Raw genomic sequence first — 57,671 nt, 5'->3', positions numbered from 1 at the left:
GAGCGATTCTCCGCCCTGTGGCGCGGCTGTCCCGACGACGCCGGTTTCCTGCGGTTCCTCGGCGACGCCACAGTCGCCACCGGTGAGGACGTGGCCGCGGTCGCCCTCTGGTACGGCCGGTACCTCGTCGGCCCGTGGTGATCGCGCTCGTCGTCACCGTCCTCGTCGTGGCGCTCGCCCAGCTGGCCGGGGCACCCGTGCGGCAGGCCTCCCGGAGATCGTGGGCCGAGGCGCTGGCCGCCCGGGGCGCGCTGCGGGAGAGCCGCGCCGGGTTCCGGGCCTGGGCGGCGCTGGTCCGCTCGGCGCGGGCGCCGAGCCGGTACCGGGAGAAGCGTGCGATCCGCCGGGAGGTGGCCCGTCGCGCCCGCCGGGCCATCGTGCGCCGGTTCGGCTGCGACCTGCTTCTGCTGCTCGGCTTCGCGGCGCTGGTCGTCGGGCTGGGCACCGCTTCCCGGCTGCCGGTCTGGGACGAGTCCGGACCGGTCGGCGACATCACCCCGGTGCTAGGCGTGTTCACGCTGCTGGCAGTGGCGCTGCTCGCCACCGACGTGCGGCTCAACGGCCGCGCGGAGCACGTACGGGCGGGCGGCTCCGCCCTGGCCGGCGGCGCGGTGCGGCTGGTCGCGGTGGTCGCGGTGCTGCCGCTGGCGCTCCGGGTCGGCTGGGTGTTCGCGGCGGCGATCCTGGCCGTCTCCCCGACCGTGACGCGGGTCGTCGAACGGCGCCGCCTGCGCCGGGCGCTCTCGCGGGCGACGGTGGCGCAGCGGACCGCCGAGGTGATCCAGGAACACCAGCTGGTCTACCTCGGGGACGACTGCCTGCCGGACGTGCCCGTCGAGACGGTCGGGCCCGGCGAGGAGGTGGGCCGTGGAGCCAACGCCGTCATCATGCTGGCCCGGGTCGCGTCCGGACCGCTGAACGGCCACACCGAGCTGCTCTACAAACGGTTCGCGACGGCCGTACCCGCAAAGGTCTTCGCCTCTCATCGCGCCCTGCTGGCCCGCCCTCTGGCCACCGTGGGCCCGGAATTGCTCGACGCCGGGCTGTCCTGGCCGGCCGCGACCGTCACGAACGGCACCGAGGTCCTCGGGGTGCTGATCAACCGGGTGCCGCCGGCCTTCCGGACCGCCGACGGGCGGGCCCGGCGCGGCTACGTATGCCTGGCCGACGACGGCTACCGGGAGTCCGATCGGCTCCTGATCGCCCGGGACGTCACGGCCGCGCTCACCATGCTGCACGATCTTGGCCTGGTCCACTCAGACCTGAGCTGGGCCAACATCGCGTGCGCCGACCGCGGGGACCGGCGCGCGATCCTGATCGACTGCGACGGCGTCCTGGACGTCGCCGACCGCACGAGCCCGCAGAAGACCACGCTCGGCTGGACCGTCGACGGCGACCACGATCCACTCACCGTGGAGCGGGTCCGGCTGGCCCGCCTCATCTGGCGGCTGGCGCTGGGCGACATCGGCGACGACCGGCCCGACGGCCGCCGGGTCGCCGGCTGGTTCACCCCACGCATGCGACGCGCCGCGGCACGCGCCGAACACACCCCGCCCCGCGCGCGACCCGCCCGCTGGTGGGCCGATCAGCTGTCCCGGGTCTGACCGGCTCCCGGCGCGTGGATGATCGTTGTGCGGCCGTGGCCGAACGAGCCATCGCTTCCGGTCACTGTGGAGAGTTGAGTGGTCGCGGTCGGGTTTCGCGGACTGGAGCCCGACCACATTCCCGTGCACTCGCCGGTCCGTGGAGCCGATCCTGTATGAGCTACGAGCCTCCCCCGCCTCCGCCGTACCAACCACCGCCTCCGCCGCACGGGTACGGGTACGGGCCCGTGCCGCCGCAGCCCGCCCCGCCGGGCTGGGGACCGCCCGCACCGGTCAAGCAGACGGGCGGGAACCGCACGGTGCTGGCGGTGGTGGGCGGGGTCCTGGCGTTGTGCTGCGGCGGGATCGGGATAGCGGCTCTGAGCGACGACACGCCCACGACCAGCACGTCGACGAACGCCGGCGACACCGTTCAGGAGACGGAAGGCGGGGCGCAGGGCATCCAGCAGCAGGAGAAGGCGCCCGCGGAGAAGCCCGCGAAACCCGTGGAGGCGGACACGTTCAACGTCCCGGCCGGGTCGAAGATCACGCACCAGGACGGCGGCTCGACCGTCGAGGCGGTGATGCGGTCGGTGAAGACGTACAAGAAGGGCTGCAACAGCCTCGACGTCGATCCCGAGAACGGCCTGTTCGTGGTCGTCGACGTCGTGGTCACGCAGACGAAGGGCAAGGGCAGCGTGAACCCGCTGCACTTCGAGTTCGTCGCCGAGGACGGCACGAGCGCGAACGCTCTATCGGCGGTGTTCTCGGGTTGCGGCGAGCCGTCACTGGCCTCCGCCGATCTGCGGGCGGGCCAGAAGCGCGCCGGGAAGATCGTGTTCGATGTGGGCATGAAGGCCGGTGCCCTGGAGTGGACGCCGGACGGCCTGCCGGGTGAGGTGGCCGGCTCCTGGGCCGTCAAGTAGGCGCCGGATGGAATGGCGAAGCCCGGCGATATGGCCAATCGCCGGGCCTCCTGGTGCCACCGAATTGCACACACCAGCACGTTTAAGGGCCGGGATCATTCTCATGACATCGGGTTTTGCCTTTAAACTACCGCCGCTCGAAGCGCGGCGGGCCGGAATTGAACCGGCATCCGCTGTCCTCGTCCCACCCGTTCGATCCGGTGATCGGTGACGAATGCTGACATTGGAGCGAGAATCTGAGTTTCATACCGGCTGCCTCTGCCAGTTGGGCTACCCCCGCGCGTGAGTGCGGGGGGCGGGACTCGAACCCGCACTGTCACCGGCTCGTTCAGCTTCAGGTTCAGCTGTCAGCTTCACGCCGGAACTCCCGGCGCACCCCCGCGCTCCCACGGGGGAATCCGTGACGGTTACCCGAACAGGTAACCGAAGACGGCCGAACCGACGCGCTGGTCGGTGGCCTCGGTGTTGTTGGCCTCCTCGCGCGCGAATTTGACCGCGGTCTGCAGCGCCAGCACCCGGTCGAGCAGCTCGTTGACCCGCTTCGCCGGGAGGGCGCCGGAGAACTTCACCGTCGTCCAGTAACCGACGGTCACGTCCTCGTAGTAGACCTCGACCTGCGCCGGGTGTTTCTCGGTGGCCTCGGCCTTGACGTGGTTGCGGGGCACCTTCTTGGTGCGGTTGGTCCGCACCGGCTCGGTCCGCCAGCTGTCGGTGGAGTCGTCGCGCACCCAGGACTCGGCGGCGTCGAGGACCGGCAGCTTCTTGACGAACGTGTGCAGGTCGACGAGCTGCTTCTCGAGGAACAGCAGGTAGGTGACCGGCACCTGGGCGGCGATGGTGCGCCCGTCAACGACCACGTCGGCGCGGGCCACGCAGTTCGTCCAGTCCTTGGTGGCGGTGACGTCGAACAGCCGGGTCAGGGTCGCGGCGACGTCACGCAGGGTGTCCTCGGCCTTGATCTGCACCCGCGTCGACTCGGCGGGCAGTTGCTCGCCCTCCTCGTCCTTCGGCTGATAGGTCCGGGAGATTCCGGCGAGCGGGCCGGTCTTCTGCACGGCGTGGTGGGCGTCGCTCAGGTCGGCGAACGCCTTGCTCTTCACGCCTTTCTCCACGGCGATGATCTGATTCAGCTTCGGCACGATGTCCCCTTTCGGCCCGCGAACGGTAACACCCCGCGATATCCGTGTTCGATCGAATATCCTCACCCGCCGCTCAATGTCGGCACCGCGATCCGCTCGAGTGACGCCAGCCGTTCCTCCGTCGAACCGCCGGTGACCGCGAGGAACCATTGGCGGCCCTCCGGCGTGGTCGCGCAGAGATAGCTGACATCGGCCGGCAGGTCGTCGGTGACCAGGGTCATCGCACCGCCGAGTCGGCTGAGCCACGCGGGTTCCACGGCCACGCCGGGCAGCCCGGCGATCTGCCCGGCCGCCACCACGAGTGTCTCCGGGCCGCCGTCCGGAAGGGTCACCACGGCGTACGGGACACCGGCGGGCAGCTCGCGGACACCGGCGAGCGCGGCCGCCGGATCGTCGGCGTACCGGGACCCGTCCGGCAGGCCACGAACCCGCGCGTCACCGAGGGCGATCTCACCACCGACGACCGGCCGCGCCGGCGCGACGCTCGACGCCACCGGCGGTGGCGCCGTCTCCCGGTCCGTGGGGAACGCCCTGATCGTCACGGCGGCGGAGATCAGGACGACGGCCACGGCGGTGGCCGCGCCGGCGATCCTCCGGCGGGCGTGCCGGCGCCGCACCGTGCCGGACAGCGATCCGGCGGTCAGGTTCAGGCCGTACCGCTCGTCGCGGAACTCGGCCCGCAGCATGTTCTCCAGGTCGTGCGTCATGCCGATGCCCCGTCCTCTCCCCCGCCGGTGATGTCCGCCATCGCGTCGTCGCCGAGTACCGCGCGCAACGCGTGAAGCCCCCGTGCCCGCAGCGACCGTACGGTCGCGGGCCGGCGCTGCACCGCGATCGCGATCTCCGCGTCGCTCTGCTCGTCCAGGAAGGACAGGACCAGGACGGCCCGTTGCAGGGGCGACAGCGTCGACAGGGCGCGGTGAAGCACGTCGCGGTCGTCGATCCGGTCGTAACCTCCCCGATCGGCGGGGAAGCCGGCCTCGTCGCCGATCGGATGTGCCGGACGCCGGGCGCGCCACCTGCTGATGTGCGTGCGCACCATGATCGTCTTCACGTAGGCGACCGGGTTGCCGTCGGCACGGACCCGCCGCCACCCGCGGAACGCCTTCAGCAGCGTGTCCTGGAGCAGATCCTCGGCGGCGTGACGATCACCGGTGAGGACGTGGGCATAGCGGGCCAGCCCGGGCAGGGCCTCACCGAGAAACGCGTCGAACGTCGCCGCGACCATTCCACCTCCCGTGTCGCCCTCTCATACGCCGAGGAACCGCCCGCTGTTGCGTGGCGGGTCCGACACCGACGGCCGGGAACCACCGCATACGCCCGGCGGCGGCGCTGTCGGCCGGGAGCGGGCAGCCACGTCGCTGCGGAGTCAGGGGACTTGCTGATTGCTTTCGGTCACGGCGTAGCCGTACCCCCGCAGCAGGTTTTGGGGGTTGATCGTGAAGTAGGCGGGTGGGAACTCGGCCGGATCGAGCGGTTGGGCGTAGGGGCGGTCGGAGCCGTGCACGATCGCGGCGGGGCCGACCACCCCGGCGAGGGCCTCGATGGCGGCGGCGCGGTACGAGGACGTCTCGTAGAAGACGTTCGGGTCGGGTGGCTCGACGGGCCCGCCACGTGCGGCAAGACGCTCATGGTGCAGCGGGGCGAGACCGGCCAGGGCCACGAAGGCGATCCGCAGAGCCGGGTGAAGCTTGCGGCCGGCGACGTGCCAGGCCATCCAGGAGCGGTGCATCTGTGCGACGTACGGCACGAGCGCCGGCCACCAGTCGGGCAGCTCGCCGTCCTCCGCGGCGGCCGGACCGGGGTGTACGAGCAGCGGTTTCCCTGATCGTTCGAGGACATCCAGTAGCGGGGCGAGCCGGACGATCGCGTCGGGGCCGCCGAGGGCGGTGGCCGGCAGCTGCAGACCGGCGACCCGGTCCTCGCGCAGCACGCGGGCCAGCGCCTCGGGGTCGGGTTCGTGCACCGACGCGGCGGCCCAGAGGTGGAACGGGTCGGGCAGTTCGAGGGCGCTCGTGTGCCATACGTCGATCAGATCGGCGCCGTCGGGGGCGTGCTCGATGCCGAGCGGACTGGACAGCGACAGCAGCACCCGCCCGCTCTCGGCGGCGCGCCGACGTCCCACATCATGGGCGGCCGGGTCCACCTGATAGGGGTTCTCACCGGCCAGATACAGCGTCCAGTCCCGCAGGTACGGGAAGGTGTCGCGCCGCCGCAACGCCTCCACCAGCGCCTCCGGCCACAGATGCTGGTGGCAGTCGATCAGCATGCCCATTCCCTCCCGACCCGGTGGACCAGTGGAGATGGTAGGCCGACGGATCTGAGACGATGCCGCGCATGACAAGTATCGACAGGGTGACGTTCGGCGAACTGGCCGACGGCACGGGTATCGAGAAGTGGACGCTGACGAATGCCAACGGCATGTCCGTGTCCGTCCTGACCTGGGGAGCGACGATCCAGTCCGCGCTGGTGCCGGACCGGGACGGCCGGCTCGCCAACGTGACGCTGGGGTTCGCCGACCTGGCCGGGTACACCGACCCCGCCTATCTGGCCGGCAATCCGTTCTTCGGTTCGACGGTGGGCCGGTATGCCAACCGGATCGGCGGCGGCAGTTTCACCCTCGACGGTGAAACGTTCAAGCTGTCGCAGAACGAGGGCCAGGTCACCCTGCACGGCGGTTCGCACGGCTTCGACCAGAGGGTCTGGACAGCGGAGCAGGTCGAGGACGGCGTACGGATGAGCTACACCTCGGCCGACGGCGAGCAGGGCTTCCCCGGCACCCTCGAGGCGAGCGTGACCTTCACCCTCGACGAGCGGAACACGCTGCGCCTGGACTACGCGGCCACCACCGACCGGCCGACCGTGGTGGCGCTGACCAACCACGCGTACTGGAACCTGAGCGGCGAGGGCAGCGGCACGGCCGCCGGCCACCTGCTGCGCATCGACGCGGGGCACTACACGCCGGTCGACGCGACTCTCATCCCGACCGGGGTGATCGAGGAGGTGGCGGGCACGCCGTTCGACTTCCGCGAGTTCCACGCCATCGGCGAGCGGGTCCGCGACGAGCATCCGCAGCTCGGGATCGGGCGCGGTTACGACCACAACTACGTGCTCGACGCGGGTGAGGGGCTGCGGACGGCCGCGGTCGTGCGGGACCCGGCGAGCGGCCGCGAGATGACCATCGAGACGACCGAGCCGGGGCTGCAGTTCTACTCGGGCAATTTCCTCGACGGCAAGCTGCGCGGCGGCAGCGGTCGCACCTATCGGCAGGGTGACGCGTTCGCGCTGGAGACGCAGCACTTCCCGGACAGCCCGAACCAGCCGGACTTCCCGTCGACGGTGCTGCGGCCCGGAGAAACATACGTTTCAACGACGACGCACGTATTCACGACCTTCGCCTGACCCTATCGAGCCTAGCCAATGCCCCGGGGCAAATGTTACAACATTCTGGGAGCGCTCCCAGGCGCTCTCATCTCCTCACCGTCCCCGGGAGACAACGCATGCGCATCGTTCGAGCAGTCGCCATAGCCATCGCGTCGGTCGCGATGGCCCTCGGCATGAGTACGGGCCCCGCCGCCGCGGCGGGGCCCGTCTCCGACACCGCCGTGGCCACCGGTTACGCCCACACCTGCACCGTCGGCGGCGGATCGCTGTGGTGCTGGGGTGGCAACTACGTCGGCGCGGTCGGCGACGGCACCACCGCGGCCCGGACCACCCCGGTCCGCATCGGCACCGCCACCGACTGGAAGAGCGTCGACGCCGGGACGTTCGGCACCTGCGCCCTGCGTACCGGAGGCAGCCTCTGGTGCTGGGGCAACAACTACCGGGGCCAGCTCGGAGACGGCACCACCACCGCCCGTACCTCCCCCGTCGCCATCGGCGGCACCGCCACGTGGAGCACCGTGAGCCACGGCGACCAGCACACCTGCGCCGTGCGCACCACCGGCACCCTGTGGTGCTGGGGCTTCAACCGGTCCGGCCAGCTCGGCACCGGCAACTACACCGAGACCACCCCGGTCCAGGTTGGGACCGCTTCCAACTGGGCGAGCGTCACCACCGGCTTCGCACACACCTGCGCCACCCGCACCGACGGCACCCTGTGGTGCTGGGGCGACAGCACCACCGGCCAGCTCGGCCTCGGCATCCTCAACTACCGGGCCGCCCCCGAGCAGGTCGGTACCGACACCAACTGGACCGGGGTGACCGCCGGCTACGCCTTCACCTGCGGCACCAAGTCCGACGGCAGTCTGTGGTGCTGGGGCGAGAACGGCTACGGCCAGCTCGGCGTCCAGGGCAATTACCAGACCCGGCCGCAGCGCGTCGGCACCGACACCAACTGGGTCCGGGTGGCCTCCGGCGACAACACGGCCTGCGCGACGCGGACCGACGGCAGCCTGTGGTGCTGGGGCAACAACATGGAGGCCCAGGTCGGCGACGGAACGACCACCAACAGATATGCGCCGGTACGCTCCGCGGGAACCACCACCTGGAGCGGTGACTTCGCCGTGGCTTACCACACCTGTGGCGTACGCGCCGTCGGTGGACTGTGGTGCTGGGGCAACAACGCCGACGGCCAGATCGGCGACAGCACCACCACCCGCCGCCCGGCACCCACCCCGGTGGCGTTCCCCGGCTGACCCCGGCCGCCGACGGCTCAGCGGCTCAGCGGGCGGTGCCGCCGGCAATTCACAGGGCGGTGCCGCCAGCAATTCACAGGGCGGTGCCGCCAGCAACTCACACGGCGGTGCCGCCAGCAACTCACACGGCGGTGCCGCCGGCAGCTCACAGGTCGTAGCCGCCGGCAGCGATCTCTTCCAGCAGCGACGGCCGGGAAGGCCGCCACCCGAGCATCCGCCGGGCCTTCCCGCCGTCGGCCTGCTGATCCAGCAGCAACGCCCGCCCGAACTCGCCGAGCCGCTCCACCGTGGCCGCCGGGTCCTCGGGCACCACCCGGCCGCCGAGCCCGAGCCGCAGACTCGCCGCCTCACCCAGTTCACGGGTCGTCGGGTTCGCCCCGCCGACACCGCCTGTCGGGCCCGCCCCGCCGACACCGCCTGTCGGGCCCGCCCCGCCGACACCGCCTGTCGGGCCCGCCCCGCCGACACCGCCTGTCGGGCCCGCCCCGCCGACACCGCCTGTCGGGCCCGCCCCGCCGACACCGCCTGTCGGGCCCGCCCCGCCGACACCGCCTGTCGGGCCCGCCCCGCCGACACCGCCTGTCGGGCCCGCCCCGCCGACGCCCAGGAAGACCTCGCCGTGTCCGGCGCGTTCGAACGCGGCGACGTAGAGCTCGGCCAGGTCGTCGACGTGGACCGTGGCCCAGTGCTGGGTGCCGTCACCGATCAGCGTCAGTGCTCCCCCGGCCTGCCGCGCCCCGGCAACCAGTCGCGGGATGCCGCCGCCGTGGCCGTAGACGACGCCCGGCTCGATCAGCACGGCCCGGACACCGGACGCCGCGAGCACCCGCCGGTCGATCTCCTCCCGCCAGGCCACGATCGGCGGCGCGTTCCTCGGCGTCTCCTCGGTGAGCGCCACACCCGAACCGTGCACCCAGACGCCACCGGTACGCACGAACACACCGTCATTGATCCCGGCGAGCACGGCGTCGGCGAACGCGGCCTCCGCCTCCGCGCTCGTCGCGTCACCCGGGCTGGCCGTGTGGATCACACCGTCGCTCTTGCCGGCCAGCCCGCGCACGAGTTCCGCGTCGACCATGTCGCCGATCACCGGCTGCACCCCGGCGGCCGCCACCCGGTCCGCCGCCTCGTCACTGCGCACCAGCGCGGTCACGGTGTGTCCCGCGGCGGCGAGGGCGGCGCGTACGGCCGAACCGATGTAACCGGTCGCGCCGGTAAGAAGAATGTCCATGCCCCCACCCTGCGCCGCGGCAGTCATCGTGTCCAACGAATGCTGTTCATAACACCGATCGGGGAGGGCGATATGGTGGGCCGATGGAGCAGCGTCAGCTCGAGTTCTTCATCGCCGTGGCCGAGGAGCTCAACTTCACCCGGGCCGCGAAGCGCACCCACGCCGTCCAGTCGACGGTCTCGGCGAGCATCCGCGCCCTCGAACGCACGCTCGGCAGCCCGCTGTTCGACCGCAGCACCACCTCGGTCGCGCTGACCGACGCCGGACGGGCGCTGCTCCCGGAGGCCAAGAACGCGCTGGAGTCCCTGGATGCGGCCCGCGCCGCCGTCGAGGGCGCCGGTCAGGGTCTGCGCGGCAACATCCGCCTCGGGACCTTGGCGAGCCTCACCGCGGTCGATCTGCCCACCCTGGTCGGCGCTTTCCGAAAAGCCCACCCTGGCGTACGCCTGCACATGACCGCCGCGGCCGAGGGCAGCTCCGGCCTCCTCGAGAAACTGCGGACGCACCGGCTCGACGCGGCCTTCGTCGGCGTCGAGACGACCAGTGTCGACGGCATCGACCTGACTCCGATAGCCACGTTCCAGCCCCGCCTGCTGGTGCCCGCCGACCATCCGCTGGCCACCGCGGGCCGGGCCGACGCGGGCTCGCTGGCCGGGGAGCCGTTCATCGACCTGCCGGCCGGATACTGCAACCGGATCCGCTCCGACAACGACTTCCGGCGGGCCGGGCTCAGCCGTACGGTCGCGGTCGAGGTGGTCGATCTCGCCACGATCCCCCGCTACGTGGAGGCCGGGCTGGGCGTCGCCGTCGTGCCACCACTACGCGCCGAGGCGGGCGCCCGCGTCACCGCCGTCGACCTCGACCCACCGGCGACGCCATGGACGCTGGCCGTCGCCCGGCCCGCAGCGATCCCGCCGAGCCGGGCCATGCAGGCTTTCCTCGACCTGATCCCCGCCCACACCCACCACACCGGCGAGTACTGAGCCCTCGTCCCCGCCCGGCCGCGCCCGGGGTTCCCACCGTCCACTCGCCGCCGACGGCAGCAACCTGCATGGTGACCTACGGTCCGCATACGGGCACAGATCACCACGCAACCAGCCACAGCAACCTGCGCGGTGAACTACGGTCCCCATACGGGCACAGATCACCACGCAACCAGCCACAGCAACCTGCGCGGTGAACTACGGTCCCCATACCGGCACAGATCACCACGCAACCAGCAGCAGCAACACGCGCGGTGAACTACGGTCCACATACGGGCACAGGTCACCACGCGACCAGCGGCGGCAGCCGTCGCGCTTTGCGGATCGGGGCCGGACAGCAGGAACGGGGCGGCCGGCATCTCGCTCTCGATGAACGCCAAGGTCTGCCGGCCCTCGTCGTAGCGAGCGGGCGCGGTGAAGCCGGTGGCGGCGAGATGGCGCAGAACATCGCCGACGTACCCGGAACGACGGTGCGCGGGGCGGCGGATCGCGTCGCCCGTCCGTACCGGACCGCTCATGACCGTCGATGACGCCGGCGCGCCGGGTGATTGGAAGCCCTGCCAGGGGGCACTCCGGCGTCATGACACATTCTGAGGAGAACCCGTTCGCCGTCATCACCGGCGCGTCAAGCGGCATCGGGTACGAACTCGCCCGCCAGCTGGCCGGACGGGGCTTCGACCTGCTGATCGTCGCCGAGGACGCCGGCATCGAGGAGGCCGCCGCCGACCTGCGCCGGGACGGCCGTAACGCGGTCATCGCGGTCCGTGCCGACCTGGCCCGTCACGACGGGGTGCTGAAGGCCTGGTACGCGATCGAGGAGACCGGCCGTGGTGTGGACGTGCTGGCCCTCAACGCCGGCCGGGGCATCGGTGGCGCGTTCGTCGGCGGCACCGAGCTGGCCGACGAACTGAACGTCATCGACGTCAACGTGACGTCCACGGTCCACCTGGCCAAGCTGGCCCTGCCCGGCATGGTGACCCGCGGCCGGGGGCGGGTGCTGATCACGTCGTCGATCGCGTCGATGATGCCGGGCACCTACCAGGCCGTCTACAACGCGTCGAAGTCGTTCACGCAGTCGTTCGCCGAGGCTCTGCGCGCCGAGCTCAAGGACACCGGCGTGACCGTGACCTCGCTGATGCCCGGGCCCACGGACACGAACTTCTTCCACCGCGCCGAGATGGACGACACCAGGGTCGGCGCGAGTGACAAGGACGATCCGGCGCAGGTCGCCGAGCAGGCGGTCCGGGCCCTCATGGACGGCAAGGAGAAGGTGCTGGCCGGCTCGCTGTCGACCCGTGCGCAGGCCGCCGCGAGCAAGGTGACCCCGGACCGGATCAAGGCCGAGATGCACCGCCGGATGGCCGAGCCGGGCTCAGCCTGACCGCGCGAGGGGCGGAGCCTGACCGCGCGAGGGGCGGAAACGGGGCCGCGCGGGCCTTCTGCGGGGTGTGCCGGGGCACTACGGTTGCACGAAGGGTCACCTCACCGAAGCGGAGGGCCACGGGGTGCGTGAGAACGGCATGTCCCGTCCGGCCGTCGTCACGTACCTCATCGAGCATCTGAAGAAGTGCCTGGTGCTGATCGACGGGCTGAACAGGGGCAGCGGCTTCTTCATCGCTCCCAACACGATCGCCACCTGCGCGCACGTGGCCGGTCCGGCCGGGGCCGCGGTGACGGTCGTCTTCGGGGAGCGTGAATTGCCGGGGGTGGTGCGGTGGGCCTCGGCTCCGGACCGGGAGAACCGGGTGACCCCGTACCCGGATGTGGCGATCGTTGAAGTTGATCTTCCGGTCGGCACCCATTACTCGGTCCTGCTGGACGATCACCGTCCGGCCTCGAACACCGAACTGGTCGCCGCCGGGCACTCCAGAGCGGTCACCGGCTCGTTCGCGCCGCTGACCACCTTCTACACCCATCGCGGCGAGCACGCGGAGTTCATCAGGCTCACCGACGACGTGGTCGCGCCCGGCATGTCCGGCGGGCCGGTGCTCAACACCGTGACCGGTGGCGTCTGCGGCATCACGAAGGCCGCCAGCCAGCGCGGACAGCCGGCGGCCGGTGGCTTCGCGGTCCCGGTCCGCGCGCTGCGTGAGGTGATGCCCGCGGAACCGTACCGGGGCCTGCGCCGCGAGCACGACGGGTTCCACAGCGCCAATCGCACCTGGACCAACCTGGCAGACCAGCTGGTAGACGACGATCCCGCCGTGGTTCCCGGCTGGGCCGAGCGGGAACTGCGCCGGATCCTCGGGATGCTGCCGCCGACCGGGCACGACGAGCATCACGACGACTACCTGGCGATCGCCCGCGACCGGGCCGTCACGGTACGGCATCGGCTGCACGACCATGGTGACGTGGTCGCCGAGCTGGCCGGGCTGGCCCCGCCGGACGACCGGTTCCCGCACGTCCTGGCGTACGCCCTGCACCGTTCGCGGTCGGCCGGTGACACGATCGCCGACCGGCTCACCCAGTGGGCGCTGATGGCCGCGCGGACGCCGGAGGACCGGGAACTGGTGCGGTCCCGGTCGGACTCCACCGCTCCCGCGACGGCGCCGGTGCTGACCTCGGTACTGGTCCACGTGCAGCCGTCGGGGGCCAACCGGCAGCGGTTCCGGTGCGAGATCTGGCGGCACGACGGCGTCAGCGTCACCCCGCTCGACATCGAGGGTCCGGACCGTTCCGTCGACGAGCTCCGCACCCACCTGCGCGACACCCTGCCGGGGCTGATCCGGGTCCGGGCCGGTGAGAAGGCGCCGATGATCGAACTGGTGCTGCCGATCGACCTGCTCGACGAGGAGGTGGAGCGGTGGTCGCGGTCCGGCCGGCGGCCCGGCAGCCTGATCGGGCAGCGCAATCCGGTGGTGGTGCGCGAGCTCGAACGGTTCGAACTGGATCCCGGCGAGCCTGAGGACGAGGAGATCCTCGCCGGCTGGCAGGCCCGCTGGGACGCCCTCGCTGGCCGGTCGCTCGGCGCCACCGTGCTGAAGGTGGACTGCGACGAGAGGCGCGACGAGACGGCGCTCTACTCCGAATTGGAGCTGCACACCGTCCTCGGCGCCATGGTGCTGCCGGACACTCCGCAGCGGCGGCCGGCACTCCGTACCGTCCTCGAAGTAGGTCTCTGGTCCGGAATCCCGATCATGGTGTGGCGCCGCGCCGGGTGCGCCGGCGAGAACGACGCCGGACACGACGACTGTGCCGGTGCCGAGCTGGCCGCCGCGGTTACCGCGGTGCTGGCCGATGCCGGCCGCGACGACGTGCCCGAGCGGATCATGCGGCTGCGCAACCAGGCGGGCGCCAGGCGTTCGGAGTGCGGTGACGACATCGTCCTGTACTGGGACGACCCACGCCGCCGGCTGGGGCGGTCGCCGATGACGACCCCGAGGGAGGGTGCGGGTGGGTGAGTTCCCGATCTATCTGGGTGAGGGTGCGGCCGACGCCGAGGGGGAACGCATCCGGCGGCGGGCCGATCCCCCGCCGTGGCGGGTCTTCGACGGCGCACCGGTGACGCCGCTGAACCGGGACGCGCCGGTCGGCCGCCGTCTGCCGGACCGGTCACGGGTCGCGCCGTACCACCCGGACGAGGCGACCGTACGGCTGGTGAACGTGGCCCTGCACCTGCGCCGCCCGCTGCTGGTCACCGGCGATCCGGGCACCGGCAAGTCGACCCTGGCCTACGCGGTGGCGCACGAGCTGCGGCTCGGCGGCGTGCTGCGCTGGGCGATCACCAGCCGGTCGACGCTGGTCTCCGGGCTCTACCACTACGACGCGGTGGGGCGGATCGAGGAGGCGAGCACCCGGCCGGAGGAGGAGACGGCGGACATCGGCCGGTTCCTGCGCCTCGGGCCTCTCGGCACCGCGTTCGCGCCGTACGACCTGCCCCGCGTCCTGCTCATCGACGAGATCGACAAGGGTGACATCGACCTGCCGAACGAGCTGCTCGACATCTTCGAGATCGGCGAGTACGGCATCCCCGAACTCGAACGCATCGCCGAGGGCACTCCGGAGGTCCGGGTCCGTCCCGCCGACGACGGCGACCGGGTGACCGTCAGGGACGGCCGGGTGCGCTGCCGGGAGTTCCCGTTCGTGGTGATGACCAGCAACGGTGAACGCGAGTTCCCGCCCGCCTTCCTGCGCCGGTGCATCCAGCTGCACCTGGCCCAGCCGGACGCCGAACGGCTGCGCGCCATCGTCGGGGCGCACCTGGGTGAGGAGGCGCTGGCCGCGTCGGAGGGTCTCATCACCGACTTCCTGTCCCGCCGTGAACACGGGCAGCTCGCCACCGACCAGCTCCTCAACGCCGTCTACCTGCTGCATCAGGCCGGCGGCTTGGGACAGGCCGACCACGGCAAGCTCGTCGAGGTGGTGTTGCACGAACTGAACGGGCCGGTGTGACCGCCTCGATCGACCGGCTGCTCAGTGTCCTTCGAGCGTCCGGCGTCGACCTGACACCGGCCGAGGTGGCCGAGGCGTTGTGGCTGGCCGGACGCGTCGACCTGTCCGGTCTGGCGCCCGGACCGGCCGTCACGACACCCGGGGCCCCGGCCGATCCACCGCGGCGGCCGGAGGAGCGGGTGGAGCTCCGGCTGCCGGTGGAGCCCGAGGCGCCGGATCCCGGGGCGCCCGGAGAACCCCCGTCGGCCGACGGTCCGGGCGAGGCACCCGCCCCCGACGGTCAGGTGACGTTCGCGGCCGTGCCCGGGCGGCCGCTGCGCTTCCGTACCGCCGAGGCCCTGCCGCACAGCGGGCGGACCATGCACGCGCTGCGGCCACTCAAACGGCAGCGGCTCTCGCCCCGGAGGGTCGCCCTCGACGAGGAGGCCACGGCCCGGCAGATCGCCGAACGCCGGCTGTGGACGCCGGTCTGGCGGCCCGCGCCGGAACGCTGGCTGCATCTGACGCTGGTGCTCGACGACACCTCGGTGAGCGGTGTCTGGCACCGGCTCGGCCAGGAGGTCCGCACCATGCTGGAACGGCTCGGCGCGTTCCGGACCATGCGGGTGGTCCACCTCGGACTCGGCGACGACGGCGAGGTGCGGGTGACCCGGCCCGGCGGCGCACGGCGATCACCGCCGAACCTCGCCGACCGGCCCGGCGACCACCTCGTGCTGCTGCTCGGCGACTGCGTCGGTACGCCCTGGCACGACGGCCGGATGTCGCGGCTGCTCGGCCGGTGGAGCCGGAGCGCGCCGGTCGCGGTCCTGCAGCCGCTGCCCGAACGACTGTGGAGCCGCACCGGGCTGGCGCCGCTGCCCGGCCGGCTGTTCGCACCGCGTGCCGGTGCGCCCGCGTCGGCGTACTCCTTCGTCTCGGCGCGCAGGCGCCGCAGGCTCCCGGACGGCAGCGTCCCGGTTCCGGTGCTGGAGATCCACCCGCGCTGGCTGACGTCGTGGGCACACCTGGTGGCCGGCCGGACGGCGGGCGGCATCGACGCGGTCGTGACGCCCGCCGGCGAGGTGGCCCGGCCCCGCCGGACCACGGCCGGACCGTCGGCCGAACCTGCGGCCGAGCACCGGATCCGCGACTTCCGCGCCGGGGCGTCGGCTCCGGCGTACGAGCTGGCCCGCTACCTGACCGTGGCGCGACCGCTGAGCCTGGCCGTGATGCGGCTCATGCAGACCGTCATGCTGCCCGGATCCCTGCCGTCGAACCTGGCCGAGGTGCTCTACGGCGGTCTGCTGCGGCCACTCGAAGCGAGCGGGGCGGGCGCCGACGAGCAGCAGTTCGAGTTCCTGCCGGGCGTGCGGCACGTGCTCCGCGAGTCGCTGGAGGCCGGCGTTCCCGACCTGGTGCACGCCGCGGTCTCCGGCTACCTGGAGCAGCATCCGGAGCGCACCGGCGCGCTGTTCACCGCCCTCGCCTCGCTGCCGCGCGACGGCCGGGACGTTCCCGGCGCCGCGGAGGCCTTCGCCGGGATCGACGCCGAGGTCCTGAGACGGATCATCGGCGGTACGGGCGGCACCGCCCTCCCGGTGCGCCGGGCCCGCGAGCAGCTCACGGTCCTGCATCTGCACGGCCCTGCCACTGCCGTCGAGGTGGCGCCCGACCTGGTCGTGGTGACCGGTGGTGTGGCCGATCGGGCCACGCCCGGCGAGTACCGGGCCGCCCACGCGCGCCTGGAACGGTTGCGGGCCGGGCTCGGACTACCGCCGGGACGCATCGTCGTGGTGCCCGGCCCCTCCGACGTCAACGAGGGCCGGTGCCGCGCCTACTTCCGCGATCAGGAGGCCGACGGACTCGAACCGGTGCCGCCGTACTGGCCGAAATGGGAGCCGTTCGCAGCGCTCACCGGCCAGCTGCCCGGCGGCACACCCTTTCAACAACATCAACCCTGGCAGCTGTACGAGTTCCCGGCCCTCCGCACGGTCGTCGCCGCCCTCAACTCGACGATCCCGATCAGTCATCTGCCGGGCGAGCGGCACGGCGGCCTCGGCACGGCGCAGGTGACGTGGTTCGCCGACCGCCTGCGTGACCACGCGGACCGCGGCTACCTGCGCATCGGCGTGGTCCACCACGATCCCGTGCTGGCCACGGCGCTCGCCCCGCACCTGGACGTGATCCTGCACGGACAGGACAGCGGCGTGCACGAGCTGGAACTCACCGGGGTGCCGGCCGTCGGCGCGCCGGAGGGGGCACAGCTGGTCGAGCTGCGACCGGGTGCCCTGCGGGTGTCCGGCGGCGGACGGACGAGGACGTACGCCTTCGGCGACCACTGGTGGCTGACCGGCGACGACCCACCGGCCGCACCGCCCGTCTCCGGTGCTCCCGTGGGCGTGGAGCGGACCGACCTGCTGGGCCGGGTGGCCGCGGCATACCGGGCCCGTCGCCCCGACGTGCCACTCGCCGAGCAGCGGCCGCCGGAATGGCCGGACGGCTACCTGATCGTCACGCCCTCCGGTGAACGGCGCTGCGCCGGTGTCTTCGACGGCGACCCGGACGCCGACGTCGTGGAGCGGTTCGTGGCCGAGGTCGTGCGGCGGGAACGGCCGAACGGGGACGCCGCACTGGTCTGCCGGCGCCCGGCCGACGCGACACTGGAACACCGGGCGCTGGACCGCGGCGTACGGGTGACCGGCCTCGCGGAATTCCAGATCGGCGACCACCTGCTCGACTTCGTGCGGGAGCAGGCCGGGCGACTCGCCGCCCACCCCCGCTACCGGCCCGAGCTCTACCTGTCTCCGGCAGCGGGTGACACCGATCTGCTCACGCTGCTGCGAGCCCGGACGGCCAGGCCCGGCGGCGGCATCATCGCGGTGAGCGGCGACTCCGGCACCGGCAAGTCGTTCCTGCTGAGGGAGCTGGCCCGAGTACTGCCCACCGGTGACGATCCCGTCGTGCCGATCCTGCTGGACCCGCCGGAACGCGGCCGGCGGGCACCGCTGGACGAGCTGATCGCCGCCCGGCTGGTCCGCGGCGGCGCGCGTGAGGTCGACGCGGGGCACATCCGATACCTGCTGGCCGAGGGCCGGTTCGTGCTGCTGTGCGACGGGCTCGACGACATCGGCGTCCCGTCCGGGTACGACTCGCCGAGGCCGTGGCCGATCCCTGCCCTGGACGGGTTCACGCCCTGGATGGTCCTGGTCAGCCGGAACGAGTCGCTGCTCGGCGAGGCCTGCGCGGCGTACCCTGCCGACCGGGTCCATCGCGTCCGGCTGGACGGGTCCGGCGCGGCGGAGATCCTCGGGTAGGGCGCGGCTCGCCGGGGACTCTCCGAGCGACGAGATGGCCGCGCCGGCCCGCCGGATCCCCGATCACCCGGGGTGAACCGGGATCACCAGAGTGGTTCGCCGGGCGGCGCGGGCTTCAGATCCGGGATGTACGGGTCCAGGTCGCCCGGCTCGAAACGGCACATGCCGATCGCGTACCAGAACTCGTCGCCCAACCGCCCGTTGAGAACGTAACGCTGGTCGTGGAGCAGGACGGCGGACCCGTGCTCGGCCAGCGGCACCAGGACGGCGTGCGGGGTGGGCCGGCTGGTGTCCCAGATCCTCACCGCGTGGTCGCCGCCCGCGGTGGCCAGGCAACGGCCGTCCGGGCTGTAACTCAGCGAGCGGATCCAGCCGGGCTGGCCGGTCAGCGTGTGGGTGGGCCGTCCGGTGTTGGTGTCCCAGATCCGGATCGTGCCGTCGGTACCGCCACTGGCCAGGCTGCCACCGCCGGGCGCGTAGCCGATGGCGGTGACCGCGCCGGTGTGCCCGGTCAGCACGATCGGTGGGTCGCCCACGGTGCTGCGCAGCCGGATCACGGCGTCGTCGTCGGCGCTGGCCATCTGACGGCCGTCGGGGGCGAAGGCGATCGCCCGGACGGTTCCGGTGTGTCCGGACAGGTTCTGCAGGTCGCGTGAGGGCAGGTGCCAGATGCGGATGGTGCCGTTGCTCCCGCCGCCGACCACGAACTGGCCGTCCGGGGTGAAGGCGACGGTACGGAACGCCACGGCGATGTACGTGCTCGTCCCACCGGCGAAGATGCGCGGGTCCTCGGCGGCGGTGACGTCCCAGAGCCGTACCGTGCCGTCGGCGCCCGCACTGGCCAGGTAGCGCCCGGCCGGGTCGAAGGCGATCGCGTGCACGATCCCGCGGTGGCCGGTCAGGGGCGTTCCGGCCGTACCGGTCACGGTGTTCCAGATCCGGATGGACCCGTCGCCGCTCGCGGTGGCCAGCAGGCGGCCGTCGGCCGTGGTGGTGACGGCGGTGACGGCCGGGTCGGCCGGTCCGGGTTCGCTCAGCACCCGCGGCGGTGAGCCGGCCGCCGGGTTCCACAGGCGTACGGCGCCGTCACTCGAGCCGACCGCCAGCCAGGGGTCACCGGGCCGGGCCGAGAAGCACAGCGTCAGCGCGTCGTAGCCGCCGGTCCGCAGCGTCCGTTCCGGCCGGCGATCGGCGGTGTCCCAGATCCGGACCGTACGGTCGGCGCCCGCGCTGGCCAGATTCCCCCCGTCCGGGTAGTACGCGAGAGTGTGGACCCGCCCGGCGTGGCCGGTCAGCGGCCGCAGCGGGGCGCCGGCGTGGCTGTCCCAGATCCTGATGACGCCCTCGTCGCCGGCACTGGCCAGCCGCCGCCCGTCCGGGTGGAAGGCGAGCGCGCGGATGCACTGGGTGTGGCCGGTGAGCCGGTGGGCGACGGTCTCGCCGGCCACGTCCCAGACGAGCACCCGGCGGTCGTCGCTGGCGCTGGCGATCCGGAGGCCGTCGGGGTCGTACGCCAGCGCGTGCACCGTGCCCGTGTGGCCGGTGAGGGTGTAGACGGCCTGGCCGGTGCCGGGGTCCCAGACGCTGACCGCCTCGTCGTCACCGGCACTGGCCAGGTGCGTGCCGCGCGGCTGATAGGCGAGCGCGTGGATCCGCCCGCCGCCGGTCCGCACGGTCCGTACGCCACGGCCGCCCGCGGTGTCCCAGATCCGGATGTCCTCGTCGTCGCCCGCGCTGGCCAGGTGTTTGCCGTCCGGGCTGAACGCGAGCGCGCGGATGCGTCCGCTGTGCCCGACGAGGGTCTGCGCCGGACGGCCGGAGGTGGTGTCCCAGAGGCGGACCGTCTCGTCGTCGCCCGCGCTGGCCAGGAACCGTCCGTCGGCCGTGAACGCGATCGCCCACAGCGGCCCGGTGTGCCCCGGCAGCACCCGCAGCGGGCGGCCGTTGAGGGCGTCCCAGATCCGGATCACGCCGTCCGCACCGGCTCCGGCGAGCAGTTTCATCCCCGAGACCACGGCCACCGCCTGAATCACCGCGGAGGACGCGACCTGCGGTTCCGGCACGCCGCCGGGCAGCGCCGCACCGAGCGTGTCGGCGTTGCGCAACGCCTCCTCGTCGACACCGGCGGCGGCCACCAGGGCGGCCCGCCGCAGGCGTACGCCGTGGAGCACCGCGCCGGTGAGGTCGGTGCCGAGCAGGCGCGCGCCGCCAAGTTCGGCGCGGGTGAGGTCGGCGCCGCGCAGCGTGGCCCGGTCGAGCCGGGCGCCGGTGAGGTTCGCGGCGATCATGGTCGCGTCCGTGAGGTTGGCGCTGACCAGGCTGGCGTCGGTGAGGTCGGCCTCGCTCAGGTCGACGCCGGCCAGGAATCTCGCCGACAGGTCCTCGCCGCGCAGGTCCAGCCCGGCCATGTTCAGCGGCGACGCCGACCCGTCCACGCCGAGGAACCGCAGCACCTTGACGGCGTTGCTCCCGACGACCCGCGAGGTGGGACGACCGGCCAGGATGCCCTCGGCCCAGGCCTGCATCCGTTCGGCGCCGGCCAGCCCGCAGAGGAACTCGATCATCAGCGGCTGCCACTTGTGGCCGATGAGACCGTCGGTGGCGATACCGCCGGGCGACTGGGCGGCGAGATGGTTGGCGATCAGCCACTCGCGGACCGAGTCGTGCACGAAGGCGAATCGCTCGTCGCCGGACCGGACCAGCAGCGTGCTGGAGCCGAGCACGTGGGCGCTCTCCTGCGGTTCGAGCGCGGCACCGGCGTGGACGTCGCCGGTGGTGGTCAGCTGGGCCAGGGCGGCCGCCGCGTCGCCGAGGTCCTCCAGACTGAGGCTGCCGTCCGGCTGGTCCCAGAGCCGCAGCGCCAGGTGCGTCACGGCCTTCAGCAGGTCACCGGCGTCGGGCGCGTCGGGGCCGAGCCGCTGCAGCCGGCGGGCCTCGTAGTCGAGCCATCTGAGCAGGACCTTGCGGTAGAGCTCGGCGGCGTTGATCGGACCCGCGGCCGACCCGGGCAGGTCCTCGCCGAGTTCGGTGATGAAGCCGAGCATCCGCGGATTGCGGGAAAGCGGCAGCAGTTCCTTCACCGTGCGCAGGAGTTCGAAGCGGGTCCGGGCGTTCTGCGGGTCGCGCAGCTGGTTGGTGAGGAAGGCGACGATCTGCTCGTCGTCGAAGTTGCCGATCCGGACCACCTGCCGGTCGGTGCCGAGCTGGGCGCCGAGCGCGGTCAGCACGTCGGCGTCGGTCAGGAAGTGCTGGTCGCGGCTGGTGACGATGACCTTGGCGTGTTCCTCGGCGGCCTGGACGATGGTGTCCAGGTGGTTCGTGGCGCGGTCGTAGCTGACCCGGGTGGCGAGTTCGTCGAAGCCGTCGAAGAGCAGGGTGATCCGGCCCTCGCGGCGCAGGTAGCGGAACACGTCCAGGTCGACCTGCCGCTGACCCTGCCGGTAGAGCTGGACCGCGACGAGCTCGTCCAGGCTGTACGCCTTCTCGAAGCCGCGCAGGTCGATCAGGATCGGCATGGTCCGGGACGCCTCCCGGGTCATCCGGCGGGCCAACTCCTTGAGCAGGAAGGTCTTGCCGTGGCCGAACGTCCCGAGCACCACCACGAGCCGTCCGCGGGGTGTCCCGACCCAGTCCCGCAGCCAGGCGAGCAGGTCGGTGGCGGGCGGCGCCTCGGACGGGGCCGCCGGTGGGGGCAGGAACTCGGTGAACCGCTGCGGCACGTAGAGGTCGGGGCGGTAGACCGGGTCGTTGTTCAGCTCGTCGGCCTGGTTCTTCGCGAAATGGACCAGGTACGGGCCGACCTGGTAGTCGGAGAACGGTACGAGTTCGACCCCGCGGCTCTGAGCCCAGGCCTGCAGCTCCGGGGCGGCGGCGTCGCCGTCGTGCACGAGTTTCGCGGGGCTCTCCGACCCGCCGGTCCGGAAGCGGGCCAGCACCTCGACGAACCAGTCGACGTCCTCCGTGGCCGGCGGCGCGGCGCACACGCCGACCGGGTGCTGCTCGGCGGACCCGCGGTCGCTGTGGTTGCGGGCCGGCGACACCCGGAGGTAGGCGACGTGTCCCGAGTCCTGCCGGGGCACCGGGACGACCTCGGCGCCCTTGTTGCGCAGCCGGCACACCTCGGCCACCCGGGCGGTGAGCCGTCGCAGGGCTGCGGGTGCCTCCGGCTGCCGGGGCCGCGGGATCGACCGGCGCGGGAAGGGGTGCGGCAGGCGGATCGGTTCGGCGCCGGGAAGCACGCGTACGTGTGAGGGCCGGACCTCGATGAGCTGCCAGGCGCCGGAGCAGCCGAGCACCGGCACACCGGTGCCGCCGTCGCCGCCGATCCGGGTCACGGCCGGTCCGTCCGGCTGCCCGTGCAGGACGAGGTCGAGGTGCTGGCCCAGCGTGTCGGCGAACCGGCCGCCGTCGGAGATCGCGCCACCGCCGGTGACCGCGCCGCCGTCGGTGACCGCGCCGCCGTCGGTGACCGCGCCGCCGCCGGTGACCGCGCCGCCGCCGGGACGGTGGTGCATCACGCCGATCCGGAGCCGGTCCCGGCGGCCGGGTGCGTTCAGTTCGTCGGCGAACCAGTCGATCTGGGCGTCACCGAGAGAGCCACCCTGCCGGTCCGGCTCATGGGTGATCGTCATGGTGGAGTTGAAACCGGCGACCACCACGCGCTGGTTCGGGTGTTCGGTGAGGGCCCAGGGCTGGTCCTTGGGCAATTCCGTGCCGTGGAATCGGCGCAGCATCGTGGAGAACGGCTGCCACTTCTCCCAGAAGGGTGGCACCGGCTGGGCCTCATCGGCCTCGCACTGCAGGAAGTACGCCTCGCACTTACCCCGGTTGACGTCGCGGCTTCCGGGAACAAGAATTATCTGCTCGCTCTCGAGGCCGAGCGCATCCCGGAGCGCGGTCAGGAACTGATGTGCGCTCTCGTATTCGGCGGACGTCGCCCGATCGGCGAGATTTCCCGTGATCATTATCAGGTCGGGTACGACGGCCCCACCGGACCGTCCGAGATCATCGAGAAGCCCGGCGACAAGATCACGCGGAGCGGGCGTCCCCGGAACCGGGGACCGCATCATGGCCAGGAAGTCCCGGCAGTGCAGGATCACGATCGGGGATGAGGCGTAAACCGGCGTTCTCCCCACGTGCGGGAGCCCTCTCCGGAGCGTCGAGACTTCCGGAGCGATCTCGGACGGCCATGCGAGTCACGAGACTATCAACCATTGATGATCCATTACAGACACCTTCCCTTAGATGGACTAAGAGGTTAATGTCCCTAATGTTCGGGGGTCCCTGCCGAACGGATCGCGGGATATGCTACGGCCCAGCAGTCGGGTGATTACCTGGGCGTCGCGCGGCGATATGACGCTGCGATGAGCAATGACCAGGATGAATGAATGGTGGTTGCCGACCGATGAGACTTCAGCCCCGCCAGGAATTGCTGTCGGTGTGGAAAGCGATCTCGAAGTATTGTGGTCCCGCGCAGTCGTTCAAGTGGGACGACCGTGGCGGCAGCAACTCCATCAGTGACGCCGAGCTGCTCCTGTGCCTGCTGCTCCCCCCGCAGAAACTGCTCGACATCCGCTACGACCGGCCGGACCGGACCAAGGACGACGTCTCCATCGCGCTCGCCGGGTTCGGCGGACCGGTCGAGATCCCGCAGCGCATCGTCGGCCTGATCGGGACGTACATGGCGAAGTACGTCGATCAGAAAACCCAGCTGCCGATCTTCTCCGGCGGCAACTACCTGACCACCGAGCCGGGTGACGAGACGTTGCCTGCCCCCGAGCAGCTCGACATCGAGGTGGTGGACTCGTTCTCCACCTCGATCGTGCTCTGCACGGCGGTGCTCCGCTTCCTGCGGGGTTACCGCCCGCAGGTGCAGCGCAAGGCGTACCTCGAGGAGATCGCCGAGGTCGAGGCGGCCGCCCAGAGACGGCTCACCGCCGCGATGGCCGGGCTCCAGCGGAGCTTCACCATCAGCGTCTTCCCGGCCGACAGCCCGGGCGGCCGGATCATGCGGGAGAACGCCTACCCCGGCACGAACCACCCCGACGCGGTCGCCCGGATCCGCAACGCGCTCCGGTCGGTCATGGCCGGCCTTCCCGAGATCGGCATCAACACCGACCAGGTGGAGGACCTGCTGGAGAACCCCGACAAGCTGTTCGAGTGCGGCTGGTCCTGGGGCGTCGTGCAGGGGTCCGAGCAGGTCAAGACCTCCTCGGGGGTGTACTCGCAGCCGGGCCTGGCCGAGCCCTTCCCGTACCTCTACTTCACGGTGGTGGCGGTCGACGGCATCCGCGACCTGTTCTCCCAGGAGACCCGGCTGCTGGGCCTGCTCAACGAGGAACAGCAGGCCATGTCGCGTACCCTCCAGCTGCAGTGGGACGTGGCCCAGCGGTACTGGTCGACGATCGCCACCCTGGGTGACCAGAGATGGCCGGTCGAGGAGCTGCCCTGGCGTACCACGGCCGAGGCCGAGAGCGACTACTACAGCCTCCTGGTCCTCTCGCTGGTCCGGCACTCGCTCGGTGACGAGAACGCGCCGCTGGCCGACCTGTCGCGCGTCACCCGGGTGCTGGAGGACCTGGCCGACCGCGGACGTGTCCGCCGCCGCGCACTCACCAACGACCCGGCACTCGATCTGCACCAGCCGGGCCGCTGGGTCCGGCTCGAGGGCGCGGAGCAGACCAGCGCCGGCGCCCCGCGCGTCGGCTGGCGTCTCGGCGAGCTGTCGAGCCTGCTGTTCGGGCGGGCGCTCGCGCTCGCCGGGCAGGTCAACGACGCCGAGGAGCAGACCAGACTGCTGAACCTGGCCGACGACGTCTGGCGGCACCTGGAGCGGCGGCGGCTGCGTGAGGGGCCGGGCACCGACCTCTGGGACGACCCGGCGAACGTCTACCCGAGCCTGAGCCACCGCGACGCGCCGAGCTGGTACCACACCACCCGCGTGGTGCAGTGCATGGGCACCGCGGCCGATCTGATCCTGAACGACCCACCACCGGGCCCGAACATGACGCGCTTCGCCTCCGAGCTGCTGGCCGAGGCCGAGAACGTCTTCGACAAGGAACAGCTGCGGGGCTCGGGCGAGGCCGGTCCGGCGCTGAGCGCGAGTCTGACCCGGCAGGCGACCAGCATGCGCCGGGCGCGCCAGATGATGCGGACCCATCCCGGCACGGCGACGGCCCATCTGCTGGAGGTCCTCCGCGAGCTGGACAAGCTCTCCGCGGCTCGGGAATTCCAGGCTGGGGACTAGGGTGCTGGTCTTCGCGGCCTCCGACAAGGGTGGCACCGGAAGGTCGGTAACCAGCTGCAACGTCGTCTATCGCAGCGCGCTCGCCGGCTCGAACGTCTGTTACCTCGACTTCGATTTCGGATCCCCGACGGCCGGGTCGATCTTCCAGATAACCGACGCGGCGCGCGGGGTCCGCAAGGGCGGTCTCCACTCGTACCTGCTCGACACGAACGTGGCACCGACCGGTGAGGCGAAACGCATCGACGTATGGAGCCGGTCGGCGCGGGCGAGCCTGCGGCAGCGACCACCCGGCTCCGGCAAGCTGATGCTCTTCCCCGGTGACGAGGACGGCGGCGAGTTCGGGCCGGACAAGGAGGCGCTGCGCCGGTGCGTGCACCTGTTCCAGGCACTCGACGAGGAGTTCGACATGTGCCTGATCGACCTGAGCGCCGGCCGGTCGTACGCGACACAGCTCGTGCTGGAGGCGACCGCCGACCCGGCCCTGCGGGGCGTCACCGCGCGGTGGCTGGTCTTCCACCGGTGGACCCGTCAGCACATCCCGGCGGCGGGCGGCCTGGTCTACGGCCCGAACGGCATCCTCGAGGTCGGGGTGGACGCCGGGCACGACCGGGAGCGGCTCCGGGCGGCGATCAAGTTCGTCCGTACCGCCGTGGTCGACCCTGACTCGGTCGAGCTGAGCGGACTTCGCCCGGCACAGGTCGCCTGGCTGCGCGACTGTGACGAGGACCTGCGGAACCTGGCCGCCACCTGGCAGGTCGGCCGGAGCGCGGTGATCGGCACGGTTCCTCTGGACCCCGTGCTGCAGTGGCGGGAGCAGCTCATCTCCGACGACGACGTGGTCGCCCGGGACATCGCCAACAGCTCGACCGTGGAGGCGTTCGGCGAACTGTCCCGCCGACTCGCCGTCGACGACGACTGGATCGGCGCATGAAGGCACACGCCGAGTTCTTCGAATCCGCCGCGGACGCCCGGGTCGAGTCCGTCCCGCTCGCCAACCTCTCCGTCGAACTGGGCCACTTCTACGCCGAAGATCTGCGCGAGGACGAGGACTTCTTCGTCGACCACTTCCGGCGGATCGGCATCTGGTACGCGGCGGCCCGTTCCGCCTATCACGGCGTGACGCCCAAGGGCCGGCCGCGGATCAGCACCTGTCTCCTGGTCGACGACTACTTCGACACCGTGGAACCGCCCGCCGTGCTGGTGCCGAAGCTGCTCACCGCCGCGCACAAGGCCGGTCTGGAGATCGACTACGTCGTCCGTGAGTCGGGGTGCGCCGACCCCGTGCCGGCGCACTCCGATCCGGAGTCCACCGAGGCCGGCCTGTCGCCGGCCGCACTGGTCGAGGCGCGGCTGCTGGACGATCCTCCACCGGGCACGACCGGCGCCCGCCCACCGGCCCGCGAGACCGGCTGGCTCTGCAACGGGCAGAGGTCCGGCGGATCCAACGGCACCGGCCAGGAGGCGATGAAACGCGCCACCGCCGGATGGAGCCCGCCCGCGGAGAACGCCGCCGTTAACCACTCGATCTTCGCCGACATCGAGCTCTGGAGGGAGGGCCCCGACGGCAGGCTCTGGTCGTGCGCGATGCTCGCGACCGCGTGGCAGCTGCTCCGGCTGGGCGTGCTGCGCGACAAGGGCCGCCGGGTCGCGTCGCCGCAGCCGATACCGGCCGACCTCCCGGACAACTGGCGGGCCCTTCCCCTGATCCTGAGGGTCAACGAGCGCGCGGCGCCATTCAGCGCCTACCGGGCGATGACCATCTGCTCGCCGAAGTTCCAGCCGATCGAGAACGCCGTACGGACGATCATGCAGCAGGTGGCGGTGGATCCCGCGGTACTGACCCAGATCACCGAACGGGCCGAGGGCGAACAGCTCACGCTGCCGTCCAAGGTGATCGACCGGCTCGAGTACCTCTTCGTCGATACGGGTCCGGTGCGTGGTGCTGGTCCTGGGTGAGGTGCAGACGACCGCGCTGCGGCACTCCGGCGGGATCCCCCAGGGATTCGCCGAGGCCGCTCTCGCCCTGACCGCCGGCGAGCGGGTCAGGGTGTCGGAGCGGCCGATCAGCTACGCGGTCAGCCCACGGACCTACACCGGCGTGGACTGCACCATCGAGGCCCGCTCGGGCGCCAAGGTACGCGGGGTGGGCACGCTGATGGGCCGGGCGAGCCTGACCGGCGGCCGGGTCCTGCAGTGCTCGGTCGTCGCCCGGCTGGAGCCGGTCCCCGGTGGCCACCGGCGGGCCTGGTCGCACTACCTTGCACGGCTCGGGGTGGTGGAGACGCTGGGCCGGACCGACATACCCGGGACGGCCGCCGCGCACCTGTCCGCCGACCGCAGCGTCTCGACCATGGGCATGGGCGCGTTCTGCGGCGGGCTGGTCGGCAGGATCCAGAAATCGCCGGTCCTGGACCAGCAGCTGCCCCTGCGGGTCCGCCGGACGGTGCTTCGCTGGGCCGCGGTGGTCAACGAGGACGCCGAAGACCCCAAAGTGCTTTTCACCGTACGGGAGGACGGCCTGCGCGAGATCAAGCTCGAGCTCGCCGCCCCCGGCGCGATCGACGGCCTGCTCGACCTGTTCGAAGACCTCGCCCTGCATGACTGGTTGCTGACAGCGCTGCTGTCCGTCATCGAGCAGAGTCGGATAGGTGTGGAACAGCCAGCGCAGAGCGTGGTCCGGCTCCGGCCCGCCGTCGATCACCTGCTGCACCTCTGGATGCCCGCGGCCCGCCTCGACGAGTTCGGGCAGTCCGCCTGGAAGGCACTCGAGAGCCGGCCCGGACTGACCAGACAGTGGGACGCCTCGGTGAAGCGGATCCGGGACCAGATGGCGATGGCGGCGGCCCTCGTCGACCGGCAACCGGAACGGGCGCAGTTGTTCCGCTGAACAGGAGTTTCGTGCAACCACATCGGAAGACTGTCACGCTATAGGTGGACAGCCTGATTTATCAATTAGGTCAGGGTATGCACGTGCGTGATCATTGCCCCGAGAGGTGCTCGCTGTGCTTTCGTGCGCAGGGCGCGCTATTTCGTATCGGTGGTGTCCCGACTCACCCAGGCCTGTACGCTTGTTAAGCCGCGTCCTTCTCGGTACGGTCCGCTTCGGTTTCAAGCAGAACGGCGAACGGGCAAGTGAATCGCAGCCCGCTATTCGGGCTACGAAGGAACCCGTCGAGTTCAGCGTGGGGCCGGAGGTGGCGGTGGCAAGGGCAGGAGGCGCCGTGGAGCAACGGCGAACCGCTTACGGTGTGACGCACGCCGACGTGGTCGAGCTCCGGTCCGCGGAGCACCTGGAGGCTGCCGCCGAACTGCTCCGGGGTGTGTGGCAGGCACGCACCGACGCCGAGCGCATCGAGGTCATCAGCACCACGCTGCTGCGCTCGCTCAGTTACTCCGGCAACTACGTGCACGGGGTGTTCGACGGAACGGACCTGATCGGCTGCGCCGTGGGCTGGATGGGATCGAGCAGCTCCGGCCCGCCCGACCACCTGCACTCCGACATCGTGGGGACCCGGGCCAGCGACGGCGGCATCGGGTATGCGATGAAACGCCACCAGCGCCGGTGGGCCCTGAGCCGCGGCCTGGGAAAAATCCGCTGGACCTTCGATCCGCTCGTGGCCCGCAACGCGTACTTCAATCTATGCAAAGTCGGAGCCGTGGTCACGTCGTACCAGCCGGACTTCTACGGCCGGCTCAACGACGGCGTCAACACCGATCAGGCCACGGACCGGCTGGTACTGGAGTGGGACCTGCGGGATCGGTGGGCCGAGCAGGCACCCGAGGAGGGACACTCCCGTGTCCGGCGGCACGCCGTCGTACTGCCCGGGGCCGAGGTGATCTCGGTGCCCGAGGACGTCAACGCCCTCCGGCAGACCGACCCCGGACTCGTCCGGAGGGAACGTGTCGCCGTGCGTGAACGTTTCCAGTCCCTTCTCGAGCAGGGCTTCTGGGTCGCTGGGATGAGCGAGCGGCGCGAGTACGTGCTGCTGCCCCGACAGGTCGCACCGGTGTTCGAGGCATGAGGATCACGGGCGTCCAATTCCGGTGGGTGCACCTGCCGCTGGTCACACCGTTCAAGACCTCGGTCTTCACCGAGTACCACCGGGAGGCGCTGCTTATCGAGCTGCGCACCGCCGAAGGCATGACCGGCTGGGGTGAGTGCGTCGCCATGCCCGACGGGATCTACTCGTCCGAGAGCATGGAGAGCGCCGCCGAGGTGCTGCGCGACCAGCTCATCCCGATGACCCTGGAGCTGGGCGACAAGGTCACGGCTGAGGCGGCCAGGGCGGTCTTCACCGGAGTGGACGGCCATCCGATGGCCAAGGCGGCGCTGGAGATGGCTCTTCTGGACGCCCAGCTCCGCCACAGGGACACGTCGCTGGCGACCTATCTCGGCGCCACCCGGAAGGCTGTCCCGGCCGGTGTCTCGGTCGGCATCATGCCCATGGACGAACTGCGCGAGACCGTCCGGCACTACTGGTTCGAGAAGCAGTACAAGCGGATCAAGATCAAGATCGAGCCAGGCTGGGACGTGGAACCGGTCCGGATGATCCGCCGGCTGCTGGGCGACGACGCTCCCGTCCAGGTGGACGGAAACGGCGCGTACACCCTGGACGACGCCAAGAAGCTCGCGGAACTCGACAGGTACGGCCTCGTCATGATCGAGCAGCCGCTGGCCACGAACGACCTGGAGGGCCACGCCGAACTGGCACAGACCCTGCAGACACCGATCTGCCTGGACGAGCCCATCACCAGCACCGCGGACGCACTCGACGCCATCGGCCGGGGTGCCACCGCGATCCTCAACATCAAGCCCGGCCGGGTCGGCGGTTACCTCGAGGCGAAGGACATCCACGACGTCTGCGGCCGTAAGGTACCGCTCTGGGTCGGCGGCATGCTCGAGACCGGACTCGGCCGCGCGGCGAACGTGGCCCTCGCTGCGCTGGAGCACTTCACCCTGGTGGGTGACCTGTCCGCATCGGAGCGCTTCTACAAGCGGGACATCACCGACCCGATCGTGATGCACAACGGCATGATCCAGGTCCCCACCCGGCCCGGCATCGGCGTCGAGCCGGACCCCGAGGCACTGGACGAGGCGACCAAGGACGTCGAGACGATCCTGGGCACACCGGAAATGGTGGCGAGCCGGCGGAACTGACGATCCGGCCGGTCCTCGTTCGTCATGGGAGTGACAACTTCGGCGAAACGAGGAGATCAGCGATGCGGTACGCGGTACTCATGCACCACCAAGAGCCGGCCGAGGGCGAACTGAGCGACGAGGTCGTCGCCGAGGCGATGCGGGCGTTCGACATCTACGCCAAGGCGCTCCACGAGGCCGGCGTCCTGCTCGCGGCGGAGGTGCTGCAGCCCACGGAGGCGTCGAGCACGGTCGTCAACCGGGACGGGGCGGTCCGGGTGCAGGACGGCCCGTTCGCCGCTACGAAGGAGGCGCTGGCCGGCCTCTTCCTGATCGACGTCCCGGACCTGGACGCGGCGATCAGCTGGGCCGGCAAGTGCCCGGCCGCCCAGTGGGGCACCATGGAGATCCGCCCGGTGGCCACGTCGTTCCTCGACGGCGGATGGACGCGCTGAGGCGACGAGCGGAGACGCTGGGACGGCGGATGGACACGCTTACCGGCAGCGGAGCGCGGGCGGCCGAGCTGGCCGCCCGCGACAGCTACGGCCGGTTGCTGGCGCTGCTGTCGGCAGCGTCGCAGGACGTCGCGGCGGCCGAGGACGCGCTGGCGGACGCGTTCGAGCAGGCGGTGCGCACCTGGCCCGGCCAGGGCGTTCCGGTCGCACCGGACGCGTGGCTGCTGACCGTCGCCCGCAACCGGCTCAGGGACCGCTGGAAGTCCGCCGAGTTCCGCCGGACCGTAGTTCTCGACACCGACCGGGACACGCCGATCCACCTCGACGACCTGGACGTCGACGCGATCCCGGACCGGCGGCTCGAGCTGATGCTGGTCTGCGCCCACCCGGCGATCGACCGGGCGATGCACACGCCGCTGATGCTCAACACCGTGCTGGGCTTCACCGCCGAACAGATCGGCCGGGCCTTCTCGGTCCCGGCCACGACGATGGCGACACGGCTCGTACGGGTGAAGAAGCGCATCCGGACCACCGGGATCCCGTTCCGGCTGCCGGACCGCGACGACCTGCCGCCCCGGATGGCGGCCGTGCTCGAGGCCGTCTACGGCGCCTACGTCATCGACCGCACCGAGACCGGCCCCGAGGCGCTGCACCTGGCCGAGGTGCTGGCCGGGTTGGTTCCGGACGACCCGGAGGCGCGCGGCCTGGCGGCTCTGGTGCAGCTGTCCGCTGCCCGGGCGGCGGCGCGCACCGGCCCGGACGGGCGGTTCGTGCCGCTCGGCGAGCAGGACCCGCAGCGCTGGGACCGGCGGCTGATCGGGCGCGCCCACGAGCATCTGCGGGCGGCGCACGCACGCGGCAGGCTGGGCCGGTTCCAGGTGGAGGCCGCCATCCAGGCGCTGCACTGCACGGGTGCGCCTGACGTGCGTACCCTCCTGAATCTGCATTTGATCCTGCAGGACCTGGCGCCGTCGCTGGGTGGTGGAGTGGCGCTCGCGGCGGTGACCGCCGAGGCCGAAGGCCCGGCGACCGGGCTGGCCCGGCTGGACGCGCTGCTGGCGGAGACGGGCGAGGCGGCGTCGCGTTTCCAGCCGGCCCGGGCGACCCGCGCGCATCTGCTGGCACGCCTGGATCGCCGCGACGAGGCCATGGCGGAGTACGACCTGGCGATCGCCCTCACGGCCGACCCCGCCGAGCGCGCGCACCTGCGGGATCTGCGCGGTCGCGCCGGGTCAGCCGAGGGTTGACGCCGCCTTATCGTTTATTGATAATCGAGATATCGATAAACGATAAGGAGACGCGATGAACCTGCTCAGGACACTGCGCCGGCCCGACTGGATCGATGAGCTGCACGGACTTCTGCTGCTCGGCACCGTGCTGACCGGCGCCGGTGGCGTCGCCGCCGTCATCGCCACGCTGGCCGGCCAGCCGATCGAGGTCGAGGTGGCGACCGAGACCGCGCTCCGCCCCGACGCCCTCACCGGCGCCCCGGCCGGGGTGGTCCTCGGTGACTCCCTCGTCCTGGACGTCACCGATCCGACCGCCGCACAGCTGGGCTGGGCACTTCTCGCCACGCTGCCCCGGTTCGTGCTGATCACCGCCACGCTGGCACTGCTCTGGCGGGCGATCGGCCGGGCCCGCCGCACTGATCCCTTCCGGTCGGGCCTGGCCGCCAGCCTGCGTTCACTGGGTATCCTGCTGATCGGCGGCGGGCTGTTCGCGTGGGTGGCCGAGGTGGTCGCCCGGTTCGGGCTGAGCGCCACGGTCGACGTCGGCGGCACCTACACGACGCTGGACCTCACCGTGCCCGCGGTGTGGCTGTTCTTAGGAATCACCCTGCTCGCGGTCGGTGAGATCGTGCGCCGCGGCCAGGAGATGCGCGCCGACCTCGACGGGGTGGTCTGATGCCACCCGAGGAGGCGCACCGGGTCTCGGTGCACATCGAGAAGCTGCTGGCCGAGCGCGGGATGACGCTGACCGAGCTGTCCGCCCGCGTGGGGATCACCCTGGCCAACCTGTCCAACCTCAAGAATGGACATGCCAGGGCCATCCGATTCAGTACGCTCACCGCGCTCTGCGACGCGCTGCAGTGCCAGCCCGGCGACCTGTTCACCGTCGAGCCCGACTCATGACACCCTGGTGCCCTACCGATGGAGGGTGCTCATGTCCGCGTTCGGGCCCGCGTTGTTCGTGTCACGCGCCGACGGTGCGGCTATGTCCGAGGACGAGCAGGCGGCGGTCCTCGCGCTGGTGCGGGACGCCGCCGTCCGGCTGCGGCTGACGAACGACGAGCGGAAACCTGCCGCACCGCGCGTCTACGACTACGACGGATACGAGCCGCTGGCGCTCGGTGTGCTGCTGTACTCCGGTTACGGATACCGGCACATGCCCGACGAGATCCGCAAGGACCAGGACGAGGCGTGGGCGGCGCTGGGTGACCGGGTCGCCGCCGAGATCGACAGGGCGGCGCCCGGCCTTTACCGCTGCACCACCTACGCCGTCGAGGACTGAGCCGTCCGGCGGTCGTGGATCCGCTGCTGGAGGAGCTGGACCAGGTGGATCCCGGAGACGCCGGCCAGGTCGTCGGCCTGGGTGCGGCACGAGAAGCCGTCGGCCAGCAGGATGTCGCCCTCCTCCGCCTTCTCCAGCGCGGGCAGCAGCTGCTGCTCGGCAACCTGCACGGACACCTCGTAGTGGCCGCGCTCGACACCGAAGTTGCCGGCCAGGCCGCAGCAGCCGCCGAGCCGTTTGACGGTCGCGCCGGCCTTCTTGAGCAGCTTCGCGTCGGCGTCCCAGCCCATCACGGCGTGGTGATGGCAATGTGGTTGCGCGATCACCCGTACGCCCTCGAGGGAAGGTGGGTCGTAATCGGGAGTGGCGGCGAGCAGCTCGGCCACCGTCACCGTCGCCTCGGCGACCGCGCGGGCGGCCTCGTTGTTCACCAGCTCGACGGCGTCCTGCCGCAGCACACCGGTGCACGACGGCTCCAGCCCGACGATCGGGATGCCCTGCTTCGCGGCCTCGTGCAGCTCGGCGACGGTGCCGCCGAGAATGCGCCGGGCCGCGTCGAGCTGGCCGGTGGAGATCCAGGTGAGACCGCAGCAGGCCTTGCGGCTGGCGACGCGCGGGGCGTAACCGGCGTCGACCAGCACGTCCACGGCCGCTTGCGCGATCTCCGGCGAGAAGTGGTCGGTGAAGCTGTCGACGAACAGGATCACCGGTTTGCCGGTCTCGACCGGCCGGAACGACGACCGGAACGTCTTCGGGGCGAACGCGGGGATGTTGCGGCGCTTGTCGACGCCGGCGATCCAGAGGGCGATGCCCTTGACCCCCGGCAGGCTGGTGGCCAGGTTGGCGAGCGCCGGCATCTTCGACGCGAGCCGGGACCAGCGCGGCAGCCAGCCGAGCGAGTAGTGTGACCGCGGCCGCAGCCGGCCCTTGTAGGCCTGGTGCGTGACCTCGGACTTGTAGGCCGCCATGTCGATCCCGGTCGGACAGTCCGACGCACAACCCTTGCAGGAGAGACAAAGATCCAGCGCATCGTGTACGGCCGGCGAGCGCCAGTCCGGTGCCAGGTCTCCGTCCAGCATCTCCTGGAGAACACGGGCGCGCCCCCGGGTCGAGTCCTTCTCGTCCTTGGTGGCCAGGAAGGACGGGCACATCACCCCGCCGAGCACCCTGGTGTCGACGCGGCACTTGCCGACGCCGGTGCACCGGTGCACGGCCTGGTTGAAGTCGCCGTCGTCGTGGTGGTAGGCGAGCGCCAGCGGAACGGTCACCTTCCGGGCCTGGGAGACGCGGATGTTGGCGTCGACCGGGTCGGGGTCGACGAGGTTGCCCGGGTTGAGCAGGTTGCCCGGGTCGAAGGCGCCCTTGATCTGCCGGAACAGGCCGATCGCCTCGGGTGAGTACATCCGGGTGAGCAGCTCGGAGCGGGCCCGGCCGTCGCCGTGCTCGCCGGAGAGCGATCCGCCGTAACTGACGACCAGGTCGGCGGCGTCCTCAAGGAACGCCCGGAACAGCTGCGGGCCGTCCGGTTTGTCGAGCGGGAAGTCGAGTCGCACGTGGACGCAGCCGTCGCCGAGGTGGCCGTACGGCATGACCGAGAGCCCGTGCCGGGCCGTGAGATCGTCGAAGTCACGCAGGTAGGCGCCGATCCGCGCGGGCGGGACCGCGGCGTCCTCCCAGCCGGCGTGCGCGGGCAGGCCGCTCGGGGCGCGCCCGGCCAGGCCGGCGCCGTCCTCACGGATCTTCCACAGCGGGGCGGCCTCGGCGACGTCCTCGACGATCCGGTGGTCGACGGCCTCGGCGGCCTTCACGAGGCGGGCCGTCCGGTCGCGGACGTCGTCGAGGTCGTCGCCGGCGATCTCGATCATCAGCCAGGCGGTGCCGGCCGGCAGCGGAGGCACCGCGTCCGGTCCCCGGCGGGAGCGGACCACGTCGCAGATGCGGTGGTCGAGGCCCTCACAGGCGGTCGGCTTGAACTCCAGGATCGACGGGATGATGTCGCCCGCGGTGCCGAAGTCGGGGTAGCCGAGCACGATCATCGTGCGGTGGATCGGGTCGGCGACCAGGCGTACCGTCGCCTCGGTGACGACCGCGAGGGTGCCCTCGCTGCCGACCAGGAACTCGGTGAGGTTGAAGCCGTTCTCCGGGAGCAGATGCTCGACGGCGTAACCGGAGACCTGGCGCCCGAAGGTGGCGAACTCGGTGCGGCCGATCGCCAGGTTGGCGCCGATGACGTCGCGGAGCCGGTCGACGGCCTTCGACTCGGCGAGCTCCTCACCCTCGATCGTGTACGCCTTCAGGCCGAGCGTGTTGTCACTCGTCCGGCCGTAGCCCAGGGTGCGCGCGCCGCACGAGTTGTTGCCGATCATGCCGCCGATCGTGCAGCGGGTGTGCGTCGACGGGTCCGGCCCGAACCGCAGGCCGTGCGGCTTGGCCGCGGCCTGGAGCACCGCCTGGACCGTGCCGGCCTGCACCCGGGCCGTGCGCGCCTCGCCGTCGACCTCGAGAACCCTGTTCATGTGGCGGCTGAAGTCGAGAACCATGCCCGGCCCGATCGCGTTGCCGGCCACGCTCGTTCCCGCTCCGCGGGCGGTGATGGGCACGCCGGTCTCGCGGCTCACCGCGAGGGTGGCCAGCACGTCGTCGTCGTGCCGCGGACGGACGATCAGCTGCGGCACGATCCGGTAGAGGGAGGCGTCACTCGCGTACGCCGACCGGTGCGCCGCATCGGTGAGGACGTCGGTGACGCCCGCCCGGAGGAGCCGGGCGGCGAGGTCGTTGGTCACGCGGGTCTCCAAGGCTGTCGTCGTGCTGGTCCGCCTTGGGCAGCGTGCGGCGGTGAACCTGCTCTGCGGACGTCGCCGCCATGTTAGTCGCCGCAGGTCGGGGCCTCTCGGGCCGCCGGTTGCGCTGTGAGATCGGCAATCGCCGGGACGCGTGTTGGCAAAGCGACAATGGGGCGATAACCTCCGTGCTCGTACACACAAAATGATTCATATTCGAGGCGCCGCTAGGAGACGCGTGTGGGGCGGACGGAGCCTGGACCCGACGAGGGTCAGCGTCTCGCGGGGCTGAGAATCGGCGGCTATGTGGACCGGGCGAAACACCGGGCACCCGAGCCGCGCGAGAGCGGCACGCCGTTGCCGAACATCGCGGACTACTGGCCGGACGCGCCGCACCGCCTGCGCGCCCAGTGGGAACAGTTCGTGCCGGGCGCGCCCTCGGTGCCGACACTCGACCTCGACAAGACCCCCACGCCCGCGGACCGCCGGTTGCCGATCGTGCTGACCGGCGTGCTGGCACTGTCCGTGGTGGCCGGCGCGGTGCTGCTGGCCCGCCCTCTCGCCGACTCGGAGATCCGCCGGCAGCAGGAACAGGCGGCCGCCCCGGTGACGTCGGTGATCCCGGTCGAGCCGCAGATCACCGTGGCCCCGCAGCCGCCGCCTCTGCTGCTCTCCCCCACCCCGTCGCCGTCGGCCACCACCACGCCGTCGATCCGGTCGGCCCGGCTGGAGTTCGTCACCGGCGTCACCGAGCTGACCGTGCGCACCGCCGACCTCGGCGAGCAGCCCTTCGCGATCGGGTCCCCGGACGGGTCGGAAGTGCAGTCGGCCACCACGTTCACCGGCGGCGTGCTCCGGATCGAGATCCTCACCGGTGCGTCGTCCGTCGAGGTGCGGCTCAGCCAGGACATCGTCTGGCATCTGCGGCTGGCCGCCGGGGTGAAGACGGCCCGGCTCGACACGAGCTCGGGCACGGTCAGCGCCATCGACCTCGACGGCGGCGCCGAGACCTTCGACATCGTGCTCGGCGGCCTGTCCGGGGTCGTGCCGATCCGGATGGCGGGCGGGGCGAGCAACTTCCGCATCCGCACCGAGGAACGGGTGCCCGCGCGCGTCACGGTCGGTAACGGCGCCGGGAACGTGGTCGTCTACGGCGACGAGCGCGGCGGCACCGCGCCCGGGACCGTCATCGAATCGGGAGATCTCGGCAACGGTCCCGGCCTGCGGGTGGACGCCGTCGCGGGCGTCGGCTCGCTGGTGATCACCTCGGACCCCGGTGGACGCGACGGCCGCAACCGGGGACGCCGCTGACGCGTCCGCGCCCCGCCTCCCGCGCAGCGCGCCCTGCCTCCCGCGCCCCGCGCCCCGCCTCCCGCGCCCCGCCTCCCGCCTCCCGCCTCCCGCCTCCCGCCTCCCGCCTCCCGCCTCCCGCCGATCTTGTGAGGTTCGGGCTGCTGCGGCGGCACAACCTCACAAGATCGACAACCCGCCACCCGCCACCCATCACCCGGTCGCACCCCTCCCGCCCCGCATTCCGCCACCCCATCCCGCCGATCTTGTGAGATTTGGGCTGCTGCGGCGGCGCAACCTCACAAGATCGACCAGCCCGCCGCCCGCGCCGACCCACATTGCGACGATCTTGTGGAGTTCGGGCTGCTGCAGCGGCACAACCTCACAAGATCGCCGGCGAAGGGTTGGCGGCGGGCGGAGGAAGGCTGGCGACTGGCCGAAGACGGCTGGCCGCGGACCGAAGACGGCTGGCCGCAGACCGAAGACGGCTGGCTACGGGCCGAAGACGCTGGCCGCGGACCGAAGAAGCTGGTGGTGGGCCGGAGAGGGTCGGTGGTGGGCCGGAGAGGGCTGGTGGTGGGTGGGAACCTGTCTGGGGTGGGCGGTGTCTTCGGGGTATGACCACCAGGCGTGAACTTCTTCTGCTTGCCGGCACCGGACTCGTTCTCACGGCGGCCGGGTGCCGGGAGACAGGCGCCCGCGCGGCCACCACGGCGCCCGACGTGCTGCTCGCCGACTCGGAGCGCGGCCTGCTACGGCTCGGGCCGGGCGGGGAACAGAACCTCGGCGCGGCGGCAGCCGGTTACGACGGCACTCATCTCTACGCGGGTGTGCCCGGTGGGGTGGAGCAGCTCGATCCGGCGAGTGGCGCGAAGGTCGGCCACACCGCGCTGGCCGGTGACTGGACGCCGCGGGTGGTCGCCGTCGACGGCCGGGCGTGCGCGCTCAGCGGGACGGGGGCCTCCGACCGGCCGGCCGCGCGCGCCCGGACCATCCTGGCCGTCGCCGGGCCGGGTGGGGAACGGCGTTTCGACCTGGCCGGGGTGATCGAGCCGGACGCGTTCACGGCCGACAACACGGGACTGTTCGTGCTGGACTGGCTGCCGGCCACCGCGCCGGACCACTACCGGGTACGGCTGCTCGACCTGGCCACGGGGAAGGTCGAACCGCTGTTCACCCGGAACAAGACGCCGGTGCCGACGGGCGCCGAGGAGGAGATGCGCGGTGACGGGCGGCAGGCGGTGCTCTCCGCCGACCGGAAGATGCTGTTCACCCTCTACACCCACCAGCCCGGCCACCGGCACACCCGGGATCTGCTCTCCGGCCGGCCGGGGAACGCGCACGCCTTCGTCCACGTATTGCATCTGGTGGAGCGATGGGCGTACTGCCTCGATTTGCCCCACCCGTTCGGTGAGGGTCCGCCGGCCGGACACGCTCTCGCCGCCGATGGACGCACCCTGTTCGTCGCCGATCTGAACGCGGGGAAGCTGGCCTACGCGAGCCCCGAGTCGCTGTCGATCGAGCGGGTGGTCGACGTGCCACCGGTTGCCGGGTCCTCGGCCGCTCTGGCGCTCACCGCCGACGGCCGGATCCTGGTCGGTGCGGGCGGTGTCACGGTCGTGGACCGGGTCTCGGGGAAGCGGACCGGCAGCTGGGAGCTGGCCGGCCCGGTCCGCGGGATGGGACTGAGCCGGGACGGCGGCCGCCTCTACACCGGTGGCACCGGCCGGGTCACCTGGCTCGACACCGCCACCGGCGAGAAGCGCGGCGAGCTGGCCGTGCCCGGCCTCACCGCCCTGCGCCACGTCATCTGAGCGTCCAGAATGGGAGTCCCACCACGACAGGGAGCTATGCCGGGGCGAGCTATGCCGGGGCGAGCTATGCCGGGGCGAGCTATGCCGGGGCGAGCTATGCCGGGGCGAGCTATGCCGGGGCGACGCGGCGCAGGATGTCGAGCAGGAACCACTCGTCCTCGTGGTGCACGACCGGCTCCAGGCCGGCGGTGGCCAGCAGCGCGGCGTGCGCGTTGAAGCCGTCGTAGTTGCCGCCGTTCTGCCGGTCGCGGAAGTGCACCGACACGAAGTCACCGCCGGGCTCGAGGCGGGCCACCAGCCCGTCCAGCGTCGCCGTCAGGTCGTCGCCGGACAGGTAGTAGAGCAGGTCGCCGATCACCACGAGGTCGAAGACGCCGTCGGGCAGCTCGGCCGGCAGCTCGGCCCGCTCGACCCGTACGTTGGGCAGGTCGGCGGTGTTCTGCCGGGCCAGGTCGACCGCCTCGGGGACGCTGTCGGTGGCGAGAACCTCGTCGCAGCGTCCGGCCAGCATCCGGCTCAGCGTTCCGATCGAGGCACCCGGCTCGTAGCACCGGGTGTACCGCTCGCGGGGCAGGCTGGCCACCGTGACCGCGTACTTGCGCAGGTCGTGCCACTTGGTGGCGACGTCCCACGGGTCGTCCTTCGCCAGGTAGAGCCCGGTGAAGTAGTCCAGGGAGACCGACGTGTCGGGTGGGGTGGCGTCGCCTGCTGCACGTGTCACCCCGAGATTGTGCCCCCGCCCGGGCCCGCCGCCACGGTCAGGGTGCCGACGCCCTCCTCGGCTACCAGGTCGATGCCCCCGGCCCCGCTGCCCGCGGTGAACCGGGCGCCCTTGTTCACGCCCTTGTCCCGTTTGCCGTAGACGACCACCGTGCCGGCGCCGGACTTCAGCTCGGCGCGGACGGGCGCCTGGCCGCCGGTGCTGATCCGCCAGTCGCGGATGCCGCCGCTCATCGAGATCGGCACGGTCGCCTTCTGCTTCGGCAGTGCGAGGTCGATGTTCGCGGCGCCGCCGAGCAGATCGACGCGGCCGACGCGGGCTCCGGTCAGATCGATCTTGGCGGTACGGACACCGCCGCGCATCAGCACGGACCAGACGACCTCGGGGCTGAGCACCACGTCGACCTCGGCGGTACCGACGTCGCCGGTGTCGTCGACGAAGATCCGGACGGCGCCGCCGGCCTCCTCGGTACGCACGTTGATGCCGCTGCCGGGTGGGCTGGACACCTCGTACCAGCCCTCCGCGATCTCGCCGATCCGGACGTCGAGCTCGGTCGTGCCGTCGGCCAGTTCGAAGGTTGCCGCGTCCGGGATCGCGCCGGCCGGAGCGCTGGTCTCGATCGAGACCGGCGGGTTGCCGGGCGGGGCGACCACGCTGGGCTCGGCGAACACCGGGGCGGCGACTCGGCCGGGGTCCGGCGGGCGGGTGGCGTACCAGGACAGGCCACCGGCCACCAGGACGGCGGCGACCAGGGCGGCGACCGGTTTCCAGGCGATGCGGCGCTGCCGCGGGGCGAGCCGCAACTCGATGGTGGGCCGCTGTGACCCCCGGTCCTGCCAGGGTTGCTCGATCCTTACCGGTTCGGCGTCCTCCGGTTCGTAGTGGTCGGCGGGCGGCCCGGCCCGGTGCGGCGCGTCGGGCCAGAACGCCGAGATGTCGGGCAGCGCGGGTGGCGCGGCCTCGGCCGTGTCGCCGGCGTTCTCGGTCGCGGTGTCCGCCGGGACGGCGGTGTTGTCGATGTCAGGGACGGCAGGACTGTCCACGCTGCTCTCCTCGAAGCCCACGGGATGACTCCGCACGGAGGTACGGACGCGAGGCCGCTTCGGTTCGATTGGAGCGCTCCCAAAAATTTGGGACAAGCTTCCCTCTTGCTTTCACATGCCCCGAGCGTGTAGATCCTTATCGAATCCTTAAGTGATTCTTGCGAACGTCCCCCACGGAAGCGAAATCAATGCCGGAAGACGACACCCGTAACGGACTGCGGGTCGGCGGCTGGATTCCGCCGTATTCACCCGGCGGCACGCCCGCCGGGCCGATCCGGCCCACCGCCCACCCTGCCTCGATCGCGGGCCGCCCCCGCCGCGACTCGTTTTCCCGCCTGCGCGCCGGGGGCACGATGCGCCCCCGGCTGGTCCTCGCCGCGGCCCTCTGTCTCGCCTGCGCGGCGACCGCGGCGATAGCCGTGGTGCTCGACGCCGCCAAGGGCCCCGAGCCGGTCGCCGCCGAGTTCACCTACCCCGCGGGCGGCCTGCCGCCGCAGCCCTTCCCACCGGCGGTGGAGTCGACGGATGTGCCGGTCAGCGTGCTGCCGTCACCGACCGGCACGACCCTGCCGGCCATCCCCACCGAGGACTGGTCGCCGCCGCCGAAGACCTCACCGGTGGCCACCCGGACCACCACCGGGCCACCCGCGACGACCCGGCCGGCCACCCCGGCTCCGGTGTCGCTGACCGTCGGATCGACCGTCGGGCTGGAGGCCGCCGACCGCTCCGGACACCGGGTCCGGCACCGCGACTACCGCGGCCGCCTGGAGCCGATCAGCCGCCGAGACGGCGCCGACGCGGCTTTCCGGGTACGCACGGGACTGGCCGGCAACGACTGCGTGTCGTTCGAATCTGTTAACTTTCCCGGGTATTATCTCCGGCATCGAAATTTCGAAATACGCCTCGACAGGAACGACGCCTCCGCGCTATTCCGTCAGGACGCGACTTTCTGCGCCGTGACGATTCGTCAAGGCGCCGCACTGGCGTTGCGTTCGAAGAATTATCCGAATCATCACGTGGTCGCCGACGGCGAGTGGCTGAAGATCGTGCAGACCTCCGCGTCGCGGGCGACCGCCTTCGTTCCGCGGGCCCCCCTCTGATCGTTCCCGGTCGGCCCATCCGGCCGGGAACGGTCAGGCCCGCGTGTGGAGTCCGGGCGCATCACGCGCCCGGACTCCACACACCTCATCCCCGGTGAAGAACTGTCACCCCGCGTGGTCCGAGGAGCCCCGCGCCCGGCAGTGCGCTGAGGTCCACCGGCTCGTCGGTCCGGTTGATCAGGAACCAGTGGTCGCCGCGGATCGCCAGCTCGACCCGGCCGGCGAGTTCCGGCGGCAGTTCGCCGCGCACCCCGGCCGGACCGAGCAGGGCCGGCAGCAGCGGGGCCAGACCGTCGGGGCCGAGGCGGGTGGAGACGTACGCCGCCGACCCGTCCCCTGCCCGGCGCCGGGTGACCGCCGCCCGCTCCGCCTGCTCCCCGGTCTTGTACCGGGCCAGCACCTCGACGTCCTCGCCGGTCACGTCGATCCGGTCGCTCCAGAGGGTGCCGGTCGTGCCGTTGTCCAGCTCGACGCTCTCGTGGTCGAGCAGCGGACCGAACTCCTCGATCCGGATGCCCAGCACGTCACGCAGCGGTCCCGGGTAGCCACCGAGCCAGACGTGGTCGTTCTCGTCCACGATCCCGGAGAAGTACGTGGTGACCAGGTGCCCGCCCGCGGCAACCCAGTCACGCAGCCGACCCGCGAGCGCGGCGGGAACGACGTGCAGGATCGGGGCGATCAGGACCCGGTACTCCTCCAGCGGCCCGCCCACCGGGAGCACGTCGGCACGCACCCCGGCGTCGAGCAGGGCCGTATACCAGTCGAGCGCCTCCTGCCGGTAGCGCAGCCGGTCGGTGGGGTGCGAGTCGTGCTCGGCGGCCCACCACGACTCCCAGTCGAAGACGATGCCGACCTCGGCCCGGCGGCGGTGCGAACCGGCGACCGGCGCCATCTCCCGCAGCCGCTGCCCGAGCCGGACCACGCCGCGGAACACCTCGCTGTCGGTGCCGGCGTGCGGCAGCATCGCCGAGTGGTACTTCTCCGCGCCGGCCTTCGACTGCCGCCACTGGAAGTAGCAGACCGCGTCGGCGCCGTGGGCCACGTGGGTGAGTGAGTCCCGTTCCAGCTCACCGGGCTTCTTGGCGACGTTGACCGGCTGCCAGTTGACCGCGCTCGTGGAGTGTTCCATGAGGAACCAGGGCCGGCCGCCTGCCAGGTTGCCGGTCAGGTTCGCCGAGAAGCTGAGCTCGTCGCGGGCCTGCGGGCCGGGCAGCACGTAGTGGTCGTTGGAGACGAAGTCGACCTCGGCGGCCCAGTCGGCGTAGTTCATGCCCTTCGTCTCGCCCATCACCATGAAGTTCGTGGTGACCGGCACCTCCGGGGTGATGCCGTGCAGCAGGTCGCGCTCGGCGCGCAGATGCTGTTTGAGGGCATCCGAGGAGAACCGTTTGAAGTCCAGCTGCTGCGTCGGGTTCGGGTGCGAGGCGGCCAGCCGCGGTGGCAGGACCTCCTCGAAGTCGTCGTAGCGCTGCGACCAGAACGCGGTGCCCCACGCGTGGTTGAGCGCTTCGACGTCGCCGTACCGGTCTCGCAGCCAGACCCGGAAGGCGGCCGCCGCGTCGTCGGAGTAGTCGTAGATGTTGTGGCAGCCCAGCTCGTTGTTGACGTGCCAGGCCACCAGCGCCGGGTGCTCGGCGTAGCGGACGGCCAGCTCACGGACCAGGCGCAGCGCGTGCTCCCGGAAGATCGGGGAGGTGGGCCGCCAGTGCTGGCGCGCGCCCGGTGACAGCACCTCGCCGGTGCGGGTCACCGGCAGGATCTCCGGGTGCTTGCGGGTCAGCCAGGGCGGCGGCGAGGCCGTGGCGGTGGCCAGGTCGACCGTGATGCCGCCGGAGTGGAGCAGATCCATCACCTCGTCGAGCCACGCGAAGTCGTACACACCCTCGCGGGGTTCGAGTCTCGCCCAGGAGAAGATGGCGAGGGAGACGACCGTGACGCCGGCCTCGCGCATGGCCCGTACGTCCTCGTCCCAGAACTCGCGGGGCCATTGGTCGGGGTTGTAGTCCGCGCCGAATTCCAGACGCGCCGACCCGGCGCGGCGGAGCCAGCGCCGGGTCGTCTCGTTGCTTTGCGTCATTTAACCGTGAAGCCCTGTTCCGTGCCGTACTTGACCGATGCGTCCTGCCAGGCCTTCAGCCCGTCGGTCAGGTTGCCCTGGCCGATGTAGGCCTTGCCGACGGTGTCGCTGAAGATGCTGTTGGCGTAGACCTGGAAGGGCAGGTACGACCAGCCGGTGACGACCTGACCGGCGGACGCGGCGAGAACCTCGTTGACCTTCTGGCCACCGAAGTACGGGAACTCCTTGCCCTGGAAGGCGGGGTCCGCGAGGTGCTTGGTGGTGGCCGGGAAGGCGCCGTCGGCGATCCGGGTCTGCGCGCCCTCGTCGACGGCGGCGTACTTCAGGAACGCCCAGGCGAGCGTCTTGTTCGGGGCCTTCTCCGGGATGGCGAGCGAGCTGCCGCCGTTCTCCGCGGTCGACTTGCCGCCGGCCTCCCACTGCGGCATCGGCGCGACCCGCCACTTGCCGTTGGCGGCCGCGGCGCCCTTCTCCAGGTTGCTCGGCATCCACGCGCCGGTGACCAGGGTGGCGATGGTGCCGTCGCCGAGGCCCTTGTACCACTCGTCGGTCCAGCCGGGAACCGGCGAGAGCAGCTTCTTCTCGATCAGCTTCTGCCACTCGGTCGCGAACTTCTGGCTGCCCGCGTCGCCGAAGTTGACCGTGACCTCGGTGCCGTTGACCTGGTACGGCTTGCCGCCGGCCTGCCAGATGAGGCTCGTGGTGAATCCGGCGTCACCGCTGTCGCTGGTGATGTACGCCTTCGGGTCGGCGGTGTGCAGCTTCTCGGCGGCCGCCGCGTACTCGGCCCAGGTGGTCGGCACGGCGATGCCGTGCTTGTCGAAGACCTCCTTGTTGTAGAAGAGCGCCATCGGCCCGGAGTCGATCGGCAGGCCGTAGATCTTGTCGCCGGCGTGCACCGAGTTCCAGGTGCCGGGGGTGAACGTGCCGTCCAGGGACTTCGCGCCGTACGTGTTCAGGTCCGCGACCGACTTGGCCAGGGAGAACTGGGGCAGCGCGTAGTACTCGATCTGCGCCACGTCGGGAATGCCCGTGCCGGCCGTGATGGCGTTCTGCAGGGCCGTGTACTGGTCGTTGCCCGTACCCGCGTTGACGAGGTTGATCTTGACCTTGGGGTATTTGGTCTGGAAGTCGGCGGCGACCTTGGTGATCGTGGTGTCCCACGCCCAGACCGTGATGTTGCCGCCCGCCTCCAGGGCGGCCGTGACGTCCGCCTCGGAGACACTCGTGGCGGCCGTGCCGCCGGTGTCGCCGTCGTCGGAGCCGGAACAACCGGTGGCCAGCAGGCTTATCGACAGCGCGGCGCCCAGGAGCGCGCGCCGACGGGTGATCATCATTGAGGGGTTCCCTTCGGGAGGAGGGGGATTACTGTTTGACACTTCCCGTGGTCAGACCCGACTGCCAGAAGCGCTGCAGCAGCAGGAAGGCCACGATGAGGGGGATGATGGTGAGCAGCGATCCGGTGATCACCAGGTCGTAGACGACGTCGCCGCCGACCGTGGTGGCCTGCTCGCTCCACTGGTAAAGGCCCAGCGTGAGCGGGTAGAGGTCGGGGTCCTTCAGCATGATCAGTGGCAGGAAGAAGTTGTTCCACGTCCACACGAGATTGAAGAGCAGGACCGTGACGAGCCCCGGCGCCAGCAGCGGCAGGGCGAGCTTGAAGAAGGTCCGGAACTCGCCGGCCCCGTCGACGCGCGCCGACTCGAGGATCTCGTTGGGCACCGCGTCGGTGGCGTACGTCCACATCAGGTAGAGGCCGAACGGCGACACCAGCGACGGGATGATGATCGCCCACGGCGTGTCGGTCAGACCCAACTTCGCAAACATCAGGAAGGTGGGTACGGCCAGAGCGGTCCCGGGGATGGCGATGCCGCCGAGGATGACGGCGAAGACCACGCGGCGCCCGGCGAAGTCGAACTTGGCCAGGCCGTACCCGGCGAGTGCGGCCAGCATGGTGGCCCCGCCCGCGCCGGCCACCACGTAGAGCAGGGTGTTCAGCAGCCAGCGCCCGAAGATCCCGTCCTGGTAGGCGAACGTGCGCGAGATGTTGTCGAACAGCGCGAAGTCACCGGAGAACCACAGGCCGAACGTGCCGAGCAGATCCTGCTGTGTCTTGGTCGCGCTGATCGCCAGCCAGACCAGCGGGAGCAGGGTGTAGACCAGCATCACGCCGGTCACGACGGTGAGGGTGATGCTGCGCGGCTGCTTCCTCATGAGATCCCCCGCATGCTGCGGCGCTGGAAGAGGTACGCCACGACCGTCGTGGCCACGCCCATGATCAGGGCGATGGTGGCCGAGTAATTGATCTGCTGCCCGGCGAAGGACAGCTGGTAGGCGTAAATGTTCGGGGTGAAGTAGGTGGTGATCGAGTTCGGCGCGAGGGTGTCCAGGATCTGCGGCTCGTTGAAGAGCTGGAAGCTGCCGATGATCGAGAACACGGTGGCCACGACGAGCGGTCCGCGCAGCGCCGGCAGCTTGATCGACCGGACGATCCGGAACTGGCCGGCGCCGTCGATCGCGGCCGCCTCGTAGAGCGCGGTGTCCACGACCCGCAGCCCGGAGTACAGGATGAGCATGTTGTAGCCGACGAACTCCCAGGTCACGATGTTGCCAATGCTGGCAAGGATCAGGTCCGGCGAGAGCGGGTCGGGCAGCGTGACGCCGAGCGCCTCGTTGATGTTGCCGACCAGCCCGAACCGGGTGCCGTAGAGGAAGCCCCACATCACCGCGGCGACGACGGCCGGGACCGCGTAGGGCAGGAAGATCGCGATCCGGAAGAAGCCGGCGCCGTGGAGCCGTCCGCTGTCGATGGCCAGCGCCACCAGCAGGGCCAGGCCCAGCATGATCGGCACCTGGACGACCAGGAACAGCGAGACCCGGCCGAGCGCCTCCCAGAACTGAGGGTCGCTCAGGGCCTTCGTGTAGTTCTCCAGGCCGACGAAGGTGGTGCCGCCGACCAGGCGGGTGCGGAACACGCTGAGATAGACGGAGTACGCGATAGGCGCGAGGAACACCAGCGTGAACACCGCGAGGAACGGACCGGTGAATTGCCACCCGATCCATGAACGCCGGGTCAACCCTGCCCCCTCCCGAGGATGTTTACGTAAACATGGACGTCATGTTTACGTAAACATGACTGCCGTATAGTGGCACGGGCCACAAATCACGGTCAAGGAGTGATCAAGATCGAACCACCCCGGCTCCGTGCCGCTTCGGACGTCCCGGGCGGCCGCCGTAAGCAGCGCGTCTCCATGGCCGACGTGGCCCGTCTCGCCGGCGTCTCCTCGCAGACCGTGTCCCGCGTGGCGAACGGCTCCCCCGGCGTCGTCGAGACCACCCGTGAACAGGTCCTCGCGGCGATGAGCGAACTCGGTTACCGGCCCAACAGCGCGGCCCGCTCGCTGCGCTACGGACGGTTCAACACCATCGGCGTCATCCTGTTCGGGCTGGCCTCCACCGGCAACAGCCGCACGGTCGAGGCCATCGCCACCCACGCCGCCGCCGAGGGCTACGCCATAACACTCATCCCGGTGGGCGCGCCGACCCAGGACAATGTCATGGGAGCGTTCACAAGAATGGGCGAGCTCGCGGTCGACGGCGTCGTTCTCATCATCGAGGTGCACCTGCTCGACGCGTCCGCGGTCGCCATTCCGCCGGGCGTGCACGTGGTGGTCGTCGACTCGGACGCCGGCGACCGCTATCCGGTGGTGGACACCGACCAGGCCGACGGGGCGCGGCAGGCGGTCCGGCATCTGCTCGAGCTCGGCCACCGTACGGTCCGGCACGTGGCCGGGCCGGTCGAGTCGTTCGCCGCCGAACGGCGGGCCGGGGCATGGCGGCAGATCCTCGAGGAGGCCGGGCGGCCGGTCGCGCCGCCGGAGCGCGGTGACTGGTCGGCGGACTCGGGCTACCACGCGGGCCTGCGCCTGGCCGCCGACCCGGACTGCACGGCGATCTTCGCGGCCAACGACCAGATGGCGCTCGGCGTCCTGCGCGCCCTGCACGAACGCGGCCGCCGGGTCCCTGCCGACGTCAGCGTGGTCGGCTTCGACGACATCGCCGACGCCGGCTCCTACCTGCCTCCGCTCACCACGGTCCACCAGGACTTCGCCGAGGTGGGACGCCGCTGCGTGGACGCCCTGCTGGGCCAGATCCACGACGAGCCGGCGGGCCCCGGCACCGATCTGGTCCCGACCCGCCTGGTGATCCGCGGCAGCACCGCCCCACCCTCAGGGGTGAGCGGATAGACGCACGGTCGTGCGATGGTGACCTGATGTCATCGAAGATGAGCGCATCCGAGATCCTGGAACGAATCCGGACCGGCACCGAGGCGGCCACGGTGTCCCGCGTCTTCGGCGAGCCGATCGAACGCGACGGCGTCACCGTCGTTCCGGTCGCCACCATCAAGGCCGGTGGGGGTGCGGGCGGCGGCAGCGGCGCGCCCGTGAACAGCGACAACCCGCAGGGTGAGGGCGTCGGCGGTGGCTTCGGCTTCGAGGCGCGACCGGCTGGCGTCTTCCTGATCCGCGACGGCGACGTGTGCTGGCGACCGGCCGTCGACGTCAACAAGATCGTCGTCGGCGGCCAGCTCGCCCTCGTCGCCGGCTTCCTGGTGATCCGCTCCATCGTGCGCCGCCGGCGCCGCCGCTGACTCGCGGGCGGGATGCTACGTCCGCTTGTTACGGCGGCGCTCGCCGATCTCCCAGGCGAGGATGTACTGCCGGATCGTCTGCGCCACCTCCTCCGGGGTGTCGAAGGTGAGGATCAGGTGCTGGCCCGGGTCGCCGTCCGGCGCCTCGCGCACGGTGTGGACCACCCCGCTCAGCTTCGCCTCGGCGGTGCCCAGCCACACCGTCGCCTCGACGTGGTCGCCCTGGGCCAGCGAGGTCACCTCGTCGATCCAGCAGCGCAGGCCGCCCTCGCTGATGTCGAGCAGCACACCCTCGGCCGGCTGGCCGCTCACCTCGGCCTCGAGCCGGACGACCGCACCGGCGCCGCCGCGCACGTACTCGCGCCGGTTGTCGGTACGCGCGCCGCCGGTCGGGACCAGCGTCCACCGCAGCGGCGCACTGCCCGACACGACGACCAGCCGGACCGGCAGCACGATCCGCGTGCGCGGCGGGACCCAGAACACCTCGAACTCACGGCCCGGCTCGAGCACCGCCAAGTCGTTGGTCTCCAGCGGGGCGGCCACACTGAACGTCTCGCCGTCGACGGACTCGAGCCTCGAGCGGAGATTCACGCCGGCACCGAGGACGAGGAACATCGGGGAACCGATCTCCGGCAGGTCGATCGCGGCCAGCCCTCCCTCCACGTGCGGAAGGGCAATCGAACCAGCTGGGTTGCTCATCATTCACCTCTGCGGAACACCGCTCACGGGGGTCGGGACAGACCTACCATCGGCAGGATCCGCCCCGACGTGAACATCCCGCGGATTCCGGAGGGTCAGGGCCAGGGGTAGTAGATCAGCGTCCACGAGGTGGCGCTGTTCTGGCGGCAGCTGTAGGCGCTGTAGATCTTGTTGGCGTAGACCGCGTCGTCGCCGGTCTCGTCACAGGTCTGCGCGGAGGAGAAGCCGCCACCGTTGATCACTTTCTGGAACAGCTTGTTCGCCACGTAGTCGCCCACCTTGGCACCGGCGGCGTTGCCCTGCGTGCCGTCCCAGGAGTAGTGGACGCCGAGATAGATGCGGCTGCGGGCGTCCTCCTGCGCGGCCGCGCTGAAACTGGTGAAGGTCCTGGTCACCCCGACCGCGTGCGGATCTTCGGTGCCGCCGGTGAAGGTGATGGCGTCGGTGCCGAAGTAGCGCTCCATGCTCTTGGCCCAGGCGCCGCCGAAGGTGGCATGACCGGAGATCCAGGCGGGGAACGCGGGACTGAAGTTGACGCCGTTCCGGTCGGCCGACAGAGGCTTCCACGCGGTGTCAGCCGTCGTGGCGGCGTTGTTGTCGGTGCCGGCCAGCTGGATCGCCGACTCGGGACGCCACAGGTCGATCGCGGTCAGGTACTTGGCGTCCCAGGCGACGATCGCGGCGTCCGCCATCGCGGCGCTGACCAGGGCAAAGAGCCGCAGGTTCGCCATCTGGTCCAGGCCGCGGCCCGCCGACACCACCTGGGTGTGCGCGAAGTGCTGACCCGGCGGCTTGTACGTGCCGTCCAGGTCGTTCGCCCAGTACCACGCGATCTGCGTCTGCTCGCTGGTCCGGGTCGAGCCGGTCGCCCGGCCCAGGCTCTTGACCTCGTTGACCTGCGTGGCGTACGCCGAACTCGCCAGCAGCGACGGCATCGTCGAGTAGCCGCCCGGGAGAGCCGGGCGCAGGCTGGACAGCTTGTAGGACTCGGTGAACCGGGAGAAGGGCACGACCTGGCCCCAGCCCGGGGTGGCCGCGTTGCCCGACCCGGTGGGCCGCCAGAAGCCCGGCTGGTTCACCAGGGTGTACGTGGTGTTGTGGGTGGACCGGTCCAGGTTCCCGTCGCGGCTGGCGACCATGTTCTGACCGGCCTTCACGCCGACGCTGCGGCCCTGCTGCTGGGAGGCGTCGACGGCGATGCCGTCCTGCGCCGCGGCCAGGTCGGCGGAGAAGCTGATCGCCGGGTAGAGACTGCTGAGCACGGTCTGGGCGGCGTAGTCGATCGCCGTCTCGACGTCCGGGTTCGCCCAGTTCGTGATCGGGACACCGCCGGTGTAGTCGATGGCCAGGCAGTTGAAGTCGTCGTACGAGCCGGTGCGGTTGCAGTTGATCGCGTTGACCGCGTTGAACATCGCGTTGTGCATCATCGCGCCGGACCTGGCCAGCGGCCCGGGTGCGCCGCCGGCCGTCCGGTACGTCTTGAGCAGGACGTTGTTCCAGAAGATGACATGGTCACCGATCGGCGCCGCCTGCGCCGGTGCGGCCACGGCCGCCAGTCCCGTCGAGGCGAGGACTGTCGCGAGCGTAGCCGTGACCGCCCGCCTGAGTTGCTTTCGCATGGATCCCCCGTCGTTTCGTTGGCTCAGCAACGTGCGACAGGAGTCTCTCGGTCCACATGAGACGGCGGAACGGCCGGACGGTCACGATTGGCTATTCAAACATCCAAATTAATGAATACCTTGCGGCTCCGGGTCCGGTTCGGGGTAGCGCTCGAGGCGCAGCCGGCGCGCGAAGATCGCCAGAGTGAGGCCGGTGCACAGGGTCCAGACCAGCACGCCGTGGGCCAGACCGCGCCAGAGCAGGTCGGTGGCGGCACCGTCGATCGCGTACGTGCCGATCTCCCGGCCCGACCAGAACGGCAGGAACTTGGCGACCGTGCCGGCCGGGTCGGCGAGCATCTGCACCGCGCAGACGCTGAACAGGGCCAGCGCGCCTTCCAGCTCACGCGGCAGCAACGCACCGACCAGGCTGCCGAACGGAACCGCGATCAACGCGGTGATCAGCATCAGCAGGGCCACCGCCCAGGCCCGGTCGATGTCCTGGTCGATCGCGACCAGCGCGAAGTAGCCTCCGGCCAGCAGCGCCCCGAAGCCGCTCATCGCGATCAGCCGGCCCCCGACGATCCCGGCGGTGGAGGCCCCGGAGATCCGCAGCCGTGGATCGACCCCGCGGGCCGAGTTGACCACGAACAGGGTGAGCGTGGAGACGGCCCAGGCGATGCCGGTCATGAGCATCCGGGTGGACTGACCGGTCAGGTCACGCCGGACCAGGTAGAACCAGAGCGGCAGCGAGATCACCAGCAGGATGGCGACCCGGCGCCGGCCCACCTCGCGGGCGGACAACTCTGCGACCACGAGCGCGGTCATGCGGCTCCTCCGAGATCCAGAACGTGGTCGACGTGCTGCAACTCGTGCAGCAGGTGGGTGACCACCACGACCGCACGGCCGGCGTCACGCCAGACGTGAACCTGACGCCAGAAGTCGAGGTACGACCCCTGGTCGAATCCCTGGTACGGCTCGTCGAGAAGCAGCAGGTCGGGCCCGTGCAGCTCACCGAGGACCAGGTTGAGCTTCTGTCGCGTACCGCCGGAGAGCTCTTGAACGGGTTGGGCGGCCGTGGGCCGCCAGGCGAGCAGGGACGCCAGATGCGCGCCGGTGGACCGGGCCTTGCGGGGCGCGATGCCGGCCGCGGCACCGAAGAGCGTGAAGTGCTCGTCGGCGGTCAGCCACCCGGCGGTCCCGCCGTCCTGCGGGACGAAACCGACCCGCCGGATGCGCTGGACCGTGCCGCTGGTCGGCGCGGTGAGCCCGGCGCAGATTCTCAGCAGCGTGGACTTGCCGCAGCCGTTCGCGCCGACGATCGCGGCCACCTCGCCGCCGCGGACGGTGAGGTCGACGCCGGCCAGAACGGTCCGGCGACGGTACCGCTTGGTCACCCCGGCCAGCCGGAGCATCACCCGGCCGGCCTCGGCGCGCTTCTCCTCGAACGTGGAGACCCGCAGCTCGGCGACGAGATGACGGGCGTACAGGTGGGCCGGACCGAAGAAATGATCCGGGTCGGCCGCGTGCTCACCGGCCTGCGCGGCGGTCTCCACGCTGAGCCGGTGGGCGCGTTCCGGCTGCAGACCGAGCCGGACCAGCTCGGTCTCGAAGCGGTGCGGCCAGTCGTTCATCGCACGTGCTCCCCGATCAGCGCGTCGACGCCGTCGCGGAAGCCCCGCCACTCGTCTGCCTGCGCACTCAGCGCGTCGAGCCCGGCCGGGGTGATCGCGTAATACTTCCGGCGCGGGCCGCTCTCCGACGGCCCCCAGCTGGGTGAGGCGAGTCCCTGCTGCTCCAGGCGCAGCAGCGCCGGATAGAGAGTCCCGCCGGGGATGTCGGCGACGCCGGCCGCGGCCAGCCGCTGGGCCAGCCCGTAGCCGTAGTCGGGCCGCTCGCGCAGCATCGCGAGCAGGCACAGGTCGAGGAAGCCGTGCAGCCACGGCCGGGGAGTCATGCTAGGCAGGCTAGCTGCTTAGCAGTCTGCCTATCTACCGGGGTGGCCCAGAAAAAATATCTTCGGAACCGACTGCACAACTCGGGCCCGGGATGCGTCGATGAGGTGTGACCTTCGAGCAATTCGCGTTGGCCCGCCTGCCCAGCCTGTTGCGCTACGCGGTCGTCCTCACCGGCGACCGGGATCTGGCGCAGGACGTGGTGCAGGAGGTGCTGGCCCGTGCCCAGGTGCGCTGGAAACGGATCAGTGATGCCGACTCGCCCGAGGCGTATGTCCGCCGGATGGTGCTCAACGAGTATCTGTCGTGGCGGCGCAGCTGGGCGGTAAGGCACATCCACGCGGCCGGCGAACGGCTCATCGAGCTGGACGACGCGCGCGGCGGCGCCCGCGACCACGCCGACGGTGTGGTCGAGGCCGACGCGCTCTGGCACCGGCTGTCCGCCCTCGGGCGCAAGCAGCGGGCGGTGCTGGTCCTGCGGTACTACGAGCAGCTGGACGACGACACCATCGCCGACCTGCTGGGTTGCGCACCCGCCACGGTCCGCAGCCACGCGTCGAGGGCACTGAACATCCTCCGGCTCGACAAGGAGTCGGAACTACGGGTCCATGCCGAGGAGAGGTCGTGACTGAGCACGGAGACCGGCTGCGCGAAGCCTTCACCAAGCACGAGAAAGAGACGCCGGATCCAGCAGCGGTCTACGCCCGCGTCGAGGAACTGGCGCAGAAATACAAGTGGCGCCGTCGTGGTGCGCAGGCCGCGGGCGGGGTGGCGCTGAGCGCCGGCCTGATCGCGGGCATCACCCAGCTCCCCGGGATCCTGCCGGCCGACCCGGCCGCCGCGCCCGCCTTCCAGGTCGCCGCCCCGGCGGCCACCCCGAGCACCCCGCCCACCCTCGACCCCTCGGCGCCCCTCACCGAGGACGAGGTCAAGGAGGGCCTGGCCGCCTACTTCCAGGCCGGGTACGGCTACGACAACGCCGTGGAGCTGGCAGGGCTGTGGAAGCTCGGCACCGACAAGATCGCCCAGGTCAAGGCGGTCGCCGGCAAGAAGCTGCTGTCCGGCGAGACACTGCCGGTCGAGCCGCGGCAGAACCCCGACACGCCGGCCACCGAGGACCCCATCGACGACGAGACGATGAAGCAGGTCGACGAGTTCTTCCTGTCCGGTTACGACTGGGACGACGCCGTCGCGCTGGCGAAGCTCTGGAAGATCGCCGACCCGTACGAGGCCAAGGTCGAGGCCGGCAAGCGCCTGCTCGCCGGTGAGACGCTGCCGGTCAAGGCGGACAAGAAGCAGGCCGAGGAGGGCAAGAAGGCCCGCCTGGCGAACATCTTCTGGGACGCCGGCTACGACGGTGAGGACGCCGCGAAGCTGGCCAAGCTCTGGAAGATGGACGACACGTACGCAGTCAAGGTCGAGGCCGGACGACGGCTGCAGGCCGGCGAGACGCTGCCGATCAAGCCGTGACACCGGAGCTGCGCCGGCGGATCGGCTTCGAGATCGAGCTGATGGCCCCGCCCGGGGTCAGCCGGCGCACGCTCGCCATGGATGTGGCCGGACGCTGTGGGGGCAGCGTCCGGCCGATCTGGCACCACGACAGCGAACCGTCCCTGGTCCCCGGCCTGGGACGGTTCCTGCATCTCACCCAGGGTTTCGACGTACGGCGACGGGACGGCTCACCGGTCTGCACCCTGGTCGACGACGTCACCCTGCTGCACGGCCTCGACCCGCGGGCACCCGCGATCCCCGGCTGGTTCCGCGTCCTCACCGACGACACCCGCCTGCTGCGCCTGCTCGCCGTGCAGTGCGACCCCGGCGGCAAGCTCGCGCAGGTTCTGGAGCCGGCCGCCCGGCTCTGGGGAACCGAGGTCCAGCAGCACGGCAGGATCCACCGGCTCGACGACGCGGCCGGCGCCACCATCGCGCTGGCCTCCCTGGCCGGCGGCGAACGCGAACGGCCCTGCGAGATCGTCACTCCGCCCCTGGCCACAGGCCATCGCGCCGCCCTCGCCGAACTCCTCGGACCGGCGGCCGAACTCGGGTTCACGGTCCCCCGGGAGGCGGCCGTGCACCTGCACGTCGACGGTGCTCCGTTCCGGGATCCGGCCGCCCTGGCCAATGTGGTACGCCTGTTCGCGTACTACCGGGACGCCCTGCGCGAGGTGCTCGCCACCAATCCGGCCTGCCGCCGCCTCGCCCCGCTCCCGGAACCGCTGGTCACCGCGGTCGCCGGCACCCCGACGACCGACGAGCTGCGCAAGGCCGCCACGGACGGCGGGCTCACCAAGTTCTTCGACGTCAACCTGACCCAGGTGCTCACCGACGACCCGGTCCGCGACACCGTCGAGATCCGCATCCTGCCCGGCGCGATCGACCCCGACGAGATCATCCATCGCGCGGCGCTGGTCGAGCTGCTGCTCGACCGCTGCGTGGACCCGGCCCCGATCAGTCCCCCGTCAGACCCGGCGTCGGCGGTGGAGACGTTGCTGGAGATGGCCGCGCGGTCCTTGGACCTTTAGGCCGTGCTTCAGCGAGCCGTCGATCAGGCGGTCCAGGGTGGCGGCGTTGCCTCGGATCAGTTCGTCGCGGATGTTGCCGCGCGGCCACTCCTCCAGCCCGGCCGCCTTCGCCGCCTCCATGGCCTCCACCACCGCGGCGGCCATGCCCTTGCAGAAGACGCTACGCAGCAGCTTGCGGGTGGCGGCCGCGCCGACCGGGCCGTCCAGCACCTCGACCGAGGCGCCGAAACCGCCCAGCACTGCCGCGAGTTCGGCGGCGGCCGGACCGCTCGCGGTCATCGGCGTTCGGAGGCCGCGGCCGGGTACCGGGGACATCAGGGCAACGTCGACGACCCGCGCCCGCCGACCGCCGAGGGCGGCGAGCCGTTCCTGAGGCCGGGGGCGGCGGTGTTGAGGTCGGCCCAGATCGTGCCGGTCTCCAGGGCCGGTAGCGATTCGCTCAGGGCGTCCGCCGACGGCCGGCCGTGCCGCCGGGTGGAGGAGCTGCGGATGCTCGCCGGTGAGGTGATGGGCCTCGGTGAGGTGAGCGCGTCGACCGTACCCAAGATGTGCCTGACCTCTCCCCCGGCGAACGGTGGCACGCTGGGGACGCGGATGTTCATCCCCCGTCGCGTCCATGCCTCGATCGGCGTGCTCGCCGCGGTGACCGTCGGGACCGCGGTGGCGACGCCCGGCAGTGTCGTGCACACCGGACACTCGGGCACGATCAGGCTGGAACATCCGAGCGGCTTCTCCGACGTCGTGATCGACCTCGACGCCGGGCGGTCCGCCGTCGTGAGCACCGCCCGCCCGCTCGTGGAGGGGCGAGTCCACCCGCGTCGCAACACGGAAGGAGCCATCACGCATGGCTGAGAGAGACATCGCCCACGTCTCCGCGGTCGAGCTCCGCACGCCGGTTCTCGACGACACGGTCCGGTTCTTCACCGACCAGATGGCCATGGAGGTCGTCGAGCGCCGCGGGAACAGCGTCTACCTGCACGCCTGGGACGACTACGAGGCCTTCACCGTCAAGGTCGCCGGCACGGACACGTCCGGCATCGGCCGCACCTGGCTCCGGGCGCGCAGTCCGGAGGCCCTCGAACGCCGGGTCCGCGACCTCGAGGCGGCCGGGCTCGGCGAGGGATGGATCTCCGACGAGTTCGGGTACGGCCCGGTCTTCCACTTCACCGACCCGGACGGGCATCCGTTCGGGATCTACTACGAGACCCGCAGGTACACGGCCTCGGACGCGACCCGCCCGTCACTGAAGAACCAGGCCGCCCGCTTTCCCGGCCGCGGCGCCAACGTGCGGCGGCTCGACCACGTCAACTTCCTCGCCCGCGACGTTCCGGTCAACGAGGAGTTCCTGGCCACGGCTCTGACCGGGCGGGCCAGCGAGCAGATCGTGCTCAACGACGGCACGAAGGCCGCCGTCTGGTACACGTTCACCGACAAGTCGTACGACCTCGTCTACACCCGCGACTGGACCGGCACCGAAGGCAGACTGCACCACGTGGCGTTCGCGACCGACACCCGCGAGGACATCCTGCGGGCCGCCGACGTGTTCCTGGAGGCCGGCGTGCACATCGAGACGGGACCGCACAAACACGCCATTCAACAGACCTTCTTCCTGTACGTGTGGGAGCCCGGCGGCAACCGCATCGAACTCTGCAACGCCGGAGCGCGTCTGTTGCTCGCCCCCGACCACGAGGTGATCACCTGGACCGAGACGGAGCGGGCCAAGGGGCAGGCGTGGGGTCTCAGGACGATCGAGTCGTTCCACACCCACGGAACGCCGCCCGTGGTGCTCTAGATGTTCTGCCCAGAGAGGTTGGGAACGCGGTTGGCGGGTGGTCCGCCGATGGCGGTGTGGTGGCGGTGGTGATTGTAGGTGTGCAGGAATCGGGGT

The 57,671-nt window shown here is 71.2% G+C and carries 50 protein-coding genes and 1 tRNA gene (1 of these 51 running past the window's edge); 31 read left to right on the top strand and 20 right to left on the bottom strand.

Annotated elements, in window-relative coordinates; all coding sequences use genetic code 11:
• From CLV67_RS28635 to CLV67_RS28625, 3 genes are all read left to right on the top strand, one after another.
• Positions 1–141, top strand: the 3' end of a protein-coding gene (locus CLV67_RS28635; RefSeq protein WP_106323827.1) for a hypothetical protein. 567 nt of this gene lie to the left of the window's left edge; the window shows 141 of its 708 coding nt (coding positions 568–708); its start codon lies off the left edge, out of view; its stop codon occupies positions 139–141.
• A complete protein-coding gene (locus CLV67_RS28630; RefSeq protein WP_106323825.1) occupies positions 135–1,604 on the top strand; it encodes a hypothetical protein in 1,470 nt (489 codons plus the stop codon). The genes CLV67_RS28635 and CLV67_RS28630 overlap by 7 nt, the downstream gene beginning before the upstream one ends.
• Before the next feature lie 227 nt (positions 1,605–1,831).
• A complete protein-coding gene (locus CLV67_RS28625; RefSeq protein WP_146169321.1) occupies positions 1,832–2,509 on the top strand; it encodes a DUF4352 domain-containing protein in 678 nt (225 codons plus the stop codon).
• 287 nt (positions 2,510–2,796) lie between these two features.
• On the opposite strand, the gene CLV67_RS52080 is transcribed toward CLV67_RS28625, so the two are convergent.
• The 5 genes from CLV67_RS52080 to CLV67_RS28605 all read right to left on the bottom strand — a co-directional run bounded on the left by CLV67_RS52080 (position 2,797) and on the right by CLV67_RS28605 (position 5,917).
• A tRNA-OTHER gene (locus CLV67_RS52080) sits at positions 2,797–2,891 on the bottom strand.
• 25 nt (positions 2,892–2,916) lie between these two features.
• Complete coding sequence (locus CLV67_RS28620; RefSeq protein WP_106323821.1) at positions 2,917–3,648, bottom strand: DUF7873 family protein; 732 nt, start codon at positions 3,646–3,648, stop codon at positions 2,917–2,919.
• A 62-nt stretch (positions 3,649–3,710) separates the two neighbouring features.
• Complete coding sequence (locus CLV67_RS28615; RefSeq protein ID WP_106323819.1) at positions 3,711–4,355, bottom strand: hypothetical protein; 645 nt, start codon at positions 4,353–4,355, stop codon at positions 3,711–3,713.
• Complete coding sequence (locus CLV67_RS28610; RefSeq protein WP_106323817.1) at positions 4,352–4,876, bottom strand: SigE family RNA polymerase sigma factor; 525 nt, start codon at positions 4,874–4,876, stop codon at positions 4,352–4,354. Before CLV67_RS28610 ends, CLV67_RS28615 begins: the two co-directional genes overlap by 4 nt.
• Before the next feature lie 141 nt (positions 4,877–5,017).
• Positions 5,018–5,917: an amidohydrolase family protein gene (locus tag CLV67_RS28605; RefSeq protein WP_106324225.1), complete on the bottom strand. Its 900-nt coding sequence runs from the start codon at positions 5,915–5,917 to the stop codon at positions 5,018–5,020.
• 68 nt (positions 5,918–5,985) lie between these two features.
• Between CLV67_RS28605 and CLV67_RS28600 the strand changes: the two genes are divergently transcribed.
• Positions 5,986–7,050, top strand: a complete 1,065-nt coding sequence (locus CLV67_RS28600) for an aldose epimerase family protein (RefSeq protein WP_106323815.1) — start codon at positions 5,986–5,988, stop codon at positions 7,048–7,050.
• 98 nt (positions 7,051–7,148) lie between these two features.
• Complete coding sequence (locus tag CLV67_RS28595; protein WP_203737324.1) at positions 7,149–8,285, top strand: RCC1 domain-containing protein; 1,137 nt, start codon at positions 7,149–7,151, stop codon at positions 8,283–8,285.
• Positions 8,286–8,430: 145 nt separating this feature from the next.
• Here the strand turns inward: CLV67_RS28595 and CLV67_RS53605 are convergent, their stop codons facing one another.
• Complete coding sequence (locus tag CLV67_RS53605; RefSeq protein WP_106323811.1) at positions 8,431–9,516, bottom strand: NAD-dependent epimerase/dehydratase family protein; 1,086 nt, start codon at positions 9,514–9,516, stop codon at positions 8,431–8,433.
• Positions 9,517–9,599: 83 nt separating this feature from the next.
• Between CLV67_RS53605 and CLV67_RS28585 the strand changes: the two genes are divergently transcribed.
• The 5 genes from CLV67_RS28585 (at position 9,600) to CLV67_RS28565 (ending at position 18,184) form a co-directional block, all read left to right on the top strand.
• The gene (locus tag CLV67_RS28585; RefSeq protein WP_106323809.1) at positions 9,600–10,499 is read left to right on the top strand and encodes a LysR family transcriptional regulator; all 900 of its coding nucleotides are present in this window, start codon (positions 9,600–9,602) and stop codon (positions 10,497–10,499) included.
• Between the two features lie 580 nt (positions 10,500–11,079).
• Positions 11,080–11,880, top strand: a complete 801-nt coding sequence (locus CLV67_RS28580) for an SDR family NAD(P)-dependent oxidoreductase (protein ID WP_106323807.1) — start codon at positions 11,080–11,082, stop codon at positions 11,878–11,880.
• 124 nt (positions 11,881–12,004) lie between these two features.
• The gene (locus CLV67_RS28575; RefSeq protein ID WP_106323805.1) at positions 12,005–13,900 is read left to right on the top strand and encodes a VMAP-C domain-containing protein; all 1,896 of its coding nucleotides are present in this window, start codon (positions 12,005–12,007) and stop codon (positions 13,898–13,900) included.
• Positions 13,893–14,891 (top strand): AAA family ATPase, encoded by a 999-nt coding sequence (locus CLV67_RS28570; RefSeq protein WP_239166549.1) that lies wholly within the window; start codon positions 13,893–13,895, stop codon positions 14,889–14,891. Before CLV67_RS28575 ends, CLV67_RS28570 begins: the two co-directional genes overlap by 8 nt.
• Positions 14,888–18,184: an SAV_2336 N-terminal domain-related protein gene (locus tag CLV67_RS28565; protein ID WP_106323803.1), complete on the top strand. Its 3,297-nt coding sequence runs from the start codon at positions 14,888–14,890 to the stop codon at positions 18,182–18,184. Before CLV67_RS28570 ends, CLV67_RS28565 begins: the two co-directional genes overlap by 4 nt.
• Before the next feature lie 83 nt (positions 18,185–18,267).
• Here the strand turns inward: CLV67_RS28565 and CLV67_RS28560 are convergent, their stop codons facing one another.
• Positions 18,268–23,283 (bottom strand): WD40 domain-containing protein, encoded by a 5,016-nt coding sequence (locus CLV67_RS28560; protein WP_170154034.1) that lies wholly within the window; start codon positions 23,281–23,283, stop codon positions 18,268–18,270.
• 305 nt (positions 23,284–23,588) lie between these two features.
• Here CLV67_RS28560 and CLV67_RS28545 point away from each other — a divergent pair, with 305 nt between their 5' ends.
• From CLV67_RS28545 to CLV67_RS28495, 11 genes are all read left to right on the top strand, one after another.
• Positions 23,589–25,430 carry an SCO2524 family protein gene (locus CLV67_RS28545; protein WP_146169320.1) on the top strand — a complete coding sequence of 614 codons (1,842 nt, stop codon included), beginning with the start codon at positions 23,589–23,591 and terminating at the stop codon, positions 25,428–25,430.
• A 1-nt stretch (position 25,431) separates the two neighbouring features.
• Positions 25,432–26,361, top strand: a complete 930-nt coding sequence (locus CLV67_RS28540) for an SCO2523 family variant P-loop protein (protein WP_106323793.1) — start codon at positions 25,432–25,434, stop codon at positions 26,359–26,361.
• On the top strand, positions 26,358–27,386 hold the full coding sequence (locus CLV67_RS28535; protein WP_106323791.1) for an SCO2522 family protein: 1,029 nt from the start codon (positions 26,358–26,360) through the stop codon (positions 27,384–27,386). Before CLV67_RS28540 ends, CLV67_RS28535 begins: the two co-directional genes overlap by 4 nt.
• On the top strand, positions 27,367–28,317 hold the full coding sequence (locus CLV67_RS28530; protein WP_106323789.1) for an SCO2521 family protein: 951 nt from the start codon (positions 27,367–27,369) through the stop codon (positions 28,315–28,317). Before CLV67_RS28535 ends, CLV67_RS28530 begins: the two co-directional genes overlap by 20 nt.
• Positions 28,318–28,651: 334 nt before the next feature.
• A complete protein-coding gene (locus tag CLV67_RS28525) occupies positions 28,652–29,452 on the top strand; it encodes a GNAT family N-acetyltransferase (RefSeq protein WP_106323787.1) in 801 nt (266 codons plus the stop codon).
• Positions 29,449–30,588 (top strand): o-succinylbenzoate synthase, encoded by a 1,140-nt coding sequence (menC, locus tag CLV67_RS28520; RefSeq protein WP_106323785.1) that lies wholly within the window; start codon positions 29,449–29,451, stop codon positions 30,586–30,588. Before CLV67_RS28525 ends, menC begins: the two co-directional genes overlap by 4 nt.
• Positions 30,589–30,650: 62 nt before the next feature.
• Positions 30,651–31,022, top strand: a complete 372-nt coding sequence (locus CLV67_RS28515; protein WP_106323783.1) for a YciI family protein — start codon at positions 30,651–30,653, stop codon at positions 31,020–31,022.
• Positions 31,023–31,051: 29 nt separating this feature from the next.
• Entirely contained in the window at positions 31,052–32,269 is a 1,218-nt protein-coding gene (locus CLV67_RS28510) for an RNA polymerase sigma factor (protein ID WP_106323781.1), read from the top strand.
• A gap of 55 nt (positions 32,270–32,324) precedes the next feature.
• On the top strand, positions 32,325–32,927 hold the full coding sequence (locus CLV67_RS28505) for a DUF2975 domain-containing protein (RefSeq protein ID WP_106323779.1): 603 nt from the start codon (positions 32,325–32,327) through the stop codon (positions 32,925–32,927).
• The gene (locus CLV67_RS28500) at positions 32,927–33,154 is read left to right on the top strand and encodes a helix-turn-helix domain-containing protein (protein ID WP_106323777.1); all 228 of its coding nucleotides are present in this window, start codon (positions 32,927–32,929) and stop codon (positions 33,152–33,154) included. The genes CLV67_RS28505 and CLV67_RS28500 overlap by 1 nt, the downstream gene beginning before the upstream one ends.
• A gap of 31 nt (positions 33,155–33,185) precedes the next feature.
• Complete coding sequence (locus CLV67_RS28495) at positions 33,186–33,533, top strand: hypothetical protein (protein WP_106323775.1); 348 nt, start codon at positions 33,186–33,188, stop codon at positions 33,531–33,533.
• Here the strand turns inward: CLV67_RS28495 and CLV67_RS28490 are convergent.
• Complete coding sequence (locus tag CLV67_RS28490) at positions 33,515–36,316, bottom strand: FAD-binding and (Fe-S)-binding domain-containing protein (protein ID WP_239166548.1); 2,802 nt, start codon at positions 36,314–36,316, stop codon at positions 33,515–33,517. The genes CLV67_RS28495 and CLV67_RS28490 overlap by 19 nt on opposite strands.
• A gap of 237 nt (positions 36,317–36,553) precedes the next feature.
• On the opposite strand from CLV67_RS28490, the gene CLV67_RS28485 reads away from it, so the two are divergent.
• Positions 36,554–37,624: a hypothetical protein gene (locus CLV67_RS28485; protein WP_146169319.1), complete on the top strand. Its 1,071-nt coding sequence runs from the start codon at positions 36,554–36,556 to the stop codon at positions 37,622–37,624.
• Between the two features lie 596 nt (positions 37,625–38,220).
• Complete coding sequence (locus CLV67_RS28475) at positions 38,221–39,417, top strand: PQQ-binding-like beta-propeller repeat protein (protein WP_106323769.1); 1,197 nt, start codon at positions 38,221–38,223, stop codon at positions 39,415–39,417.
• Positions 39,418–39,526: 109 nt separating this feature from the next.
• Here the strand turns inward: CLV67_RS28475 and CLV67_RS28465 are convergent, their stop codons facing one another.
• Together CLV67_RS28465 and CLV67_RS28460 are read right to left on the bottom strand one after the other, a co-directional pair.
• Entirely contained in the window at positions 39,527–40,138 is a 612-nt protein-coding gene (locus CLV67_RS28465; RefSeq protein ID WP_106323767.1) for a class I SAM-dependent methyltransferase, read from the bottom strand.
• Complete coding sequence (locus tag CLV67_RS28460) at positions 40,135–41,181, bottom strand: hypothetical protein (protein WP_146169318.1); 1,047 nt, start codon at positions 41,179–41,181, stop codon at positions 40,135–40,137. Before CLV67_RS28460 ends, CLV67_RS28465 begins: the two co-directional genes overlap by 4 nt.
• A 188-nt stretch (positions 41,182–41,369) precedes the next feature.
• Between CLV67_RS28460 and CLV67_RS28455 the strand changes: the two genes are divergently transcribed.
• The gene (locus tag CLV67_RS28455) at positions 41,370–42,281 is read left to right on the top strand and encodes an AbfB domain-containing protein (RefSeq protein ID WP_106323763.1); all 912 of its coding nucleotides are present in this window, start codon (positions 41,370–41,372) and stop codon (positions 42,279–42,281) included.
• Positions 42,282–42,366: 85 nt separating this feature from the next.
• On the opposite strand, the gene CLV67_RS28450 is transcribed toward CLV67_RS28455, so the two are convergent.
• From CLV67_RS28450 to CLV67_RS28435, 4 genes are read right to left on the bottom strand one after another with little or no spacing between them, the layout of a single operon-like run.
• The gene (locus CLV67_RS28450; RefSeq protein ID WP_106323761.1) at positions 42,367–44,358 is read right to left on the bottom strand and encodes a beta-galactosidase; all 1,992 of its coding nucleotides are present in this window, start codon (positions 44,356–44,358) and stop codon (positions 42,367–42,369) included.
• Positions 44,355–45,695 carry an ABC transporter substrate-binding protein gene (locus tag CLV67_RS28445; RefSeq protein WP_106323759.1) on the bottom strand — a complete coding sequence of 447 codons (1,341 nt, stop codon included), beginning with the start codon at positions 45,693–45,695 and terminating at the stop codon, positions 44,355–44,357. Before CLV67_RS28445 ends, CLV67_RS28450 begins: the two co-directional genes overlap by 4 nt.
• 28 nt (positions 45,696–45,723) lie before the next feature.
• Complete coding sequence (locus tag CLV67_RS28440; RefSeq protein WP_106323757.1) at positions 45,724–46,572, bottom strand: carbohydrate ABC transporter permease; 849 nt, start codon at positions 46,570–46,572, stop codon at positions 45,724–45,726.
• Positions 46,569–47,435 (bottom strand): carbohydrate ABC transporter permease, encoded by an 867-nt coding sequence (locus CLV67_RS28435; protein ID WP_106323755.1) that lies wholly within the window; start codon positions 47,433–47,435, stop codon positions 46,569–46,571. The genes CLV67_RS28440 and CLV67_RS28435 overlap by 4 nt, the downstream gene beginning before the upstream one ends.
• Before the next feature lie 174 nt (positions 47,436–47,609).
• Here CLV67_RS28435 and CLV67_RS28430 point away from each other — a divergent pair, with 174 nt between their 5' ends.
• Together CLV67_RS28430 and CLV67_RS28425 are read left to right on the top strand one after the other, a co-directional pair.
• Positions 47,610–48,605: a LacI family DNA-binding transcriptional regulator gene (locus CLV67_RS28430; protein WP_106324221.1), complete on the top strand. Its 996-nt coding sequence runs from the start codon at positions 47,610–47,612 to the stop codon at positions 48,603–48,605.
• A gap of 26 nt (positions 48,606–48,631) precedes the next feature.
• Positions 48,632–49,009 carry a spore germination protein GerW family protein gene (locus CLV67_RS28425; RefSeq protein WP_203737920.1) on the top strand — a complete coding sequence of 126 codons (378 nt, stop codon included), beginning with the start codon at positions 48,632–48,634 and terminating at the stop codon, positions 49,007–49,009.
• 15 nt (positions 49,010–49,024) lie between these two features.
• Here CLV67_RS28425 and CLV67_RS28420 read toward each other — a convergent pair whose 3' ends face one another.
• The 5 genes from CLV67_RS28420 to CLV67_RS28400 form a co-directional block, all read right to left on the bottom strand.
• Positions 49,025–49,672, bottom strand: coding sequence for a PilZ domain-containing protein (locus CLV67_RS28420; protein WP_239166989.1), 648 nt, complete (start codon positions 49,670–49,672; stop codon positions 49,025–49,027).
• Between the two features lie 131 nt (positions 49,673–49,803).
• Positions 49,804–51,327: a vanadium-dependent haloperoxidase gene (locus CLV67_RS28415; protein WP_203737918.1), complete on the bottom strand. Its 1,524-nt coding sequence runs from the start codon at positions 51,325–51,327 to the stop codon at positions 49,804–49,806.
• A 108-nt stretch (positions 51,328–51,435) separates the two neighbouring features.
• A complete protein-coding gene (locus CLV67_RS28410) occupies positions 51,436–52,134 on the bottom strand; it encodes an ABC transporter permease (RefSeq protein WP_106323751.1) in 699 nt (232 codons plus the stop codon).
• Entirely contained in the window at positions 52,131–52,940 is an 810-nt protein-coding gene (locus CLV67_RS28405) for an ATP-binding cassette domain-containing protein (protein ID WP_106323749.1), read from the bottom strand. The genes CLV67_RS28410 and CLV67_RS28405 overlap by 4 nt, the downstream gene beginning before the upstream one ends.
• A complete protein-coding gene (locus CLV67_RS28400) occupies positions 52,937–53,263 on the bottom strand; it encodes a PadR family transcriptional regulator (protein ID WP_106323747.1) in 327 nt (108 codons plus the stop codon). The genes CLV67_RS28405 and CLV67_RS28400 overlap by 4 nt, the downstream gene beginning before the upstream one ends.
• Positions 53,264–53,370: 107 nt before the next feature.
• Between CLV67_RS28400 and CLV67_RS28395 the strand changes: the two genes are divergently transcribed.
• Genes CLV67_RS28395 through CLV67_RS28385 form a run of 3 tightly spaced genes read left to right on the top strand, consistent with a single transcriptional unit; the run spans position 53,371 to position 55,783 of the window.
• Positions 53,371–53,889, top strand: coding sequence for a SigE family RNA polymerase sigma factor (locus tag CLV67_RS28395; RefSeq protein ID WP_106323745.1), 519 nt, complete (start codon positions 53,371–53,373; stop codon positions 53,887–53,889).
• On the top strand, positions 53,886–54,731 hold the full coding sequence (locus CLV67_RS52075) for a hypothetical protein (protein ID WP_170154033.1): 846 nt from the start codon (positions 53,886–53,888) through the stop codon (positions 54,729–54,731). Before CLV67_RS28395 ends, CLV67_RS52075 begins: the two co-directional genes overlap by 4 nt.
• The gene (locus CLV67_RS28385; protein WP_106323743.1) at positions 54,728–55,783 is read left to right on the top strand and encodes an amidoligase family protein; all 1,056 of its coding nucleotides are present in this window, start codon (positions 54,728–54,730) and stop codon (positions 55,781–55,783) included. Before CLV67_RS52075 ends, CLV67_RS28385 begins: the two co-directional genes overlap by 4 nt.
• Here the strand turns inward: CLV67_RS28385 and CLV67_RS28380 are convergent.
• Positions 55,721–56,098 carry a hypothetical protein gene (locus CLV67_RS28380; RefSeq protein WP_146169317.1) on the bottom strand — a complete coding sequence of 126 codons (378 nt, stop codon included), beginning with the start codon at positions 56,096–56,098 and terminating at the stop codon, positions 55,721–55,723. The genes CLV67_RS28385 and CLV67_RS28380 overlap by 63 nt on opposite strands.
• 72 nt (positions 56,099–56,170) lie before the next feature.
• Here CLV67_RS28380 and CLV67_RS28375 point away from each other — a divergent pair, with 72 nt between their 5' ends.
• Together CLV67_RS28375 and CLV67_RS28370 are read left to right on the top strand one after the other, a co-directional pair.
• Complete coding sequence (locus CLV67_RS28375) at positions 56,171–56,635, top strand: PrpF domain-containing protein (protein WP_373873223.1); 465 nt, start codon at positions 56,171–56,173, stop codon at positions 56,633–56,635.
• Positions 56,628–57,575: a VOC family protein gene (locus CLV67_RS28370; RefSeq protein ID WP_106323737.1), complete on the top strand. Its 948-nt coding sequence runs from the start codon at positions 56,628–56,630 to the stop codon at positions 57,573–57,575. Before CLV67_RS28375 ends, CLV67_RS28370 begins: the two co-directional genes overlap by 8 nt.
• Positions 57,576–57,671 lie beyond the last annotated feature (96 nt).

Source organism: Actinoplanes italicus, from assembly GCF_003001815.1.
In the GTDB taxonomy this organism is placed as follows: domain Bacteria; phylum Actinomycetota; class Actinomycetes; order Mycobacteriales; family Micromonosporaceae; genus Actinoplanes; species Actinoplanes italicus.
Note: the sequence above shows the minus strand (reverse complement) of the source record. Positions and strands in the feature narration are given on the sequence as shown.

Coding starts and splice junctions, on each gene's coding strand:
- CLV67_RS28615 (WP_106323819.1), bottom strand. CDS start 4,355: ATGACGCACGACCTGGAGAACATGCTGCGGGCCGAGTTCCGCGACGAG.
- CLV67_RS28610 (WP_106323817.1), bottom strand. CDS start 4,876: ATGGTCGCGGCGACGTTCGACGCGTTTCTCGGTGAGGCCCTGCCCGGG.
- CLV67_RS28605 (WP_106324225.1), bottom strand. CDS start 5,917: ATGCTGATCGACTGCCACCAGCATCTGTGGCCGGAGGCGCTGGTGGAG.
- CLV67_RS28600 (WP_106323815.1), top strand. CDS start 5,986: ATGACAAGTATCGACAGGGTGACGTTCGGCGAACTGGCCGACGGCACG.
- CLV67_RS28595 (WP_203737324.1), top strand. CDS start 7,149: ATGCGCATCGTTCGAGCAGTCGCCATAGCCATCGCGTCGGTCGCGATG.
- CLV67_RS53605 (WP_106323811.1), bottom strand. CDS start 9,516: ATGGACATTCTTCTTACCGGCGCGACCGGTTACATCGGTTCGGCCGTA.
- CLV67_RS28585 (WP_106323809.1), top strand. CDS start 9,600: ATGGAGCAGCGTCAGCTCGAGTTCTTCATCGCCGTGGCCGAGGAGCTC.
- CLV67_RS28580 (WP_106323807.1), top strand. CDS start 11,080: ATGACACATTCTGAGGAGAACCCGTTCGCCGTCATCACCGGCGCGTCA.
- CLV67_RS28545 (WP_146169320.1), top strand. CDS start 23,589: ATGAGACTTCAGCCCCGCCAGGAATTGCTGTCGGTGTGGAAAGCGATC.
- CLV67_RS28535 (WP_106323791.1), top strand. CDS start 26,358: ATGAAGGCACACGCCGAGTTCTTCGAATCCGCCGCGGACGCCCGGGTC.
- menC (WP_106323785.1), top strand. CDS start 29,449: ATGAGGATCACGGGCGTCCAATTCCGGTGGGTGCACCTGCCGCTGGTC.
- CLV67_RS28515 (WP_106323783.1), top strand. CDS start 30,651: ATGCGGTACGCGGTACTCATGCACCACCAAGAGCCGGCCGAGGGCGAA.
- CLV67_RS28510 (WP_106323781.1), top strand. CDS start 31,052: ATGGACACGCTTACCGGCAGCGGAGCGCGGGCGGCCGAGCTGGCCGCC.
- CLV67_RS28505 (WP_106323779.1), top strand. CDS start 32,325: ATGAACCTGCTCAGGACACTGCGCCGGCCCGACTGGATCGATGAGCTG.
- CLV67_RS28500 (WP_106323777.1), top strand. CDS start 32,927: ATGCCACCCGAGGAGGCGCACCGGGTCTCGGTGCACATCGAGAAGCTG.
- CLV67_RS28495 (WP_106323775.1), top strand. CDS start 33,186: ATGTCCGCGTTCGGGCCCGCGTTGTTCGTGTCACGCGCCGACGGTGCG.
- CLV67_RS28475 (WP_106323769.1), top strand. CDS start 38,221: ATGACCACCAGGCGTGAACTTCTTCTGCTTGCCGGCACCGGACTCGTT.
- CLV67_RS28455 (WP_106323763.1), top strand. CDS start 41,370: ATGCCGGAAGACGACACCCGTAACGGACTGCGGGTCGGCGGCTGGATT.
- CLV67_RS28450 (WP_106323761.1), bottom strand. CDS start 44,358: ATGACGCAAAGCAACGAGACGACCCGGCGCTGGCTCCGCCGCGCCGGG.
- CLV67_RS28445 (WP_106323759.1), bottom strand. CDS start 45,695: ATGATGATCACCCGTCGGCGCGCGCTCCTGGGCGCCGCGCTGTCGATA.
- CLV67_RS28440 (WP_106323757.1), bottom strand. CDS start 46,572: ATGAGGAAGCAGCCGCGCAGCATCACCCTCACCGTCGTGACCGGCGTG.
- CLV67_RS28430 (WP_106324221.1), top strand. CDS start 47,610: ATGGCCGACGTGGCCCGTCTCGCCGGCGTCTCCTCGCAGACCGTGTCC.
- CLV67_RS28425 (WP_203737920.1), top strand. CDS start 48,632: ATGTCATCGAAGATGAGCGCATCCGAGATCCTGGAACGAATCCGGACC.
- CLV67_RS28415 (WP_203737918.1), bottom strand. CDS start 51,327: ATGCGAAAGCAACTCAGGCGGGCGGTCACGGCTACGCTCGCGACAGTC.
- CLV67_RS28410 (WP_106323751.1), bottom strand. CDS start 52,134: ATGACCGCGCTCGTGGTCGCAGAGTTGTCCGCCCGCGAGGTGGGCCGG.
- CLV67_RS28405 (WP_106323749.1), bottom strand. CDS start 52,940: ATGAACGACTGGCCGCACCGCTTCGAGACCGAGCTGGTCCGGCTCGGT.
- CLV67_RS28400 (WP_106323747.1), bottom strand. CDS start 53,263: ATGACTCCCCGGCCGTGGCTGCACGGCTTCCTCGACCTGTGCCTGCTC.
- CLV67_RS28380 (WP_146169317.1), bottom strand. CDS start 56,098: ATGTCCCCGGTACCCGGCCGCGGCCTCCGAACGCCGATGACCGCGAGC.
- CLV67_RS28370 (WP_106323737.1), top strand. CDS start 56,628: ATGGCTGAGAGAGACATCGCCCACGTCTCCGCGGTCGAGCTCCGCACG.